This window comes from Nocardia sichangensis, assembly GCF_047200615.1.
Lineage (GTDB): Bacteria > Actinomycetota > Actinomycetes > Mycobacteriales > Mycobacteriaceae > Nocardia > Nocardia sichangensis.
Genome location: NZ_JBJZOK010000020.1, coordinates 1 through 57,671 on the forward strand (window position 1 = coordinate 1; position 57,671 = coordinate 57,671).

The window sequence follows — 57,671 nt, forward strand, 5'->3', positions numbered from 1 at the left end:
CCCGCGGCGGGGGCGGGGGGTGGCCGGCCCCACCGGGGGCGGGGGCCCCCCCCCCCGCGGGCCCCCCCCCCCCCCCCCGCCGGGGACGCGGCGGCCGCGCAAACGCGAGCCGGGCCGCGAACGGCGGATGCTCGGTCTCGCTTCGCTCGAAAGACGTGGTTGGGGTGCGCTGGGCGCGTCGGTGTAGGAACTCGCTACCAGGTGCACGCGGTTGTAGTGCTGGCTGCGGGTCCGGCGGCCGGGCCGCGAAGGGTGGATACTCGGTCTCGCTTCGCTTCGAAGGCGTGGGTGCGTCGGGGTCGAGGCTTGCTACCGGGTGCGCGCGGTTGGTGGTAGCTCTGGTGTCGGCTCGATCGGTTCGGCGAGTTGTCGGGTACGAGTCGGCTGTGTTGGCCGCCGGCGCGTGTGACTCGGCCGGGACTGCCCGGAGGGGCAGGCGTGTTGGCCGTTCGGGCTGTGGCGGGGCGCGTGCGACTCGTGGGTCGAATTCGAGACGTTGTGCATGAGGCCGCAGTAGTTGCCGGTCCGCCGGGGTGTTTTGCCCTGCCTGGGCGGCTGCTCGGTCTCGGTTCGGTCGCAATTGTGCTGGGTCTGATGAGGCGATCCGGTCGTTGTGGCGGCGGGGTTGGTGAGTGCGGGAGTGTGCTGTTGTGTGGCTCACTGGGCGGTGGGGACGGGTCGCCGCTCGGCTAGGGTTGGGATTGTTACCGACGAGTAGGACGGGGCGACACGGGTCGGGGCGCGGGCGGTCGATTCGCGGCGGTTCGCCTAGCCTGGATCTGAACGCTCGATCGGACACATCCGCTGGAGGAGTCGAGCATGGCGAAGAAACCGGAATCGCAGCTTCTCGGGCCGGAGCAGCGCAGTGCGGCCTGGGAGCGCTTCGGCAAAGATCATTTCGATGTGGTCGTCGTAGGTGGGGGCGTGGTCGGGGCCGGCATCGCGTTGGACGCGGCGACCAGGGGCTTACAGGTCGCTTTGGTCGAAGCCCGCGATTTCGCGTCCGGGACGTCCAGCCGGTCGTCGAAGATGTTCCACGGCGGACTGCGCTACCTCGAGCAGCTGGAGTTCGGATTGGTGCGCGAGGCGCTGCGCGAGCGCGAACTCGCGCTGTCCATGCTGGCTCCGCACCTGGTCAAGCCGCTGCGCTTCCTGTACCCGCTGACCAACCGCGTGTGGGAGCGTCCGTACGTGGCGGCGGGCCTGGTCCTGTACGACACCATGGGCGGGGCGAAATCCGTTCCCGGGCAACGGCATCTCACGCGCGCGGGCGCGTTGCGGCTGGCGCCCGGGTTGCGGCGCGATTCGCTGATCGGCGGTGTCAGCTACTACGACACTGTCGTCGACGACGCACGCCACACCATGATGGTGGCGCGCACGGCCGCGCACTACGGTGCGGTGATCCGCACGTCCACCCAGGTCGTCGGATTCCTGCGGGAAGCCGATCGGGTGGTCGGTGTGAAGGTGCGCGACACCGAGGACGGCCGCGCGGGCGAGGTCCGTGGACATGTGGTGATCAACGCGACCGGCGTGTGGACCGACGAAGTCCAAGCTCTGTCGCATCAGCGCGGCCGGTTCCATGTGCGGGCCTCCAAAGGCGTGCACATCGTGGTCCCACGCGACCGGATCGTGAGCGACACCGCGATCATCCTGCGCACCGCCACATCGGTGCTGTTCGTCATTCCCTGGGGCGCGCATTGGATCATCGGCACGACCGACACCGAGTGGAATCTCGACCTCGCGCATCCGGCCGCGACCAAGGCCGATATCGACTATCTGCTGGAACGGGTGAACCAAGTACTGGTTCAGCCACTCACGCCGGACGACATCGACGGCGTGTACGCGGGCCTTCGCCCGTTGCTGGCCGGGGAGAGCGACGAGACCTCCAAGCTCTCACGTGAACATGCCGTCGCCCGGGTCGCACCCGGTCTGGTCGGCATCGCGGGTGGCAAGTACACCACCTATCGTGTGATGGCTCTCGACGCGGTGGACGAAGCGGCGCAGGACATACCGGCCCGGGTCTCACCGTCGATCACGGCGAAGGTGCCGCTGCTCGGCGCCGACGGCTATTTCGCGCTGGTCAACCAGACGGTGCAGCTGGCCGAGACCTACGGGGTGCATCCGTACCGGATCAAGCACCTGCTGGATCGGTACGGCTCGCTGATCGCCGATGTGATGGCCTTCGCCGAGGACCAACCCGAACTGCTGCAACCGATCACGGACGCGCCGTCCTATCTCCAGGTGGAGGCGGTCTACGCGGCGGCGGCCGAAGGCGCCCTGCATCTCGACGACATCCTGGCCCGGCGGACCCGGATCTCGATCGAGTACCCGCACCGCGGAGCCAATTGCGCAGAGCAGGTGGCCCGGCTGGTCGCGCCCGTCCTGGGCTGGGACGACGAGGAGATCGACCGGGAGGTACGCACTTATCAGGCGCGGGTCGAGGCGGAGATCCAATCGCAGACCCAACCGGACGACGCCTCCGCCGACGCCCTGCGGATCGCCGCGCCCGAGCCGCGCCCGCAGATCCTGGAGCCGGTGCCGTCGGAGGGCTGAGTGTGGTCAGTCGGGCGCTTCCATCGCCATGGCCCAGCCGACCAGCGAGCGCAGGTAGCGCAGCACCAGTTCGTCCGGATACGCGCTCGGGTCGGTGAGGTGCAGCCGGGCCAGTTCCTCCATGGCGGCCAACAGGATTCGCTCTGTCGGACCATTCGGATCCACGGTGACCCCGAGGTATCTGGACAGATGACGCGCGCCGATCGCCCGCGCGTAAGCGCGACCGAGCGCGAGTCGCTCGCGCAGCTCCGGCGGCCCGCCGTCGAACGGGCTGAGCATGATCCGCCAACTGGTCGGCGCGGCGCGCAGGTAGGCGAGGATGCCGCGACCGACCCGGTCCACGTCACCGTGGTCCCAGTCCACGCTGCGCACACCGGCGAAGGCGATGGCCGACTCGCGGTCCAGCAGCGCCGACGTCAGCCCGGACAGGTCGGTGAACTGCTGGTACACCAGCGCACGGGCGACCCGCGCTTCGCGGGCCACCCGGTCGATGCTCACCGCGCCGAAACCTTCGGTGGCGACGATGTCGCGCGCCACGTTCAGCAGCTGGGTACGGCGGTCGGCGGCGGACATCCGGCGCTTCGGCCGCGCCTCGCTGGTACCGCGCTCGGCCGTGGAGCGGTCGGTGGTCACGCCGTCGAAGGTAGCTCGAGCAGCAGCTCGACCGCCCGCGCCGCACTCTGCGCCGCGCTTTCCATCGTCGCCGACCAGTCGGTGGCGGTCCAGTCACCCGCGAGGGTCAAAGTGGGCACCGAGGTGCGCTGGCTCGGGCGCAACGCGTGGTTGCCGACGACTTGGGAGAAGGTGGCTTTCGGCATGCGGACGACTTGGGCCTGTACCACGTTCGCCGCTCGCGCCGCCGGATAGTAGCGGCGCAGCAGCGCCATCTGCTCGGCGACGATCTCGTCGCCGTACTTGTGGATCTGTTCGTAGGCGCCACTGGTGGTCAGGCAGTACAGCCAGGCCTTCGCGGTACTGCGCCCGGTCATCCGCTGGCGATCGAAGACCTCGTCGATGACGCCGGTGCCGCCGATCAGCGCCTCGAACTCGGCCGTGGTCCCCAGTGGGCGATCGAGATAGAGGTTGGTGCTGACGATCGGCGTGTAGCCGAGTTTGTCGGCCGCCGCGTAGATCTCGGCGTGCTCGGGTAGATCGTCGAGCAGGCCGCCGATGTTCGAGTTGGGCACGGCGCACACCACCGCGTCGGCCGGGATCGTGCTGCCGTCCGCCAACGCGACGCCGCTGGCCTTCCCGTCCACGATGTGGATCCGGCGCGCCACGGCTCGATAGCGCACCTGCACGCCGTGCTTCTCGAAGACACGCAACGCCCCGGTGACATATAACGTGTCCAGATCGGTGGTCGGATAACCGATGTCGACGGCCTGCCGGTGCCGCAGGCCCAGCCGGATGCCCGTGGCCATCACATCGGCGAACACCTTCGCCGACTCCCGCTGGACCGGCTCCGCCGCGATGCCGAGCGCCAGCCAATCCCACAGTGCTTCCCGGGCTTTGGCGGGCATGCCGACCCGGTCGAACCATTGCTCGGTGGTGAGGCCGGGCAGGTCGGCGGGCTGACACAGGCATTGCCAGCCGAGCCGGAGCGTGGCGATCGTCGCGCGTACGCGCTCCAGCGGGTTCGCATCGGGATGCGCGCCGGAGAGCGTGCGCAGCGCGGCGATTCCTTTGGTGCGCATGGTGACGCTGCGGCCGTCGGGCCAGCGCAGTGTGCCGCCATGTGGGAAAGCGACGTACTGCCGTGTGCCGACGCTGGTCAGATAGCGGAACAGGTGGTCGTATCCGCTGGCGATCACGTGCTGGCCGTTGTCCGGTGGATCGTCCACCGCCGCGGCGCGCATGGCGTGGGTGCGTCCGCCGAGCCTGCCTCTGCGTTCGAGCAGGGTGACCTGCTTGCCCGCTTCCGCCAGCCAGACCGCCGAGGCGAGCCCGGCCAGGCCGCCCCCGATCACCACGTATCGCCGTGGGTCGCCCATGCTGCCTCCCGCCATAACTGACAAATTGTAAGTTAGGTGGGCGGGAAGTGCTCGTCAAGAGTTGTCGGCCGATATCGGCTGTAAGGCAGCGAATTAGCGCGCGGCGTGGCGGATCGCCGTGTCGGAAACCGGGACTCGCGGCATCGGATCAATCGGCCGGGATGGGCTGACATCGAGGGCAGAAGAAGATGCCCCGCTCTCGCTGCACCACGCGGTCGTGATCCGGTGCGGTGTCACCGAGTAGGTCGGCGACGAGTGGGGTGCCGCAGCGCTGGCACGGACGGTGTGTTCGGCCGTAGGCCAGAGCGCGCCGCGGCGGCTTGGCCACCGATTCGGCGAGGATGCGGTGTGCTTCGTTGACCATGGCCAACAGGTCCGGGACGTCGCCGACCCTGGTCGCGGGGTGGACGCGGCGCAGGAAACACACCTCGCTGCGGAAGATGTTCCCGATACCGGCGAGGTTGCGCTGATCCAGCAGTGCGACGCCGACGGGTTGATCCGGATACCGCGCCAATCGCCGGACGGCTTCCGCCGCATCCCAATCCGGGCCCAGCAGATCGGGTCCGAGATGGTCGACGATGCGGTGCTCGTCGCCCACCCGCACGACCTCGACGGTGCCCAAGGAGAACCCGACTGCTTCGACGTCCGCGGTGCTCAAGACGACTCGTGCGGCGACGCGCGGTTTCGTCCAGCGCTGTCCGCAGTGGAACACGCGCCAGCTGCCCTCCATCTTCAGGTGGGTGTGAACGCTCACGGTGGGCGTGCGGATGAACAGGTGTTTTCCGTAACTGCCGACGCTTTCGATCACCTGCCCGCGCAGATCCACCGTCGCGTATCGCGGTACGCGGAAGTCACTGCGCGTCAGTTCTTTGCCCTCCAGCGCGGTGCGAAGCCGTTTCGCGGCGAGAAAGACGGTGTCCCCCTCAGGCATACGGCAGCTCCGCCGAGTCGGCGCGGAATCGCGGGCTCACGGGCGGCTCCGGAGGCGCAGGCCGCGGGGGGTGGCGGAGAAGCCGGCTTCGGTGAGGAACCCGGCGAACGTGTTGCCATGCACGGTGTCTCCGTTGACCCGGTCGATGACCAGCGAGTCCACCCGGCGGCGGTGGACCAGGTCGGCGAGCGCCGCGGCGGCGGCGCGGCGGGCGTCGGGGTCCTCGGTGAAGGTGAGCAGGGTCTTGCCGCCCCGCTCCAGATACAGCACCAGTTCACCGTCGACGAGCACGACGAGCGCTCCGGCCTTACGTCCGGGGCGATGCCCGCCCTCCACGTCGCTCTTCGGCCAAGCCAGAGCGGCGCCGTATGGGTTCGCCGGATCGGACGCGGCCAGTGCCAGTACCGTGCCGGTCGGCTCCCTGGACTCGGGACGGGCGCGTTCCGGGTCGAAGGAGCGCAGCCGGTCCACCACGTCGGTGGTGGAGAACTGCGCGCCGCCCAGCGAATCGACGAAATAACCGCGGCGGCAGCGTCCTCGGTCCTCGAACTCCGTGAGCACCCGGTACATCAGCGCGAACCCGCCCGGCACGCCCTCGTTCTGCACCGAGCCCCTGGTCAGCACGCCGTACCGCTCCAGGAGCAGATCCGCGGTCGCGTGGGCGCGCAGCGTGTTGTCCGAGACCCGCGCCGGGAGCAGAGACCATCTCCCGGCGACCGAGGGCGGGCCGGAACGGGTGGGCATGCTCGGCCGGGGCAGGTAGGCCCGTCCTCGCGGGGCGCGGCGGGGCGTGCGGTGGGCCGTCGTGGTCCGGGCCGTGCCGGAAAGCAACGCCCGTACCGGCGCGAACGTGTCACCGGAAACCATTCCGGCCCAAACCAATTCCCACAGCGCGGCGGCCGCAGCGGTGTCGTCGAGCAGGCCGGTGGCGTCCGAGAGTTGCCGGAAGAAGTACGCGCCGCCGCCCTGCGGCACGGGTATCAGTCGTTCCGCGGGAGCGCCGGAGATCGAATGTCCCGCACCGGCCGCGTCTTCCGAGCCGACCGGTGATCGTCGGCCACGTCGGCCGTTGTCCGACTCGTTCGGTGTGGCGCCACCGGCCGTCTCGGCGGATCGCCTGCGCGCGCCGTGACCGTCGGACGCACTGCCGGTCGGCGGATCCGGCTCGTCCAACGGCACGGGCGGTCGATCCGGCACGGTTTCCGCGGGGCCGGGTGGCGTCCATGGCACGAAGGTCGCGCCGAGCGCGGCGAGCAGGCGTAATTGGACATCGGTGAGATCGACCTCGTCCGGCGGCGCGAGGGTGAACGGCGCCTGCTCGGCCGGATGCAGGGCGATCCAGCCGTCCTTGGCGGTGATGGCGCCGTGCCCGGACCAGATCACCTCACCCGTCGCCATGAGCTCGTCGAGCATGGCCGGGGTGTAATCACGCACCCGCGCGGGCAGGACGAGCGATTCCCAGGCGGACGCCGGGATCGGCACGCCCGCGAGCTGTTCCACGACGGCCGCCACGCCGTCGACGCCGCGCAGTTCGCCGCTGCCGACGTGCTGCCAGGACGGGAGAAAGCGCCCGAACGCTGCGGTCGAGACCGGCTCGACCTCGTGCCTGGCGGCGGCGAGCGATCTGCGGCGCAGCCGGCGCAGCACCTGCGCGTCGCACCACTCCGCCCCGGCGGCTCCGGGCGTGAACTCCCCCTCGACCACCCGTTTTTCGATGGCGAGCCGGTGTAGTGCGGTGGCGGCGACCGCGGTGCCGAGCCCGAACCGGGCCGCCACCGCCTCCGTGCCGAACGGACCGTGCGTGCGGGCGTAGCGGCCGACCAGATCGCCGAGCGGATCGGCTACCGGCTCGATGAACGCCGATGGTGTGCCGATCGGCAGCGGAACCCCGAGCGCGTCGCGCAGCCGGGCCGCGTCCTCCACCGCGACCCACCAGCTGCGCCCCGCGAAGGAGACCTCCAGCGCACGGCGTGCGGACACGAGGCTTTCGAACCAGGCGACGGGATCCTCGTCGGAGCGCTCGGCGGCTTCGGCGGCGGTGAGCGGCCCGAGCAGCCGCAGCAGATCCGCCAAGCCCTCGGCGTCGCGCGCGTGCCGCTCCGGAGTGAGCCGCTGCAGTTCTCGCTCGGTTTGCTCGATGACTGCGGCGTCGAGCAGTTCGCGCAGCTCGACCCGGCCGAGCAACTCGGCGAGCAGACCGGAATCGAGCGAGAGCGCGGCGGCGCGCCGCTCGGCCAGCGGGCTGTCGCCGTCGTACATGAACTGCCCGATGTAGTCGAACAGCAGGGCGTTGGCGAACGGTGACGGCGTCGCGGTCTCCACCTCGACCAGCCGTATCCGGCGCCGCCCCACCTGTCCGAGCAGGTCGCGCAGCGACGGCAGGTCGTAGACGTCGCGCAGGCATTCGCGCACCGTCTCCAACAGGATCGGGAATTCGGGGAACTTGCGCGCGACGTCCAGCAACTGGGCCGAGCGCTGCCGCTGCTGCCACAGCGGCGCTCGCTTGCCCGGGTCGCGGCGCGGCAGCAACAATGCGCGGGCGGCGCATTCGCGGAACCTCGAGGCGAACAGCGCCGAGCCGCCCACCTGCTCGGTGACGATGTCATCGATCTCGTCGGAATCGAAGACGAACAGTTCGGCGCCGGGCGGATCGTCGGTGGTATCGGGCAGCCGCACGACGATGCCGTCGTCGGAGGCGTTCGGCGCGGCGTCCACACCGAGCCGTTCGCGCAGCCGCGCCCCGATGGCCAGCGCCCAGGGAGCGTGGACCGGAAGACCGTAGGGGGAGTGCAGCACCAGCCGCCAGTCGCCTAGTTCGTCGCGGAACCGCTCCACCACCAGCGTGCGGTCGGTGGGCAGATGTCCGGTCGCGGTGCGCTGTTCGTCCAGGAGTGTGAGCAGGTTGGCGGTCGCGTTGTCGTCGAGACCGGCGGAAAGCATGATATCCGCGACGCGCTCCGGTACCGCGGGCGCGCGACCCGTGCCGTTGGGTATCGAATCCGCCTGCGCGCGAGTCTGTTTCGACGCCTTCGGAGGTGTGCCCGCATCGCGCCGTGCGGTCTTCCCGGCACCCGTGGACGCCTCGGCGGCGAGGTCCTGTGCGACCGTGCGCACGAATTCGCCGAGCGCAGCGCCGAGTTCGGCGGGCCGACCGAGCCCGTCGCCGTGCCAGAACGGCAACCGCCCCGGCTGTCCGAACGCGGGCGTGACCAGCACCCGATCGAAGGTGATCTCCTCGATCCGCCAGCTCGTCGCCCCGAGCGCGAACACGTCGCCGACCCGGGACTCGTAGACCATCTCCTCGTCGAGTTCCCCCACCCGGGAGGCCTTCTCGCCCACCATGTACACCGCGAACATGCCGCGATCGGGGATCGCTCCGCCCGAGGTCACGGCCAGCCGTTGCGCGCCGGGCCGCCCGGTGAGCGTGCCCGCGTCGCGATCCCAGACCAGCCGGGGACGCAGTTCGGCGAACTCGTCGGACGGATACCGCCCCGAGAGCAGGTCCAGCACCGATTCGTAGGCCGAGCGCGGCAGCGACGCGTAGCTGCCGGTGCCGCGCACGACGTCGAACCACGCGTCGACGTCGATCGGGTCCAGCGCGCACGCGGCGACGGTCTGCTGCGCGAGGATGTCCAACGGATGCGCCGGGATCTGGATCGCCTCGATCTGTCCGGCCGTCATCCGCCGCGACGCCACCGCGCAATGGATGACGTCGGTGCGGTGCTTGGGGAAGATCACCCCGCGGGAGATCTCGCCGACCTGGTGCCCGGCCCGCCCGATCCGCTGCAATCCGCTGGCCACCGAGGGCGGCGCCTCCACCTGGACCACCAGGTCGACCGCGCCCATGTCGATGCCGAGTTCCAGGCTGCTGGTCGCGACGACGCAGCGCAGCCGCCCGCTCTTGAGATCGTCTTCGATCAGCGCTCGCTGCTCCTTGCTGACCGAACCGTGGTGCGCGCGCGCCAGCAGGGGCCCCGCGCCGTGGATCACCTCGGTGGACGGGCCGAGCTGGGCGGGCGGCTTGTGCTCGGTCTCCACCGGCTCGCCCAGCCGCGCCGCGTAGGCCTCGTTCAGCCGGGCGGTGAGCCGCTCGGCCAGCCTGCGGGAGTTCGCGAACACGATCGAGGACCGGTGCTCCAGCACGAGTTCGACGATCGCCTCGTCCACGTGGGGCCAGATCGATCCAGGCTGGTCGGAGTCGCCGGGCTCGGTCATGTCCGCCACCGGCACGCGCACCGACAGGTCGAACGTCTTGGGCGCGGGCGGCGCGACCAGGGTGATCGGCGCGTTGCCGACCAGGAACCGGCCGACTTCCTCCGGCGGCCGGACGGTCGCCGACAGCCCGATGCGCTGGGCGGGCCGCTCGGTCAGCAGATCCAGCCGGGCCAGCGACAGCGCCAGGTGCGAACCGCGCTTGGAACCGGCGATCGCGTGCACCTCGTCCACGATCACCGTGCGCACGTCCCGCAGCGTCTCGCGGGCCGCCGAGGTGAGCATGAGGAACAGCGACTCCGGCGTGGTGATCAGGATGTCCGGCGGGGTGCGCAGCATGGACCGCCGATCGGACGCGCTGGTGTCGCCGGAACGGACCCCGACGGTGATCTCCGGCGGCTCCAGTCCCAGGCGTTTCGCCGTCTGCGTGACGCCGACCAGCGGCGCTCGCAGATTGCGTTCCACGTCCACCGCCAGCGCCTTCAGCGGGGACACGTACAGCACGGAAGTGCCCGCCCGCTCCGGCCGACGTTCCCGGCCGGCCAGCTGGTCTATCGCCCACAGGAACGCCGAGAGCGTCTTGCCGGATCCGGTGGGCGCGACGACCAGAGTGTGCTCGCCCGCCGCGATCGCCTTCCACGCCCCCAGCTGAGCGGAGGTCGGCGCGGGGAACGCGCCGTCGAACCATTCCTGGGTCGCGCGGGAGAACTGGGCCATGGATTCAAGTGTGCACCGGCCCACCGACAAGCACGCCCGTACCGTTTCGCGAGCGAAGCGGGAGCAATCGAACAACGGCCGCCGACGCCGGGCCGTACGCTTCGACAGGTGCAAAAAGTGCTCAGACTCGACCTGGTCAGCCATGGGATGACCGAGGCGATGCGGAAGGCACGGTTCCCGGTGGACGAATCGCTCACCGAGGCGGGCAGGCGGGCGGTGGCCGGATGCGGGCCGCTCACCGCCGCGCGCGTGCTCACCGGCCCGGAACGCCGGACGGTGGAGACCGCCGCGTTGCTGGGGCTGCTGCCGGATGAGGAGGACAACCGGCTGCGCGACCTGGACGCGGGCGCGTGGCGCGGCGGCGAACTTATGTCGGTGCCCCAGGATGAGCTGTACGCCTGGTTGACCGACCCGGCGTTCCGCGGGCACGGCGGCGAGTCCGTGCTGGACGTGATCGAACGGACCAGGCTCTGGATGGCCGAGGTCGCCGCGCGGTCGGTGTCCACGATCGCGGTCACCCACCCGGCGGTCGTCCGGGCCGCGCTGCTGGTGACGCTGGACGCTCCACCGAAATCGTTCTGGCGCATCGATATCCCGCCCGGCAGCGTCACCCGCCTGCACTATCGCGGCGAATGGACGCTGCACTTCACGGCCTGAGCCGGGATACCGACCGCTCGAGGGGGTGGCTTTCGGGCCGAGCCGGGCTAGTGTCTGAGACTATGGGTAACAACAAAGGGTCGCAGCGGCGCGGCCTGGCCATCGGATGCGGTGGCACCGTGGGGGCGGCCTGGATCGTCGCCGCCCTCGCCGCCGCCCGGGATGTGCTCGACTGGGATCCGCGTGAGGCGGACGTGCTGCTCGGCACGTCCGCGGGTGCGGAGACGGTGACGATGCTCGGCAGTGGCGTTTCGGTGGACGACCTGGTCGCGTTGCAGCGCGGCACCGCGACCGACCCGATCCTGCGCGAGCACCGCGCCGCCGAGCCAGGCCGGTTTCCGCCGCTGCCGCGCCCGCGGCTCGGCTCGCCCCGACTGCCGCTGCGTCGCCAGGAGCCGGGCCAGGCGCTGTTGGCCGCGGGCAGCGGACTGCTGCCGGTCGGCGGTGGCGACCCGGGCTGGCTGCAACGGCTGGCCGAACGACTGAACCCCGGCCGCGACTGGGTGCCGCATCCGGCGACCCGGCTGGTGGCGATGGACTACGCGACGGGCGAGCGCGTCGCGTTCGGCGCGCCCGGTGCGCCCGCCGCGACCATCGGCGCGGCACTGCGGGCATCGTGGGCCGTGCCCGGCTGGTTCCCTCCGGTCACCATCGGGGGCCGCCGCTTCGTCGACGGCGGCGCGGGCTCCACGGCCTCGGTGGACCTGCTCGTCGCCGAGAACTTGGACGAACTCCTCGTGCTGGCTCCGATGGCCTCCGCGGCCCGGATCCCGGCGACCGGCCCTGGGCACCTGCTGGAACGGCAGCTGCGCAACCGGATGAGCGACAAGCTCCGCACCGAGATCGTACGACTGCGCGCCGCGGGCACGAAGGTGCTGTTCGTTGGCGCGACCGCCGACGACCTCGCGGTGGCGGGACCGAACTTCATGGACGGCCGCCGCCGTCTCGCCACCTTCGAACACAGCCTGCGCAGTACCCGTCGCACGCTCGAACAAGGAGCATTCGTATGAGAATCCTCGGATCCGGTTACCCCGCGATCGACCTGCGCGAGGCGACAGTCCTGATCACCGGAGGCGGGCGGGGAATCGGCCGGGCCACCGCGGAATTATTCGCCGCGAAAGGATCTCGGGTCGTAATCGCCGACGTGGACAAACCCGCCGCCGAGGAGACGGCCGCCGCGATCGGGGCGAGTGCGTTCGAACTCGACGTGCGTTCGCGCGGGCAATGGGACGCGGTGGCCGCTGCGGTCGGCGGAATCGACGTGCTGGTCAACAACGCCGGTGTCATGCCTGCGGGCGCGTTCCTGGACGAACCGGACGTGGTCGGTCAGGCCACGCTGGATATCAACGTCTGGGGTCTCATCCACGGCATGCGCGCCGTCGCGCCGGGCATGATCGAGCGTGGTCGCGGCCATGTCGTCAACGTCGCCTCGCTGGCGGGCAAGGTCCCGATTCCGGGGCTGGCCGTGTACAACGCGAGCAAGTTCGCCGCGGTCGGTCTCTCGGCGGCGACCCGCCTGGAATTCGCCGGGCATGGCGTCAGTGTCAGCTGCGTCCTGCCGTCGGCCGTGCGAACCCGCCTTTCCTCGGGATTGACACTCGGCCACGGCATGCCGACCGTCGACCCGGAAGACGTCGCCGGCGCGATCGTGCGCACCTGCGTCACCCGCAAAGCCGAGGTGGCCGTGCCGAATTACCTCGGCCCGCTCGACATCGCATTGGCGGCCGCGCCGGAACGCGCGGTGCGCCTGATCCGGGGCCTGTTCGACGGGGATCGCGCGTTGCACCCGGCCGACGAGAAGGTCCGCGCGCAGTACGAGAAAGAGGTGCGTTCCATCAGCTGATGCAACGAAAAGCGGCCCGGGAGAAGCACTCCCGGGCCCGCTTGTCTTCTGGGTTCAGCAGCTGGTCGGTGCGGGTTCGCCGCGGAACCTGGCCTCGACGTAGTTCCACGCGTCCGCGAATCCGGCGGCGGCCGCGGTCAGGTGCTCGGAGATGTCGACGGTATGGAACGTCAACCGCGCACCCGCCTTGCAGTACCGGTCGGCGACCTCGGCGACCGGGTTGTAGAAGGTGAGGGTGTCGAAGCGGCCCTGCCACATGTAGGTCGGCACAGTCGGAACGCCGTCGAAGTACTTCAGGCTGTTCTCCCGCAGGACGGCGTGCGCCTCCGGGCTGTCCATCAGGCTCTTGGACGCCGCCATCTGCTCCGCGCTGCGGAAGGCGCCGTGGAAGAGCAGGAATCGGCGGCAGGCGTCGTGGGTGAATTCCCGGAACCACAAACCGTTCTCGTTGAGCTGATCGGAGATCGGCAGCCGGTCCGGGTACTCCCGCTCCAGCCCCATGGCGGCGGCGAATGCGAGGCCGAATCCGGGGTGCGGCTCGAAGCCGAGCGCCATCGCCATCTCCTCCAGGTCGGCGGGGATGCCACCGGCCACGGCGGTGGTGAGTTTCAGATCCGGCGCGTAGGTGGGTTGCATGGCGGCGGCCCACGCGGTGGCCATGCCGCCGCCGGAGTAGCCCGCGATGGCGACGGGGGAGTCGGACAGCCCCAGTTCGGCGACCTTGCGGACGGCCTTCACGCTGTCGAGGGTCATCATTCCGGCCAGGCGCGCGGCGCCGTAGGCGGAGGTGGGGCCCAGATAGTCCGGCAGCGAGATCGCCCATCCGCGTCCGATGGGCAACATCGCGCCGACCGCGTCCTGTAGTTCGCCGTTGAACAGCGAGCGCGACGGATTGCACTGGGTGCCGAGGGAATTGATCAGCGCCTGGTAGGAGACCAGCGGCGGATTCTTCACCCCGGCGGGCATCAGGACCGTTGTGATGCCCATGACGGGCTTGCCCTGCGAATTGGTGGAGCGGAACGCGACTTGCCAGCCCTCGGTCCCGACATACATACCGGTGTCGATCCTGCGGCTCCGTACGACGTCGCCCGGGGTGAGCGCCCCCAGGTCGGGCGGGGCGGTGTAGAAGGGATCGGGATCGGGAGTGGGATAGAGGGGTTGCGCAGTAGCGGGCAGGCCGAGCAGGCCGAGCGAGACGATGCTCACCAGCAAGATCGCGATCCTGAACGGAACTCTGGACACGGGTTTCCTTCGAAAGTCAGCCGTCACCGACCCACCGCCCCGCGGGCAGGCCGCGACGTCGGTGCTTCGGACGCACCGGCACTACACGAGAACCGCAGCGAACCTTCACTGCGGGGCGGAGCAGAAGGAACCGCCGCCGTGGGCACCCTGAGTCGATCATGGCGGACTGCCGCACCTCCTTCGACTCCGGGACCGCCGGTAGCCGCGAAGGCGGCACCATCCGCTGCGAAGATAGCGCCCGACATTCTCCGGACGCCGCTCCGGAACAGGCGAACCGGACAAGTCACAAAGCCCGCGGCCCGCCATTCGACAAGATCACTAACGGAGGTGGCCTACCCGGTCGCGCGCCGATCCGGCTCATGTGAAGCTGAGCACCGCCCGTCCGCCCAGCGGGCGTTGCAGGTCGACGACGACCACGCCGTACTCGCGCTTCTGCTCCGGGTTCGCGCCCTGACACGGCGGCATGCCGCGATGCAGGCCATGGATCAATCGCACGCTCACCAGGTCGGCCGATTCCTCCACCCGCGCGGTGAATCCTATGCTCGGGCAGCCGACCGGGCCGGGGATGTGGATCCCGAGCTTGTCCGTCCCGTCCTCGACGTCGTACTCCGAGAAGGGTAAGGCGGAACTGGATTCCAGGTCCGCGGCATGCGGGATGACGACCATCGTCCCGCCCGCGTATCGCCGGGGACCCGGATCGGCCCGCATCCCCGCCGCCGCTTCCGCGGTGCGCTCCGGAGTGGCGGGCACGGCCGGGTCCGCCTGCTGCCCGCACGCGGTCAGCGTTCCGAACGTGATGGCGGCGACGATCGCCGTACCCATCCTGCGCAGTGCCACCTCTCCACCTTCACACAGGTAGGCGCGGGCGCGGCGGAGGATGCGCGGTGTGGCACCGGTGCGGCTCGCGGAAATGACCGGACGCCTCGACGCGAGAGTGTGCGCGTCGTCACAGCGACCTCGCACAGTGCTTAGCCGGTGCCCATCCATGACACGTCGAATTGAGCAGATTGCTCAACTTAGTATTCAAAGGTTGTGCGTTCAGATCTTCGGAGACACGATATCGGCACCAAGTGCTCAACAATGCGAAGCGCCAGATCGGCGCCGAGCGGACGGGTGGATCCGGATGACCGAGCTCGCCGACCGCGATCTGATCGCAGCTCCCTACGACCTCGCCGACCGTTACCGCGTCGGCTCGGGGACCGTTGTCCTCACCGGCGTGCAGGCCATCGCGCGGCAGCTGGTGGAGCAGCATGTGCGTGATCTGCGCGCCGGGCGGCGAGTGGGCACGTTCGTGTCCGGGTACCAGGGCAGTCCGCTCGGCGGCGTCGACAAGATGCTGTCCGGCATGCCGGAGGTGCTCGCCGAGCACGACATCTCGTTCGTCCCGGGATTGAACGAGGAACTGGCCGCGACCTCCGTGTGGGGCAGCCAGGCGGAGCTGCCCGCGGGCGCGGCGACCCACGACGGCGTCGTCGGTGTCTGGTACGGCAAAGGCCCCGGCCTGGACCGCGCGACCGACGCGCTGCGCCACGCCAACATGTACGGCGTGCATCCGCGCGGCGGCGTCCTGCTGCTGGTCGGCGACGATCCGGCGGCCAAGTCCTCCACCGTGCCCGCGGTGAGCGAGCGCTCCTTGGCCGCGATGAACATTCCGGTGCTGTTCCCGCGCAACGCCCGCGAGATCATCACCATGGGCCTGCACGGCGTCGCCCTGTCGCGCGCCTCGGGTTGCCTCGTGGCGCTGAAGATCGTCGCCGACGTCGCCGACGGCGCGTGGACCGTGGACGGTTCGGTTGGTGACATCGACATCGTGGTGCCCGAAATCGACTGGGAAGGTCAGCGGTTCCACTACCGGCAGCGTCCGATGGCCGCGCCCGCCGACAGCTTGCTCGCCGAAGCGGACCTCTACGGTCCCCGCTGGGAGATGGTGCGCGCCTACAGCACGCGCAACGGCCTGGACGTGATCGAGGTGAACCCGGCCCGCGCCACGATCGGCATCGCCGCCACCGGGACCACCTTCGACGCGGTCCGCCAAGCGCTGATCGACCTCGGCGCCGACGACGAAGCGCTGTACAGCGCGGGGATCCGCCTGCTGCGCATCGGAATGCCGTTTCCCCTCGCGCCCGACCGGGTCGGCGAGTTCGCCGCCGGGCTCGACCAGCTGATCGTCGTCGAGGACAAGACCGCCTTCATCGAAACCCAGATCCGCGACATCCTGTACGGGGTCGCGGGCGCGCCGGAAATCCTCGGCAAGCGCGACGAGGCGGACCGCCCGCTGTTCGGCGCCGACGGCGAACTGACCTCCGGGCGCGTCGCCGCACCGCTGCGCCGCGTGCTCGACGGGCACCTCGAACTGAAACGTCCGCTGCCGCAGCCGCTGTCGCTGTCGGTGCTGCCCGCCAAGCGCGCGGCCTACTTCTGCAGCGGTTGCCCGCACAATCGTTCCACCGCCGTTCCGGAGGGCTCACTGGCGGGCGGCGGCATCGGCTGCCACACCCTGGTGACCATGTCCGGCCGCGCCGACAGCAAGGTCACCGGGCTGACCCAGATGGGCGGCGAAGGCGCGCAGTGGATCGGTCAAGCGCCGTTCACGGACGTGCCGCACCTGTTCCAGAACATCGGTGACGGAACGTATTTCCACTCCGGCCAGCTCGCCGTGCAGGCGTGCGTCGCCGCTGGCGTGAACATCACCTTCAAGCTGCTGCACAACGATGTGGTCGCGATGACCGGCGCGCAGCACGCCGAGGGCGCGCTCACGGTGCCGATGCTCACCCACAAACTCGCCGTCGAGGGCGTCCGGCGGATCATCGTCTGCGCGGACGAGCCCGAGCGCTACCGCAAGCGCGATCTCGCTCCCAGCGCCCTCCTATGGCACCGCGACCGCCTCGACGAAGCGCAACGCACACTGCGCGAGATCCCCGGCGTCACCGTGCTGATCTACGACCAGCACTGCGCGGCCGACGCGCGGCGGCAGCGCAAGCGGGGCGCCCTGCCGGTGCGCCGCACCCGGGTGGTCGTCAACGAGGCGGTGTGCGAAGGCTGCGGCGACTGCGGGGTGCAGAGCAACTGCCTGTCGGTGCAGCCGGTGGACACCGAGTTCGGGCGAAAGACGCGGATCGACCAGACCTCGTGCAACACCGACTACAGCTGCCTGAAGGGCGACTGCCCCGCGTTCGTCACGGTCGAACTGCCCGACCCGGCCGCGCGGAAGCCGCGCCGAGCCGTTCGCGCGCCGCAGCCGCCGCGGCTGCCGGACCTGATGCACGAACCGCCGACGACCACGCAGAACGTCTTTCTCGCCGGTATCGGCGGCACCGGCATCGTCACCGTGAACCAGGTCCTGGCGACCGCCGCGATGCGCGCCGGGTACGAGGTGGCGAGCCTGGACCAGATCGGCATGAGCCAGAAGGCCGGGCCGGTGGTCTCGCATCTGCGTTTCGCCGTCGGGGCGCTGGAGCCGGCCAACCGGCTGGCCCCGGCCTCGGCCGACTGCATCGTGGCGTTCGACCTGCTGGCCGCCACCGACAACAAGAACCTGGCCTACGGCTGCGCCGAGACGACCGTCTCGGTCGCCTCCACCAGCGAGACCCCGACCGGGGACATGGTCTACGACCGGTCCGTCACCTACCCCGGCGAGGCGACGTTGCTGCGGCGATTGGAACAGGTCTCGCGCTCGGTGCGGTCCTTCGATGTTCTCGCCGCCGCGGAGGCGCTTTTCGGCAACACTGCCGCCGCGAACTTCCTCCTGGTGGGCGCAGCCTACGAACTCGGTGGCCTGCGGCTGCCGGGCACGGCGATCGAGGAGGCCATCGAGATCAACGGCGTGGCCGTGGACGCCAACCTCGCGGCCTTCCGCTGGGGCCGGGTCGCGATAGCTCGGCCGGAGGAGTTCGCCGCCGCCACCACGCGTCGCACGGCCGAACGCACTCCGGTACCGGTGCCAGCGGACCTGTTCGACGAGCTGACCGCGACGGGCGAGACGCGGCGGCTGGTCGAGCTGCGGGCCGTCGAGCTGATCGGCTTCCAGAGCGTTGCGATGGCGCGCGACTACGTGGCCACGATGCAACGAGTCTGGGCTGCCGAGCGCGAGGTGACCGACCGTACCGAGTTCAGCGAGCAGGTCGCGCGCGGACTGTACAAGTTCACGGCATACAAGGACGAGTACGAGGTGGCACGACGGCTCACCGATCCGTCGTTCCTGGCCGAGGTCGCCGCGCAGGTACCCGAGGGGGCGAACCTCACCTATCGGCTGCACCCGCCGGTCCTGCGTGCGCTGGGACGGAAGGACAAGATCGGAATGGGGCCGGGAAGCCACTTCGCCCTGCGCTTGCTGGCCAAGGGAAAGCGGCTGCGCGGCACGAGATTCGACCCGTTCGGATACGCGCACGTGCGACGCGTGGAACGTGAGTTGCGCACTCACTACACCGCGATGGTGACAGACCTCGCCGAGGGGCTGGACCGGTCGGGCTACGACCGCGCCGTGCGGGCGGCCGCGCTCGCCGACGTGGTGCGCGGATACGAGGAGATCAAACTCGCCGGCGTGGCGGTCTACATCGAACGTCTGCGGGAGCTCGGCATCGAGCCGCCGCGCTGTTAGTGGGCTCCGACGCCGGTGGCCGGTCGGAGCGCCGCGCGGGCGTTGCCGGGACCAACGCCTCAGCAGGTCTTCGCCGCGAACCGAGTCCGGTGTGCCACCTGTGACCCGGCGAGCTCGTGGAAAGGCCACCCGTCGGCGAACGCCTCAGCCGGTGTAGCCGGTCACCTTGCCGATCCACGCGACGAAATCCGCGGCGTCCTCGTTGCTGCCGTGCCCCGCGTCCCAATACATCGCGGCGTCGACCTGGTCGCCCAGATTCGCCAGGCTCGCGGCGAGATTGCCCACGATGGTCAGCGACGCATCGGTGTCCTTGGTGCCGACGCGAATCCACCAGTGCTTCGCCCGGGCGGAATTGCGTTGGCGGAGAAAGAACATGGGGTTCATCATGCTGATCTTCTCGGGCAGGTCGCTGTCGAGTTGCGCGCCAGGGTCGCCCGTCGCTCGCCGCAGGCTGAACGGGGTGAAGTGCCTGGCCTTGACGGTGCCGGCGCCGAACAGGTTGTTCTCCGGAGAGGACAGGTCGAAGGCGTCGAACGCGGGCACGCCCTTCTTCCGCTCGCCCACGTGCGCGAGGAAGTTCGGCCAGGTGAACTCCGCCCGGTCGCCCGACCAGGTGATCCACGTGTTGGCCGCCAGGTAGCTCGAACGCTCGGAGTCCTGCAAAGCGGTCAAATACCTGGTCGCCGCCGGTTCGAGGTAGGTCCGCACGAGGTAGTTGCCGTAGTTGTCGGCCGTGATCGGCCCGAATCCGTCCGCCCCTTGCAGTTCCAACGATGCCTGATAGTCCACGAACGCGGTGCTCAGTTCGCGCGAGGCCGTCGCGTCCAGTTCGCCGGAGCGCAGCGGGTTGGCGCCCCAATTCCACTCGTAGGCCATGTCCGCGTGGTCGAGATCGGTCACGGGACAGTAAGAAGCGGCGGCGAAAACGGCGTCGCTCGCGTCCGCCGCGCCGAGTTCGGCGAGATACCGGTCGTACATCCGGTTGTCGGCGGAGGCAGCCAGCAGCGCGGACAGCGCGCCGCCCGCGCTGACCCCGGTGGCGACGATCCGGTCGGTGTTTCCCGGAACCCGGCCGGAGTTGTGCCGCAAGTATCGGACCGCGGCCTTGAGATCCACGATGGCGGCGGGCGCCACGCCGTAGTACGTGCCGTCCGGGGCGACCAGGTCGCGCCCGCGCGCACCGGGCTCGACGACGACATAACCCGCCGCGAGGGCGAGCTCGCGGTTCCTGTCCCGATCACCGCCGTCGTCCGGCTTGCCGCCCTCGGCCGCCGACGACAGATAGCCGCCGATGGAGTTGCTCAAGAGAATCGGAGCCTTGCTCGCGTCGACGGTGTTCCCGTCGATCTCGACGGGCACGCTGACGTTCAAGCTCTGATACGTCTTGTTCACCGGTTTCGCCACGTAGACAACGCTGTCGTAGAACCGGTAGGTCACGTTCTTGTCCCGCTCGAAGGTGGCGACGGTCTTCTTCCGCACCGTGAATTCGTCCGGGTCGAAAGCCAACTCGTCCGCCGGTTGCGCGTCGCTTTTCAGCAGGCCGCAGGCGGCGAACATCGGTGCGGCAACCGCCGCCACACACCCCTCGAGCATCGCCCTGCGCCGCACAGCGCTCTCCTTCGCCTTCGTGGCAAGCCTTCGGCGTCGCGGCCGTAGCGGCGTCGGTAGAACTCTTGCCCGGAACGAATCAGCTGGTCATCGGGTCGCTGAGATCGAAGGATAGCGGTAGGAGACGCCGCGCTGGCGTACCTGCGCGGCTGCGCCCGACGCGTCCGCCGAAAGGCGGGCGTCGGGCGCAACCTGCCGGTCGGCGGTCAACGACCGCCTGGTGGCGCGTCGGTCGGGTCATCTACTCCCAGCACTCGCTCGGCCCGTCGCAGGACGAGGCAGCGCGAGGAACAGATGACGTGGATTTCGAGAGCGCGCCGGGCTTGTCCCTCGGTGAGTTCGCCCGGATCGGTGAAGCAGTCGCCGATATTGGAAGTGACCGATCGCATGCGAGATCAGCCGACTTTCACCGGGACGACCGCGACGGCGGCGAATCGAGCACGACCGACGGTAAGGGCGACCAAACCGGCATTGCCCGCCGTGGAAATCATCGGACCGGCGATCGAAACGAATTCGAACCCGCTCACCAGGAGCACGCCGAGCAGGCCGAGGCCGTTCGCGAGTGCGTTCGCCGCGAACGTTTGCCACGTTTCCTCGTGCGGTTTGGACCACACATGCCGGAGCGTTGGAATGGTGGCGATGAGATTGGCGCATATCGCGAACAGCGCGCCGAATGCCTTTTCCTGTACGCCGACCGTCACCAGCACGCATGCGATCGAGGAGACCAGGCAGGCCCAATCGATATTGTCTTCCGGCCGCAGGCCGGACCCGCGGGTGATGCCGACGACGATGACCGCCGCGTTCATCGCCGCCGCGGCGGCGTTGATGGCTGCGGCCAGATAGCCGCCCTCGAGGTACGCCACCACCGCGAACACCGTGTTCGCGGTGCACCAGGCCGCCCACGACGCGATGCGCGGCCGGGTGTCCCCTTCCAGTATCCCCGCCAGGTACGCGATGACGCCGAACAATGAAATGCCGACGCTGAGACACGCCAAAGACGAGCTCACGTTCCAGAAATCACTCACGCGGAACTTTCCTCACAGATTGTTGTCGTTGCACGCAGAGATGGCCGACATTGGCGATCGAATCATTACGAACACGCCGAAGGAGACAAGGCGGGTGCGGTGATGGGAACCGGGGGTTGCCTGCGGGAAAACACTTCGGGATGATTTGTCCAGGTGACTCGAAAGTATCGTGACATGACAACTCGGACGTCACCAATCCAGGACGGTGCCGTAACCATCTTTTAACCGCCGATTCGCAACCGCGATCGACGGCTGGTCATTCTGCCGGAGATTCGGATGTGAGCTACGGAACAGGCAAGCGTGGAACCGTATCGTAGGATTGCGCACGTCGGAGTAAGCGACATCAGCAGTCAAAGAATCTGCACTTCGACTGTCGGGGTTCCCGACGTCAGCGGCAAGGGTCTACGCGATGCGCCCAGCGTCGGATCCTCGCCGACCACCTCGCTGGACCGCCGGCTCTCCGTGCATCGCTGAGACCTCGCCGGATCCGGAAGCCACGGCGTTCTACGAGGTGTAGTGCTCGGACGACCCGCTGTGCGTGGACCATGGTCGCGACTCGACCCGGCAAAAGAGAAACGGCCCGGAGCGTGTGCTCCGGACCGTTCCGCAGTAGCGGGGACAGGATTTGAACCTGCGACCTCTGGGTTATGAGCCCAGCGAGCTACCGAGCTGCTCCACCCCGCGTCGGCTTTTCCAACAGTACACATGGTGGGCGCGAATAGCCCAATCGTGCTGGTGAGAGGGCATGTTGCGGGTGACTCGGCGAGGCCTGGGCAATCTTTTGCGCACGGGTGGAACCGAATGCGCCGACGCCGCGTCCAACCATGTGACGAGAAGTATCCGACGCAGATTGCGAGACGAGGAGTGGAAGGTGACGTCCAGCGTGCGGTCGGTGGCACGAGCCCGGGTGGCCCGCTGCAAGAGCGTGATGCGTTAGCGGCGCGGCCGCAGGATCCGGCCGATGGGCCGCGGTGTGGTGGTGGTCCCGGCGACCGGCGTGGCTGCGCCGAAGCACCATCGCGCCTATTGTGACGGTACTCGAGGTACAGGGTCGAAGGCTTGCCGCTCGGTCGGGGGCTCGAGTACTGCCCGTCCTGCGCGTAGCGCCGGCGGATAGGTAAGAGGCGCGCGAAAGCGCGCTGATCGAAGTGAAGGGGGCTTTCTTGAACGCCGTTCGAACCAGTAGGGATTCCGAACAAGCAACCGGGCGTGTCGCATTCGTCCATCCGGGCTTGCGCGACTATCTGGATCCCGCGGATGGGTCGTGGGGGAGCGTGTTCGGGCCGCATTTCGAGTTTGAGTTCGCCGACTACGACCAACTGGCCATGCGCAGGGACGCCGGCGGCGCCCCGATCGTGCTACCCGTCAACAGTGAAACCCAAGCCGAAAGCCTGCGGTCGGTTCGCGCCCGGCACGCCATGGGGCTCATCGTCGCGGTCACCGATGACGTCGGTGGTTACTCGACCTATGCCGCGATACGCTCCGGCGCCAACTTCGTGATCAACGTCGCGATATCCGTCGAGCGTCAGGCCGACCTCGTTCGCGCGCAACTCCTCGACCGCACGCGCTCGGCACCGGGGAAGCCGCTCCCGGCGGTGCTCGGTGCGGTGACCGGCCGCGAACCGAACGAACCGGCACGGCAACGCCTGCGCGGCCGGTCCGCTACACCGGCCACCGGCGCGGATCAGTCCGGCCGAGATGGTCTGACCGAGTCGGACACCCGGCTGCTGCGCATGCTGCGCACGTCGATGACCGTCGCCGAGATCGCGCGCCTGAACTATCTTTCGGAGCGGTCGATGTATCGACGCATCCGCAGCCTGTACGACACCTTGGGCGTGGGCAGCCGGGCAGAATTGGTCGGTTCGGAACATCGAGCGGACGTGTCCTTTCCGCTCACCGTGCTGCGCGGCTGATCGGTAGCGACGGTGCTGTCGAATTCGCCCGCAAAAGTGAGCCGTCGTATCGCATTGCGCACGTTCGGAGTGGTTGCCGCCGTGGCTGTTCCGTCTGCTTGCCGTCCGGCCGCACCATTCGGCGTGCCCGGCCCGGATGGGCTCGACGAGACTGTCCGTCCGCAGGACGACCTCTACCGGCATGTCAACGGGAGGTGGTTGCGCGACTACCGGCTGCCTCCTGATCAATCGGTGAGCAGCCCGATAACCGAAGTGATGCGGCGCGTCGAACAACAACTCTCGACCGTCATCCAGGAAATCCGCGAACCCGGGCTCGGTACGTCCGAGCAGCAGGTGCGCGACCTGTACGCGGCCTGCCTGAACACCGCGGCTGTCGAACGCCTCGGCACGACGCCGCTCGCCGACCTCTTCGCGGCGATCGACGCGGCCGCGTCCAGATCCGAGTTGGCCGGCGTCATGGGCATGCTGCCGATTCCGGGAGTCATCTCTCTGTATGTCGACATCGATGCCAGGGATGCCCGCCGATATGTCGCCACCCTCGCGCAGTCCGGTCTCGGGATGGACAGCCGGTACTACCGGAACTCCGATCTCGGCGCGCACCGTGACGCGTACCGGGCATTCTTGGCGCGAGTCGCGGCCGTCGCGAATTTCGCTGATCCGGCGGGCATGTCCGACCGAGTGTTCGAACTCGAGCGGCAGCTCGCCGTCGCTCACTGGGACGCGGTGCGAGACCAGGACGTCACGGCTACCTACAACCTGATGCGCTGGTCCGAAGTATGCGGTCTGGCAGATGATTTCGACTTCGACGCGTGGCGCGCCGGACGAACGTCGCGGCCACCGGAACTGTTCGCCCATGTCGTGGTGCGGCAGCCCGACTTCATCACCGCGGTCGGCCGGCTGTGGGCCGATACGGATATCGCGCACTGGCGTGACTACCTACGATTGAGTCTGCTCCAGGAGTTCTCTCGTTTCCTGCCCTCCGGAATCTCCGACGTCAATTTCGAGTTTCGCCGCAAGTTCCTCGGCGGTGCGGGCCGGCCGGCCGAACCCTGGCAACGAGCGGTCGCCACGGTGAATGCCGAGTTAGGCGACCAGCTGGAAAAACTCTATGTGGCGAAGCATTTTTCGGCCGCGGCCGAGGCCGCGCTGCGCGAGCTGGTCGACGATCTGTTCGCGGCCTACCGTGTGGCATTGCTCGACTCGCTATGGATGTCGCAGTCCACGCGTTCGGCCGCCGTCGCCAAACTCGACAAGATCACGATGATGATCGGCTCCCCGCGGCACCGACCGGACTGTGCGGGCGCGTCGGTCGATCCGGACAAGTTGATAGATTCGCTGCGCAGCATCCGCGATCTCGCCAGGCGGCGGGAGTTCGACCGACTTGCCACTGCGGTCGACAAGGGCGAGTGGACAACCACCGCGCAAACCGTCAATGCCTTCTACAACCGATCGACGAACCAAGCCGTCTTTCCCGCCGCCTTCCTGCAGGCGCCATACTTTGACAAGGACGCGGATCCGGCGGTCAACTACGGCGCGATCGGTGCGATCATCGGGCACGAGATCGGCCATGCCTTCGATGACCAAGGCGCTCGATACGACGGCGACGGCAGGCTGCGCGAGTGGTGGACTGCCGAGGACCGCGCCGCGTTCGACGCTAGGACCAAGCAATTGGTCGATCAGTACGACAGCCTCGTTCCCGAGGGTTTCGATGCCACACACCGGGTGAACGGGCGGCTGACCGTCAGCGAGAACATGGCGGATCTACGCGGTCTCCAGGTGGCGGTCGCCGCCTACCGACGGGCCGCGCTCCGCCGGGGTACCGTGCCGGACTTTCGCACACTGTTCTTATCGTGGGCGCGGTGCTGGCGGGTAAAACAGACACAACAGTTCGCCGCCGCGGCGCTGGCCGCGAACAGCCACGCACCGAGTGAGTTCCGAGCCAATCAAGTTGTCCGCAACGTATCGGAGTTCTACTCGGCCTTCGACGTCACACCGCGAGATCGACTGTTCCTTCCACCAGAGCAGCGAGTCGTTCTGTGACGAAGCGCCACCTGAATTTTGCTTTTCCAGAAGTAACGACGACAAGGAATACGATATGCAACTCGACTATCTCGACTACCTGACCTGGGACGAACAGCACAACATCGCCTATCTTGCGCTTCGGCAGAACAACAAGGGGCCGCGCCACGCTGCCCGCACCCTGCGCGTACGCGACGAGGACAGCGGCGAGATCGTCGCCGCCCTCGACTTCGGCGACGACGGCGAACTCATCGGCATCGAGTTGCTGAACGCGGACGTCCAGCTCGGCGCGGCGTTGAAGCGGAGGGCCCGCGCGGGGGAAGGCGAGTGACCCGATCGCGCCGGACGTGAACCGCATCGCGTTCGACAGCTACAACCTCGATGGAACCGAACGACTCGAGGAGAGATATGGCCGCCACCGTGGCACGCTACGGGCCCGACCTTCGCCCACGGCGAGACCAGCCGAGTTTGTGGGACGTCACCGCGACAGAACTGGCGAGGATGCGTCGCGGCTTCATCGGCTGGTTCGCCATCCTGGTACCTGTCATCATCACCGTTCCGCTGTATCCCATGTCGTTGGCATCGCCAGAAGGCCGGTCGGGCCATACCTGGACGGTGTTTCGCGACGTGGTTCTCGAAGGCTGGGGCGTCCTGATCCCCATGACGGCCGCATTGCTGGCCGCCCTCTCGGTGCGAGCTGATCAGGACGCCTGGCGGTTGCTCTTCTCGTACGCGGTGCCGCGCAACAAGTACCTGCTCGCCAAGTATCTCGGGCTGGCCGTGCTGACCGCGGTGTCCACTACGCTGCTCGCGTTGCTGCTCAGCGTCGGGGCCGCATTGAGCGGCCGGTTCGGGACCAGCGTCGCGACTATCGTCGCCGCGTCCTACCTGCCTTGGCTGGCCGGGCTCGGTACCGCGGCAGTGGCCCTGGTCGTCTCGGTGGTTTGGGGCCTGGGCCCCACCATCACGACCGGTGTCGTCGGCATGATGTCGGGCATGCTCATCGCGGACAAGAGCTGGTGGATGGCGGTGCCGTTCGCCTGGCCCATGCGCGTGATCCTGCCCTTGGCCGGGATCGGCCCCAACGGCGTTCCACTACCGGCCGACAGTCCGGTCCGGGACCACGGTGTCATACTGCCGGCCATCGCGCTCTCGATCGGACTCGCGGTGCTGGTTCTGGCTCTTGGCTCGCTCCACATGACGCGCAAGGAGATCTGACCGTGTTTGCTTTGGAAGTGGCGCAGCTGCACAAGCACTACGGAAAACACCACGCTCTCGACGGCGTCGATCTGTCGGTCCGCACGGGAGAGGTCTACGGGCTGCTCGGCCCGAACGGCGCGGGCAAGTCCACCTTGATGAAAACCGTTCTGGGGCTTCAGCGGCCGACCAGCGGCGTCATCCAGTTGTTCGGCCGACCCTATGATCGGACGCTGCTGGTCGATGTCGGCGCATTGATCGAGACACCGGGATTGTGGCCGAAACTGGACGCGGTGACGCATCTGCGCATTCACGCCCGACTGCGCGGTGTGCCCGAGGAGTGGATCGAGGAGACCTTGGCCGTCGTGCAGTTGACCGAGGTCCGAACCCGCAAGGTGCAGGCATACTCCCTCGGAATGCGCTGGCGTCTGGGTATCGCGATCGCTTTGCTGACGCGACCGAAACTCCTACTGCTCGATGAGCCGACCAACGGCCTCGACCCGGTGGGCATCCGAGAGATGCGGGAACTCATTCGTACTCTGGCCGCCAACGGAACAACGGTCTTCATCTCGAGCCACCAGTTGTCGGAGATCGCTCAGGTGTGTGACCGGGTCGCCGTTCTGGTCGCCGGAAAGACGCGCTACGAGGGCACCGTTCAGGGGATCGCGGGCGACGGTGATCTCGAGGAGGGGTTCTTCCGCATCCTCGAATCGTGCGGTTCGCAGATCCGCTGAAGCACTTGCACGCAACGCCGGGTGAGGGCGATTCGGATCGCCGTGTCGGCGGGCTCCTCGGTCCCGGGCACGAATCCGAATCCGCCGTCGACCTGTTGCTGCGCTAGCAGGAAGCCCACTGCCCGCGCGGGAATCGGCTGCTGGGTCAGTCCGAACTCGGCGCAGCCCAGCAGCAAGGTGGCAAGCGCATCGAGGTCGTAGCGGCGGATCGCCAGCACCAGAAGTGAGTCCAGGACGGCGGCCCATTCGGCCGCGGATGCGCCCGAGGCAGCTGCGGCGTCGACCGCGGCCAGCGCACGCCAGCGCGTCGGATCGGAGCACAACATGGTCAGCGGTTCTCGAGGCGGCGAACCGGACCGTTGCGCGTTGCGCTCCGGTGTTCGGGCGGCCGGATGCTCCCTTGACGTCTCGGCCGCCAACCACTTCCGCGCAGCCGCCAAAGACCGGTCGGCGAGCGCCGGACCGGAATCAGTGGATCTCATCGTGCACGATGCCGTTCTCGCTCCGCTGCGGCCATCGCCGCAACCATTGTCGTGTGATGGCATGTTCCGAACGTGTATGCCTCGGCGACCGGGCCGCTCAGTCCCGACAGTCGGATCGGGTCGAACAGGGGACCCGGCACCGCACCGTCGGCCAGCCTGCGGCGAGTCAGCGTTTGCCATCCGTGCGCGGTGATCGCGCTGTCGTCCTGCGTGACCGCCAATAGGCACAGCATCAGCTCGCCCGCCAAATCCATGTCCCCGGCCGCGAGATAAGTCCCCAGCAGGGTCCGCATCGTGGCTACGAGCGCCGGTGCGGTACGCAGCGGCCGCGCTGCGAAATCCGTGGCATAGAAGACAACGTGGGTGAGCGCGTAGACCTCGTCGTCGCGCAGCCAGATCGGGTCGGGCTCCGCGGCGGCAATGGTCGCCCCGACCAACTCGTCCATCGGCGGCAGAGTATGCGGGAACCGGCCGAGCTCGAGCGCATACCGCAGCTCCAGACGGGACAGCGGCGGGTGCCAAGCGCCGTCCCGGCCACCGCATCCCGTTTCGAGTACCGTGCGCACCCGTTGCGCAGCACTTGGTATCGGGAAGCCGAGGTCAGCGAGCAAGGCCACCAAGTAGGCGCGATACGTGAACTTGTCGTCCGCACGCCCCAGTGCGTCGTGGAAGGCGGCCGCTTCCACCAGCGTGCGCGCCAGCCCGGTCGCGCCGTCGACGAGCGGGTGATCGCGCCATCGCCCACGACACAGCACACGGCACAGCACGAGCAGTTCGAGCGCAGCGCCCTCTGGGAACTGCCGGGCCGGCAGAAAACGATCCCACTGTGCTGGATCGAACCAGCGTAGGTTCGCGGCGAGCCAGTCCAGTGCCGCTTCCAGTATCGGAGTACTCGCTTCGTGATCGACCGCGGCCACTGCGGGCCATAGCGGAAAGCCGTGGACCCGGCCGCGCTGGTCCTCGGCGGGGTGCAGGCCGGTCGCCGACATCATCGCCCGATCCTGATGCGGATCGCGGCGGTGAAGAACAGCGCCAGGCACACCAGGACCAGCGCGTCCACGCCCATCGAAGCGAAGCCTGGCCCGCCGACCAATACCTGTCTGCCCATGTCGACCAGATAGGTCAGCGGATTGAGGCGAATCAACACCGAGAGCCAGGACGGCACCCCGGCGGGTTGGAACACCGAGCCCGAGAGAAACAGCATCGGCAGCATCGTGATCTGGACGCCGGCCTGCAACGTCTGGATCTGCCGCAGCGCGGTGGCCAGGAACAATCCGAGCAGGCTGAAGACCGCCGACCCGAACAGGTAGATCGCCGCGGCCGCCGCGATCTGCGCAGCTGTCGGTGACAATCCGAATACCGGCGCGCACAACAGCAACAGCGAACTCTGCGCCCCGACAACCACCCCGGTGCCGGCGACTTTGCCCATCGGCAGACACATCCGGGGCACCGGCGCGACGGTCATCTCGCGCAGGACGCCGAACTCTCGATCCCAGGCGTACGACAATCCGGTGGCGATTCCGATCGTCGCCACTTGGATGGCGATGATGCCGGGCAGGATATAGGCGCTGAAGGAGACCGTGCCCACGTTGCCGACCATGGCGTCGAAACCAACGGCATAGATGACGATGAAGAACAGCAACTGGGCGGCATTGCTGATCAGTAGTCCCGGACGACGGATCTGGCGTTGCAGGTCCCGGTACGCGATCACCGCAACGGCCCTGATGCTGCCGACCATGACGCGTTCCGGCCGATGGTCGGTCGTCGCCTGCGATGCGGTCACGGCATGTCCTTCCCGGTATGTGTAGTCGCGGCGGCGTAGACGTCGTCCATCGACGGGTTGTGCACGGTGACACTCAGAATCGGCAGCTGGAGCACGCGCACGATGTCGGCGACCCGCCGATCCGGCTCGGCGCACCGGATCTCCAGCGTCGTGAGCCCGGTGACCACCTCGAACCCGGCCGCGCGTAATTGCTCACCGGCCGCGGCGTCGTCGTGGGTCCGCAGCCGCACACAGGAGACGTGCAAATCGTCTTTGAGGTCTACCGGCGATCCCGATCGGCCGATCCTTCCACCGGCCATGATCACGATTTCGTCCGCGTACTCGGCTTCGTCGAGGTAATGCGTGGAATAGATCGTGGTGATACCGAGTTCGTCGCGCATGCGAAGCAGATCGCGCCAGAAGACCCGGCGAGAACGCGGATCGAGTCCCGTTGTCGGCTCGTCCAGGATGAGCAGACCGGGACGATGCAAGAGGGCGCGCGCCAGTTCGACCCGCCGAGCGGTTCCGCCGGACAAGCGTTCGACGGTGGCGCGCCGTTGCTCGGTCAGATCCAACAAAGCGAGCAGCCGATCGATCTGTGCAGCGGCGTCGACGCGGCGCATACCGAAGAGCCGGGCGTGAAACCACAGGTTCTGCTCGATGGTGAGTTCTTTGTCCAGCGTTCGTTCCTGGAACACCAGACCCAGCTGCGCGCGGGCACGCATCGGAGCGGTGCGCGCATCGTCGCCGAAGATACGCACGGACCCGGATACGGGCCGGGCCGCGGTGGACAGCACATTGAGCAGGCTGGATTTGCCCGCACCGTTCGGCCCCAGCAGCGCGGTCAGGCGGCCGGGGGCCGAACTCAGCGACACCGAGTCGACGGCCGACGTGGCGCCGTACCGCACGACGATCTCGGTGAGTTCGAAGGCGTTGACCGTCATCGGAAGTGCACCTTTCAGCTCAATGCCAGGACGCGATCCCACGGACGCGCGGGAGCCTCGGCCGCAGTGCCGAGCATCCCGTCCGGAATCACCGACAACAGCGCGCACGCCACCCCCGCGGAGCCCTCGAGGATCCCGGCGACATCCAGCAACTTGAACTCCGTAGGCCCCGGCGCCGACCGCGGATACCGCATCGGATGCCGGAAGCCGAATGGCGCGTCGGCATCCGCCATGGCCAAAATGGTGGAGGCGAGACGGGTTTTCGCGCCGAGCAGCACGTCGTCCCGCTCTGCCGTGCCGATTCGATGGACGATCTGCAGCAAGCCCGCGTAACCGTGGCATACCGTCGGCCCCGCGAGGGTCCAGCGCGATTCGTCCCTGGCGAGGGCATCGTGTAGAGCACGGACAGCGTGCAGGCGCCACTCGGCGATGTCGAGGGTTTCGCCCGCATGGTGTACCGCCGCCGCGACTCCCGGCGCGCCGTAGCACCAGGCGGTCCGCGTGAACAGGCTGCGCGGCGGTGCGGCGGCGACTTCGTCATCGAATCCGACTCGGCAGGGCCAGTACGTGCCCTGGTCGTCGGTGCGTATCCACCGGATCAACCACGTGACCATTCGCACCAGAGCCTCTCGCAGTCCCGGCACCTCGTGGCCACGGCGCAGGGCCAGCGACATGATCATGACCGGCCCTGGAATTCCATGCGCGAGACCTAGATTGAAGTCACCACGCGGGTAGTCGCGGCGGTCCTGCTCGACTGCTTGCCGTGCTGCGGGGACCCACCAACCAGGTACTTCATGGCCATCGACGGTGATCGGCCGGCTGATGGTCACCAGGTAACCGAGCGTCTCCCTCAGGGCGTGCTCGACCTGCGTGTCGTTCTCGACGGGATCCTCGACCGAATCGAGCAGCAGCCGTGCCGTGCCGGACAAGCCGTTGACGATGTCGTAGCACTCCCAGGAGATGCCGGGTCCCGGCGCGGCTCGGCACTGCCGCAGCCGGGTCAGTTGATCAGCGGCGAGCCACGCGGCGAGCCTGCGCCGCAGACCGGGATAGTGGTCGCGGCAGGTCTGGGTGGCCGCCAGCAAGGAAGCCGGTCCCGCGTACAGGCCCCGGCTCGGTTGATCGGGCAGCACGGCCCCCGCCGCTTGCACATGCCGATGAGTGACGCTGAACCAATCGGGAATTCTCGCGGCCAACTCCGCGTAGAACAGCGCCGTACCCGGCAGGCCGTTGGACAAGGTCGTCGGGCCCCACATGCCGGCGCCGTAGATGGGATCGCGGTTGTCCGGACGGCCGGCTATGCCGGCGACGGCGGCGGGGTCGCGGAGACGGGCGGCAACGAGCGACACTATTTCGGCGGCCCGCTCGGCCACCGAGCCGACCTGCCGCTGATCGACGTTGCTCATCGCGCGTAGTTCCTCCTGTTGAAGTTGTCCTGCACCGCTCCGCGGGCGATGGCGACGGCTGCCCGCTCCCGATCGCTGTCCCCACCGAAGAGCCGATTGCAGGTCATGTGCATCAGGCTGCCGATGAGCCGGTGGGGCCGTGTCCTGCTGCCCGCTGACGCGAGGCGCAGTTCGCCGACGGCCGCGTCTCGTGGCCGGAGTGCCTCGAGCGCCGCCGCCCCGTGCGGGTCGGCGCGCAGCGTGCTCCACCCGCCGTAAGGGTCGACGATCCCGCGCCAGCGCTGCGCATCCACCCGGTATGTGCCGGGCAGGGTCTTGCGTGAGCCCGTCAGCGACAGCCAGGCCATCGCAGCGTCGTCGCTCCGGGCGCCGTGACCTGCCGGGTCCGCCTCTGGCAACCCGAAAGCGTCAGCGATCGCAGCGACGGAAACCGCCGCGAATGCGTCGAGCGAATGGGTGCACGTAGGCTCCTCGACCAGATCCAGGAAGCGGATCGCGGCCTCGCTGTCGGCTTCGAACACCCGCTCGGCTGCGGCCATCGCCGCCGCACCGCCGTATCGTTCGGTTTCGGCGTCGTACTGGTCGAGGCGATGAGCTCGGATCAGACCGCCGCGGTGCAAGTCGTCGAGTCGCCGGCCGAGCGGGCGTACGACGGCGCCCCAGATCTCGTCCGGCACGCCGTGGAAGCGAACCCGTAGATGCGGCCCGTCGGGGTCGGTGTACCGGATGAAGAACCAGCGGTCGCAACCATGCCCGCGTGCCTGCTCGACCAGTTCCGGCAAGTGAACGCGGAGGAAGTCGCTCTGGCGCGACGCCGGCAGGTACAACGCGAGAGACAGCCAGTCGCTTCCGAGTCCGGCCGGTCGGCGGTCCGGTTCCAGGTACCCGCCGTGCGGCGATCGGGCCGGTCGTGCATCGCGGCGCGACAGTGGGACGACCACCTCCATCGCGTGTCCGTGGATTCCGTCGGTGAAGTCGTCGTCGCCGGGCACCTCGTGGGCGACGATGGCCGGGTCCTTGCGCAGCTCGTCCCACAGCAGTTCCAGATGCGCCGGATCGGTCAGGTCGAACAGCAGCCGTTGATCCATCTGTACGGCCAGGATTCGATCCGGCACCCGCCATTCGCGGCGCCACTGATCGACCGCGGCGGCGAATTCCGATTCGGGCACATCGATCAGCGCGTCCATACGCCATACCGCGGGCGCGAGGACGAGGCGGCGGTGCCGGACGCGCGGCACGAACGGCAGCTCCGACAAGCCGGCCCAGGTCCACGGCTCCCACAACCGTTGGCCTTCGAGCCCGATCTCCCAGAGCAGCCGGGAGACGTTGGGCGCTTGCGTCATCGGGCTGATCATGGTGTTGAGCACTGGAACGATCTCGCGGCCGGTAGGCAAATGTATCGCGCATATTCGCTCCGTCGTCGCGCCGATGGCCACGTCGGCGAGCGGGATTTCGTCGATACCGGGAGCATCGGGCAGACCGACGCTGATCCGGACACCGCTGTGCGCCGTGGAATGCGCGAGGTTCGCGGCCTTGCCGGACCGGGGCATGAAGGACAGATCGACCCTGGCCGCATTCGTGACATGGACCGGAATCGCGCCGGACTCCGCCGCGACGTCCGCGCGGAGGTCCGGCGGCAGCAGGTCCGCGAACCGGGCCAGGGTCGCTCCGGCGTGGTGCGAGCCTGGACTCGGGGCTACCACGACACGGAAGTCACCGGCGGACAACGCGTCCAGCGATCGTGCGATGACGTGGAAGGTGATCTCGCACGAGTTCGGTACGTCGGCGGCTGGCTCGTCGCCGGGAATCAGCTCGTCGAGCAGCTCGTCGGACAGCTCGATCTCACGGGCGCCATCGCGCAGGGCGGTGCCGATCAGGCGGTGCAACAACCGAATCCGGGACGCGTCACGGTCGATCGCCCGCTCCGCCGCCTCTTCACTGTTCGGCCAGCTGTATCCGGCGGGCGCACCCAGGCCCCGGGCGGGATCGAGGAGTTCACGGATGCCGATGATCCGATCGGTACCGTAGCGCTCCAGGAACTTCTCGTGATAGTCCCGCAGCGCTGCGAGCCCGAGCTTGGGTGCCGACATCCGCCACATCAGCGCCGCCGCCCGCTCGACTTCGGTGCGTACCTCGTCGGGGAGCTGAACCTCGACATCCAAGGCGGTGTCGATGTGCAGTGGCGTCTCGTGGGCGTGGAATTCGCGCGCCAAGTCGGCTGTCTCGATCAGCCGTGCGGTACCGGGACCCAGTGGTAGCCGGTCGCTCGACCGCCGGTGCTCGTCGATGTCGCGCAGTGCGCGCAACGCGTTCGCGATCGGCGCCGCAGGCTGGTCGATCTCGGCGAGAACCTCGATCACATGGCACAGTGGATCGCCGCCGTCCAGCGGCGGCCGCAGATCGGTAAGCAGGAATTCCTGCTCCACCAGCATTCGGATCAATTCGGCGACACGTGTCGGCGGGGCGCCGAACCGCGTCGCGGTCGTCGCGGTGAGCTCACCTACCGCGACGGTGCGCGCGGCCGCGTTGAGCACCACCTCCACCACGGGCGAGTCGCGTATCGAGACGACCGATCGGGTCGCTCCGTCCAGTGGCGCACCCAGCGGGGACGGACAATCGAGCACGACCCGCTCGCCGCGGCGGGTCAGCGCGGGGTGGGCACGAACACTCAAGCGGGGCAACAACTCCGGAAGGTCCTGCAAGTCGTGCACGACACCGAGGAGCCACTGCATGTCGAGGTGCGTCCTGGTGCGGTGGGCGGTGCCGCGATCGAACTTTGCCGACGAGCCGAAGCGCCCGCCCGCCACACCGGAGAAAACCCCGAACGGAGTCGGTCGCGTGCGTGTTCTGATGTCGTAGCGCAGCACCGCCAGGGCGGCGCGACGCAACTGGCTCGCCTTGATCTCCGCGTGCTCTCCACGGTGGACGCGATCGAGCAGGCGGCCGAGACTCGGCGTCGCCAGCATGATCGCGGCGCGCAGCTCGTGGTCCGCCACCGCGGCTCGCACGATGTCGAGGTGGCTGCCCGTCGTCGGCAAACCGCTGCCCCCGACGCGCAGCGGAGCCCGGAGCAGGAAGACGTCCCATGCGCGGAAGATCGAATCCGACACCAGCCCAATTCCTTCGAAGTGTTCGACGATGTGGGGTGTCCGGGCCGAGCGGCGGTGCTCGACCCGGACCTCCGGATCAACAGCAGTGGCTGCAGCCGCTGCCGCCACCCGAGCTGGTGCAGCCGGGGGTGCAGTACGACCAGCTGGTGACCGCCGCGTTGCCCTGGATGTTGCCGACACCCACACGGATGTCGAGATCGAACAGGTCGACGGTTTCCACTGTCTCCACCGGTTCCACGGACGCCTTACTCACGGTGTTCTCCCTTCTGAGGCGAGTGCCCGGCCGATCGAACGACTCGGCCGAGGGAGGCCCAGCGATCCCACCGGGCCCTGCGGCCGGTGCTGTCCCCCCGGGTATCGAGAAAAGCAGCGCCCCTGCGGCGGTACAACGTCGCGATCGGTATCTGGCAGCCGCGCCGTGGGCTGCCAACATGCGCCGGGCACCGCCGCGCGGATGTCGCCCCCGCCGCGGTTGAACCATTCGGAACCCGACCGCTACACAAGTGGGTGTGGACTCGGACGAAGCGCTGCTGGCCGCGGTGGCAAGGGGGGACCAGGCATGTTTGCGCGTGCTCTACGAGCGGCACGCGCCGACGATGCTGCGGTTGGTTCGCAGGATGACGACGCAGAGCGGGGTCGCCGAGGAGATCCTGCAGGAGACTTGGCTCGCCGTCTGGCGCTCGGCGGACAGCTTCCGCGGCGAGTCGTCGGCGCGCGGCTGGCTGTTCGGCGTCGCGAAGCGTCAGGCCCACAACTACTTGCGCAAGTCCGTGCTGGTGACGGTCGACCTGGACGAGACCGCGGAACTGTCCGACCGGACCGGCACCGTCGAAGACATCGTCCTGGCCAATGCCGCCAGGGGCGATCTCGTCGCGGGAATCCGCGAACTGCCCGAGCATCTGCGTGAGGTGTTGCTGCTCGTCCTGGTCGACGACCTGTCCTATCCGGACGTCGCCGCGATCCTCGGTATCCCGGTCGGCACGGTGAAGAGCCGGATGTCCCATGCCCGTAAGCGGTTGGCGCTGGCGTTGGCCGGCACCACCGCCGACCTGTCCACCCGATATGGAGGTGAGAAGTGACTTCCCCGATCTCATGGGGGCCGCATCTTTCGGATGACCAGTTGGTCGGTGGACGCGACGATGCCGCCGCCGCGCACCTGAGCGCCTGTCCTGATTGTCAGGCCCGCGCCGAGGGCTGGCAGAACGTGGCAGTCGCCGCGCGGCAGGTCTCCGCCGCATCGGCCGGTGTGTTCCGCACCCCTTCCTTCGATGCGCTGCTCGGCGATGCCCTCGGCATGCCGTGGTCCACGCCGAGGCGAGCGCGGGCCCTCGGATGGCCCGGGGCGCTGTCGGTGGCCGCGGCGCTGGTGCGCGCACAGCTGCGCCTATTGCCGCGCGCGCTGCTCGTGCTGAGCGTGCTCGGCTTCGTGGGGTGCGTCGTCGGGGCCGTGCTGACGAAGCGAAGCGAGTCCGCGCCGACCGTGTTCGGCCTTGCGGTAACCCTGGTGTTCCAGGCCGGAACCCTGACCGCGTGCCGATCGCGATCGGATCCGCGGCTGGAGTTGTTCAGCACTCTGCCCATCCCGCCCGCCGTGGTGTTCGCGTGCAGGCTGGTGCTGGTTCTGCTCGCCGACACCGCGCTCGCGCTGTTCACCTCCGTGCTGGCGAACCGCCTGGGCGCGGCGTCGGACGTCTCGGCCATGATCGCGGGCTGGCTCGGTCCGGCGATGTTCGCCTCGGCGGTCGGTGTCGTCTGCGCGGTCTGGAGTTCCGCGCAGATCGGGGCCGTGGCCGGGGCAGTCGTATGGCTGCTCGGCGCCGCCGCGTCCTCGGATGCCGGCCCGGCGCGACGAATCGGCGCGCTGATCGAGCCACTGTGGTCCACCTCGACGGCATCGCTCGTGCTCGCGGCGCTGCTGCTGGTTGTCGCCGCGGTCGGGATGAGCAGGCCGCGATACGACGCGGTGGTCGGATGAACCCATTCGCGCCGACCCGCTACCACCACGATGTGAATCCGATCTGGCTGTACGAAGCTCGCCGCTGCGGGGGAGGTGTGCTGGCCCTTCCGCTGCTGGTGGCCGCGTTGATCGCCCTCGCGTCGGCCGTGTTCGGCGCCGACGAAGTGTTGTGGAGCGCCGCGTTCGAAGCCATCCCGCTGGTGGCGGGACTGGCTTGTGCGACAGCCGTAGGGCGAGAGCGGTCGATCGAGGTGCAGCTGAGTGTGCCGACGCCGTACCCGGTGACCGTCGGGCGGCGGGTCGCACTCGTCCTCGGTACGACGGCCTGCGCCGTGGTGCTGAGCGGCCTGTCCGCGATGATCACCGATGGGCCCGCCGTCCTGGCGGGCAATCTGGTCTTCGCGCTCGCGCTGATCAGCATCGCGACTTGGGTCGGCGCCGGTTTCGGTTCCACCAGTGGAGCCTCCGCCGTCGTCACGACGGTGTGGTTGGTCAAACTATTGCTGCTGAGCGAGGTCGCGCGGCACACTCAGGCGGTGCTACTGCTCGCCCTCGCGGCGTCGTGCGTCCGGCCGACCCTCCTGCGCGTCACCGACAGCGAGGCACAGTTGCGCGGAGCACACCGATGAGCGCCTTCCTGGGGCTGGGCGCGACCATCCGCTATGAGGCGACGCTCGCACTCCGGCAGCGGGTGTTGTGGTTGTCGCTGCTCCCGCTCACCGCGTTGATCATGGTACTCGGCGGCTTTCCGCACGGCCGGAACCGAAGCGGGGAGATGGCCGCGATCGGTGACACCGCTCTGCTGATCAATTTCCTCGGTTCCCTCGGCATCGCCATCGCGCTGGCCGACCGCTTGGCCGGGCAGCGCAGACCCGGTCTGCGTGAATTGTTCGGGGCCACCCCAGCAGGCGGTGGGATCAGGTCTCTCGGTGTCCTTCTCGGGCCATGGCTGGTCGCGTCGATTCCCAGCGCGCTCGTCTTGTCGGCCATGGGCGCGTGGCTGACTATCACCACCGGCGAGCCGGAGCTGTCGGTTGCGGCGGCAGTCGGACTGCTGACGATCGTGGCGCCGGGATCGCTGCTGCTCACCGTCCTGGCCAACGTCGCGAGCCTGCTGCTGCCCAGCACCGTCGTCCGCGTGCTGCTCTTACCGTTCTGGTACTGGGCTACGGTGCTGACGCCACTGATCCCTCTCCCGACGGTGGCCAGGACAGTGCTGTCCCCGCTCGGCGACTACCAAGCGGCGCAATGGCTGGACGTCACGCTGGCCCGTCAGGACGGCGGCTGGCTGCATCCGGCGCCCGGTTTCCTCCATGGAGTCGCCGCGCTCGGAATCACCCTCGCGACCACGGCACTCGCCTTTCTCGTCGGCCATCTGCTGCTGGCCGAGAACCGTTGAGCTGGAATGGAGTTCGGATGACCATCACCCTGCGCAACGTCACCAAGGTCTATCGAGGCGGCACGGTCGCCTTGCACGAGATAGACCTGACCGTCCTCGAGGGCATGACCGGACTGCTCGGCACCAACGGAGCAGGCAAGACCACCCTGATCCGGATCCTGACCGGAACCATTCGGCCGACCTCGGGGACGGTATCGGTCTGCGGCCACGACCTGTCCACCACCGCGGGACGCACCGCCGCGAAGCGGCTGCTCGGTTATCTGCCGCAAGAGCTCACGCTCTACGCGGACTTGACCGGACGAGAGTTCCTCGACTACGTCGCTCTGCTCAAAGGCATCGACGACAAACGGAACCGGTGGTCCCAGATCGACAGCTTGCTGGAGCGGGTCGGATTGGATTCGGCCGGTGCGCAACGGATCGGCCGGTATTCCGGTGGCATGAAACGCCGACTCGGTATCGCGCAGACACTGCTCGGGGACCCGAAGCTGATCATCGTGGACGAACCGACGGCCGGACTCGACCCCGAGGAGCGGATTCGCTTTCGCGCTCTGCTCGGCCGGCTCGGCGGCGATCGGATCGTCGTCCTCTCCACCCACATCCTCGACGACGTGGCGCACAGTTGCCCGATGGCGGCCGTGCTGACCGAAGGCCGGATGGCCTATCACGGCACGACGCCCGGATTGGTTGCCCTGGCCGAGGGCCGGACGCATTTGGTGCGCGCCTCCCACGAGCCGCGCGGCGACTTCACCGTGGTGAACGTCACCAGCACCGCCGAGGGACCGGAGTACCGGATCGTCGGACCGACGCCGCCGCCCGGCTCGCGTCCGGTTGCTCCGACCTTGGACGACGGCTATATCGCTCTGCTGCGAACCGCCAGGGCGGGGACGCCGTGATCACGCCGTCGCGCCGCCGGTGAGTGTCCTCAGGTAAGCGTGCTGACGTGGGAACCGGGCACGCAGCACACCACCGATCGCTTGTGCGTGCTGGTCGGTGGCGCACCACAGCGGAAGCAGGATGGCGTATCGGCCGCCCACGGCCGTGCTAGCCAGCTCCTCCAGCAGACAGTGTTTCCCCTGTTGAACGAAGAACTCGCGTAGCTTGTCGTCGACCTCGTCGCGGATTATGCCCTCTGCCGTGCGGTAGCGGCTGGAATCAGCAAGAGCCGCATACCAATCGCGGAGTTCGGTGAGATGAATCGCGCGGGCGGCACTGCGGTGTTCGTCCGTTCCGATGGCCTGCAGAACCGCTTCGGCCTCGGCCTGGCTGTCCACCCACTGCAGTACGACCGCCTGCGGCGGGCGAAGTCCGTTGCGCCTCGTGTGCGGGCCGACCGTGAGGAGCGCGGTGCGCTCGGCGGCGACCGCGAAGTCGAAGCCGTGCCGGGCCGAGCGAAACCACAGATCCCAGTCCTCGTATCCGGCGTGTTCGGTCGTCCAGTAACCGACCTCCGCCAGCAGCTTTCGCACGTGACCGACGCGCGTCGGCTCGAACATGGCATTGGTGGTTTGCAATTCGGGATGCCAGATCAGATCGGTGAAGCCACTGCGATCCAGCTCCGCGTCGGACTCGTCGACCCGCATGCAGCCGGTGGCGGCGAGTGCGGCGCCGCCGTCGAGCAGCCCGAGCAGTGTCGCGAGGTGGGTCGGTGACCACCGATCATCGTGGTCCAGGTACGCGACATACGGCGCCGTCGCTGCCGCGACCCCCGCATTGCGCGGCCCTCCGGGGTGCCCGTAGGGGCCGACGCGCAGCAGTTGTATCCGCGGGTCGCGATAGGCGCGGACGACGTCGTCGGTGTCGTCGGTGGAGCCGTCCGAGACGACGAGCAGCGTCCAGTCGGCGACGGTCTGCGCCAGTACGCTGTCTATCGTTGCCCGGATCGCCGTGGAACGGTTGAACGTCGCGCACACGATATCGATCCGGGACGGCCGGTGAACGGACAATAACTCTCCTGGGTCGGGTGGGGCCTGTTCTCGACCTTATTCGCCGCGGCTGCCATCGCCGCTCATGAACCGAAAGATGGCAGTGCGCAACGTTATGGATAGAAGAATTCCACTGTGCTCGGAGGAGGGGACGATGATTCGGCGTCTAGTGATCGGTGTGGTTTCCTGCGGTGTATTGGCCGTCGCGGCGTGTGGTGGCGGTTCGGGGGCCAAGGACCCGGATCATCCGAATCCGGTTCCGGTGCCCGAGCCGACATCCAACAGCCAAGCGGTGGCCAGTGAGAACCTCGGCTACCTGTGGCCGTTCACGATCGCGCACGGCACCATCGAATGCCGCGCGGGCGAGGTTGCGGTGTTCGTCGCTCCGGACGGAAAGGCGTACGCGCTCAACGAAAGAGCAGAACAAGCCGGGCTGGCCAGTATCGAACCCCTTCGCGCGAACGGTGCCGGGGGCGACAAGATCAGTCTCGGCGCCCTGCGCAGCCGCGCGCTGGCGCTTTGCAAGTTCGCGGGCTAGGAAGTCGGGTGGCTCAGCGGCTGTTCGGGTTGTACGGGTAATCCTGCACCCAGTGGAACCGGCGGCTCAGCAATGGAAATGTGCCTGTGTCGAGATGCCGAAGCCCGATCTCCACGCGGTGACCCTCGAGCGTGCCGGACAATCGCGCGCTGTCCGCTGTCGGGATTTCGAGCGTCAGCGTCGAGATGACGTTCGGCGAGTCGTACCGGCTCAGATCCAACCGATGGTTGGCCACGTCGACGGTTGCTCGGTAGACGGTGATGGAGTCGTCCATACGCTGCACCTTGAACTCGCCGGGGTATTCGAAGAACACGCGCCGCCAGCGTCGGTCATCGGTGACGAGCGGCGGCACCTCACGGCCGTCCGATACCAGCCGATCCACCTGCCATATTCCGTACATCGGAGGCCTCGGTCGCCCTTCGCCATGTTCGCTCCACGCGGCCATACAGTCCTGCGCAATGGGGATCGCGATCCACAGCCCCAGCAGTATCTGTCCGAGCAATGCCATGCGGTTCAACCGGCGGGTCTCGAACAGTGCAGGCAGGGTCGACAGCCCGACCGGTCGATGGGACAAGAGCACGTTCAGCAGCCTGCCGAGGTCTGGCGCCAGCAGGAAGACACTCATCGACAACAGATGTAACGACATCGACTTGACCGGTACGTCGTAGGTCAGATTCAGCACGAAGACCTGGGTCAAGCCGATGGTGCCGAGCAGCGCGCCGAGGGTCGTCGTACGCGGCAGCACGAGCAGCATGCCGCCGATGGCTTCGAAACTGCCGATCATGATCTCGTAGGCAGGTGCGGCGCCGACCGACGACCAGAGCAACCCCATCGGCGTCAGCTCGCCGAACGGCGTCACCAGCGTGGTCAACGGTGGTGACGGCATCTGCGTCAACAACACTTTCGCTGTGCCGTACAGCATCAGCTGCCCCGCAAGCGTGAACCGCAGAAACAGCCGGAACCAGACGAGCAGCGCCGGGTAGGCAGCTCGGTGGCGATCCAGAACGGACCAGACGAGGGTGGCCACGGCAGCGATGACCAACAGACAGCACAGCAGCACCCAGTCGTAGGTCCGGTCGCTACTCGCGGTCGCTTCGTGCAGCAGCGGTTCGTGCACGCCGAAGACATGCGCGGCGGCCCAGTCCACGAGGGGAGCGGGCAGCAGTCCTGCGCTCAGTCCCGCGGACGGTCTGCTCACGAACCCGAGCAAGGGGCTGATCACCTGGGTGCACAAGCAGTAGAGAGCGAAATAGCCGAAACAGAAGCGGAATGCGATGCGCGTCAGTGGGTGCCACGCGCGCACCGCCGGGGCATCGTCTTGTTCCTGACGCGGCTGCGCAGCGATGATCACCGTCATTCGATCTCGATCCTGCGCTCGCCGGTGCCGACGAGCGCGGTCAGCGCCCGCGGGGCGGGCGAGTCAGTCCGGTGCGATGGACGCCGTGCGCCAGTCGTCGAGTTCCGCCAGGAAGTCGATGAGAACGAGCTGATTGCTCGCGGTGAGTGCGGCGCCGTCGAGGACTTTCTGGAAGATGTGGCGGTACAGCTCGACCGTCGCCCGGTCGTAGTCATAGCGGAACGTCGCCCGGTCGTCGATGCCGTGCATCGGCTCGTCGATGCCGTTGTCGGCCGCGAACCGGGCCAACCGGGCCACCTGCCCTTCGGTCAGGCCGTCCGGGAAGAGGATCTGCCACCGTTGCGCTGCGGGCTCGGCCATGATGGTGCTCCAATCGTGTCAGTCGAAGTCGAAGAAACTGTCGTCCGCGTCATAGATTTCCTCGCGCGGATACGCCAGGTCTCGCAACCAGTCGTCGAACCGTTGGATGAGCCCGCGGATCGGTGCCAAGTCCTGGTCGGCCGTCGGCTCGTTGTTCACCACCTTGCGCAAGACCTGGCGGCAAGCATCCACTTCGGTGCTGTCGAGGACGCACGAAAACCAGAACCGCGGGTCTCGCCCCGTCCGGAGGAAAGCCGCCGAGTCCGCGGGGGCCATGCCCTCTGCGACCGCGTAATCCGCGATACGCTCGACGTTCTCCTTCGTGATCCCCGGTTCGAAGCGTATTTGCCACGTTCCGGCGGCGGCCGGAGCAGCTGGGATCCGGTCGTTCGGACGATCCAAGTCAGTCACCAATCCGGTTGAGGTTTTCGTCGTACGTCCCCATCCGGGTGTCCTTCGAGGCGAGCCTTTCCGGGGAACTCGCCATCTTCCACCGCCCCCCGTTGTGGCCGTCGACGTCCTGCGAAATGTACAAATTCTTCTTCGCGTGCTTGAAGATCAAACACCCGTGACTTCTGCCCACCTTGGCCTCAGCGTAACCGAGATCCCGGGCGGCGGCGCGGTCCTCGCTGTCGGTGAACCGCTTGGCCGCGAATTCGAATCCGGACGGCGCTGCCGGGGCATCGCCTTGGAAGATGACCGCCGTGGCGGGTGACGTCGTGTCCTCGAGCGGTGCGGCGACCGCTTGGGCGCTCGCGACGGCGATGAGTGACCACGTCGCGAACAAGGCTGCGGTCGCGGAGGTACGAAAGGTCGTCATTGCTTCTCCGATCGTCTATGCGATGTAGAGGTTTTCCGCCCACAGTGGTGCCGCGAGCGCCACACACATGCGGGCTGTCATCGGCAGTTGCCGGCTCGGAAGACCGCTACATCACCGTGACGATGTAGGCGTCCTCGTTGATCGCCACGGAGACTCCGCCCCAGGTCACCAGCCAGGTGCGGTGCTCGGGCTGCCATTGCCCCTCGTAGTGGCTGTAGATGGCGGACTCGACCTGATCCTCGTTGATCCGGCGCTCGGCCATTCGCTGGCGTGCGTGATCGGTGTATCCCGCGATGTAGTGGGGGCGGCGCCCCGCCACCGCGTCGAAGTCGATCTCGGTCACCGTCGCGGGCCGCTCGCTCAGGACGACGGCGGAACTCGCGCCCGGAACGACGGCGGAAGCCGCCGCCGCGAACGGTATGCCGGACAGCAGAATGGCGAAGCCGGCCAACGGTGCCGCGGCCGCGCGGATGATGGATCGCATAGTTCCCCTCCTGAATGACTTCGGGCGCGCTACCGCCCGGTGGCCGGGTGGCGTCCGAACCGGGCTGCCCACCCACAGCGGATCCCATAGTGCCCCCGCTGGGCTCGGGAAACGTCGGCCCATGCGGTTTATGGCACCCGCATGGCAGCCGAGCCGGTCAGGATGTGGCAGCCGCCGCAGATGTGGCAGCCGGGGAGGGGTGTGGCGTTCAGCCGAACTCGATGCCTTGGGCGAGGGGGAGTTCGGTGGAGTAGTTCACGGTATTGGTGGCTCGGCGCATGTACGACTTCCAGGAGTCCGAGCCGGATTCGCGGCCGCCGCCGGTCTGCTTCTCGCCGCCGAAGGCGCCGCCGATCTCGGCGCCCGAGGTACCGATGTTGACATTGGCGATCCCGCAGTCAGATCCGTCGGCGGCGAGGAAGCGTTCGGCCTCGCGCTGGTCGGTGGTGAAGACGGCGGACGAAAGGCCCTGCGGCACTTCGTTGTGCAGGGCGATCGCGCGATCGAAGTCGTCATAGGTGAGCACGTAGAGGATCGGCGCGAAGGTCTCCTCCCGCACCACCGCGGTCTGGGCGGGCATGCGCACGATGGCGGGCCGCACGTAGTAGGCGTCGTCACCGAACCCATCGACTCGCTCGCCGCCGCAGACCAGTTCGCCACCGTCGGTCACGGCCTTGTCGAGCGCCGCGCGCATTCCGGTGTATGCCTTGCCGTCGATCAGCGGCCCGACCAGCACCCCGTCGTCGAACGGATCGCCGACGGACAGTTGCCGGTACGCCCGTTCGAGTCGGTCCAGCAGCGGGCCGGCCACGCTTCGGTGCACGATCAGCCTGCGCAGTGTCGTGCAGCGCTGCCCGGCCGTGCCCGCCGCCGCGAACACGATGGCTCGCGCCGCGAGGTCGAGGTCGGCGGACGCGGTGACGATCGCGCCGTTGTTGCCGCCCAGTTCCAGCAGGCAGCGCCCGAGCCGCTCGGCCACCCGTGGCGCCACCAGCCGACCCATCCGCACCGAGCCGGTCGCGCTCACCAGCGCTACCCGCTCGTCGTCGACCAGGCGGGAGCCGACGGCGCTCGCACCCTGGATCAATTGATGGATCTCGGGGTCCGCGTCCACTTCGCGGGCCGCCCGCCGCAGCAGCGCGTGACAGGCCAGCGCGGTCAGCGGCGTCGTCTCCGACGGCTTCCACACCACGGTGTCGCCGCAGACCAGCGCGATCGCCGTATTCCATGCCCAGACCGCGACCGGGAAGTTGAACGCCGAGATCACCCCGACCACGCCGAGCGGATGCCAGGTTTCCATCAACCGGTGGCCAGGACGTTCCGAGGGCATGGTGTGGCCGTACAGCTGCCGGGACAGGCCGATGGCGAATTCGCAGACGTCGATCATCTCCTGTACCTCACCCGCGGCCTCGGCCGGGATCTTGCCCGCCTCGAGCGTGACGAGCTCGGCCAGGTCGCTCTTGTGCGCGGTGAGCAGCCGACCGAGGCTGCGCACGAGCCCGGCCCGGACGGGCGCCGGAACCCCGCGCCAGGCGCGGAAGGCGGTAGCGGCCCGGCCGATCGCGGCGTCGACCTCGTCGAGCGAGCTGGATCGCACGGTGGTCAGCTGCCCTCCGGTGATCGGAGTGCGTGCGGGCAGATCGCCGGGTTCCGATGGTGGCGCGCCCAATTGGCGCAGCACCGCTTCCGCGCGGGCGGCGAGTCGCTGGGTGGCCTGGTCGTCGAGTACATCGGTCATCTGTTGTTCCGCCATACCTTTCGGCCGCGTCGCGGCGTGTCTGTCCCACATAGCGGGAGGGTGGAGGTCAGGTTCCGGACACGAGGCGGGCTGCCTGAGTTAGCCTTCGCTGATGGCGGATACACCGGCAAGACCCGTACTCGATGACATCGATCGCCTGCTGATTCGTGAACTGATGGCCGATGGACGGGCCACTCTGTCGAACCTGGCCGAAAAGGCGAGTCTGTCGGTGTCCGCGGTGCAGTCACGGGTCCGCCGATTAGAGGCGCGCGGTGTGATCCGCGGGTACACCGCGCACGTCGATCCGGAAGCCCTCGGCCAGCTGCTGTCTGCATTCGTCGCGATCACTCCTCTCGACCCGTCGCAACCCGATGACGCGCCGGCGGTGTTGCAGCACATCCCCGGCATCGAGGCCTGCCACTCGGTGGCCGGTGAGGAGAGCTACATCCTGCTGGTGCGCGTGGCGTCCCCGCGGCACCTCGAGCAGTTGCTCCAAGAGATCAGAGCCACCGCCAATGTGCGCACCAGGAGCACCATCATCCTGCAGACATTCTACGACAGGTGACGATTCGGTGTAATTAATCCGCCATGTTGTAGAGGTTCCGTAAATTTTTACGTACCCTCAGGGCGTGACCATCGAACTGGAACGCACCCGCCCGGCGGTCACCCCCGCCGCCCGGGTCCACGAGATCTTGTCGGCGAGCATCCTGGCCGACGGCTTCGACTTGGTACTCGACCTCACCCGTTCCCGTGGCTGCCGCCTCGTCGACGAACGCGGCGGCAGCCCCTACCTGGATATGTTCGGCTTCTTCGCGTCCAACGCGCTGGGCATGAACCACCCCGCTCTGAGTGAGGACGCCCAGTTCCGGGCCGAGCTGCTCACCGCGGCGGTGAACAAGCCGAGCAACTCCGACATATACACCGTCGAGATGGCCCGCTTCGTCGAGACGTTCGTGCGGGTGCTCGGCGACCCGCGGCTACCGCACCTGTTCTTCATCGATGGCGGCGGACTCGCGGTGGAGAATGCCCTCAAGATCGCGTTCGACTGGAAGAGCAGGCACAACGAAGCACACGGCCGCCCAGCGGAACTCGGCGCCAAAGTGCTGCACCTGACCGGCGCGTTCCACGGCCGCACCGGTTACACCATGTCGCTCACCAATACCGATCCGGTGAAGACCGCGCGTTTCCCGAAATTCGACTGGCCGCGCGTCAAGTCGCCTTATCTCACCGACGCGTTCGACGTCGAGGAGGCGGAGGCCTGCGCGCTGACCCAGGTGCGGCGGGCATTCGAGGAAAGCCCGCACGACATCGCGTGTTTCATCGCCGAGCCGATCCAGGGTGAGGGCGGCGACCGGCATCTGCGTCCACAGTTCCTGCAGGCCGTGCAACGGTTGTGTCACGAGAACGACGCGCTGTTCGTGCTGGACGAGGTGCAGACCGGCGTAGGCATGACCGGAACGGCCTGGGCCTATCAGCAACTCGGCTTGGCGCCGGACGTCGTCGCGTTCGGTAAGCGGACCCAGGTGTGCGGCGTCATGGCGGGCGGGCGGGTGGACGAGGTACCCGACAACGTCTTCGCGGTCAGCTCCCGGCTCAACTCGACCTGGGGCGGCAACCTGGCCGACATGGTGCGCAGCAGGCGCACCCTGGAGGTGCTGGAGCAGGACGCGCTGATCGAACGCTCCCGGCCGTTGGGGGCGCACCTGCTCGAACGGCTCGGCGCGCTCGGCGCCCGGCACGCCGATGTCAGCGAGCCGCGCGGGCGCGGCCTGATGTGCGCGATCACCCTGTCGTCCTCCCGGCTGCGCGACGAGGTACTCACCGCGCTGCGTGAGCGCGAGCACGTGCTGATCCTCGGCACCGGCGAGCGGGGCATCCGGTTCCGTCCTCCGCTGACGGTCACCGGCGCCGAACTGGACGAGGCCGTCGACGCGCTGGATCGGGTGCTGACCAGCCTCGCATAACGCACGGAGGTTCGATCCGGACATTCCGGTGCACTCCGGCGCGGGTGCGCCGGAATTCCGGATTCGGCTCCTAGGCTTCGCACCCATGTCATCTCGTCTTCACCACGCTCCGACAAGGTGCAGCAGGTGAACCGACAGCGGATGTTTCGGCGTTGCGCGCCCCACCTCGTCGTCTCCATGCTGCTGCTGTCGGCGCCGGTCGGCTGCGCGGCCGGTGATGCCGGCACGGTGGGCGCCGAGCAGAGCCGGACCGCCCAGATCACTGTCGCGACCCCGGCCGCCGCGGCGGCCCCCACTGCAGGCGTGCTCCCACCGCACATGACCGATCCGCTGCCGGGGATGCCGCCGCCGCTCTCAGCGACCGACGTATACGTGGCCGACCGAGAGCTCAGCCCCACCGTGGCCGATCACCGCCCGCTCGTCTACGTGCCCAACAGCAAGTCGAGCACGGTCTCGGTGATCGATCCCGAGACCTTTCGAGTGATCGACACCTATGCGGCGGGCGGCTCGGAACCACAACACGTCGTGCCGTCGTACGACCTGCAGACGCTCTACGTCACCAACGATCTGCCGATCGGCGCGGGCAGCCTGTTGCCGATCGACCCGAGGACGGGCAAGCCGGGCGAACCGTTTCCCGTGCGCGATCCCTACAACATGTACTACACGCCGGACGGCCGGTACGCGCTCGTGGTCGCGGAGGCGGACAAGTCGCTGGATTTCTACGATCCGCGAACCTGGCAGAAGACGCATGCCATGGCGGTGCCCGACTGCGCCGGAGTCGACCACATGGACTTCACGGCCGACGGCCGTTTCGCCCTGGTCTCGTGCGAATTCAACGGCCGCATGCTGGTTTTCGACGTGGCCGAGCGCAAAGTCGTCAAGCTGGTCGATCTGCCCGGCGGTCGCTCGGGCATGCCGCAGGACGTGAAGCTGTCCCCGGACGGCCACACTTTCTTCGTCGCCGACATGACCGCCGACGGCATCTACCTGTTCGACGCGCACACTTTCGAGAACACCGGATTCGTGCCGACCGGCAAGGGTGCCCACGGCCTCTACATCACCCGCGATTCCGCGCAGATGCTCATCACCAACCGGCACGAAGGCAGCGTCTCGGTGTGGGACTTCGCGGCGAACGGGCTCGTGCGCAAGTGGTTCGTGCCCGGCGGCGGCAGTCCCGACATGGGCAACATCTCCGCCGACGGTCGCGTCTTCTGGGCGTCCGGCCGACACCACGACGAGGTGTACGCCATCGACATCGTCAACTGGAATCTGCTGGCTCGCATCCCGGTAGGGAAAGGGCCACACGGACTCACGATCTGGCCGCAGCCGGGCCGCTACTCCACGGGCCACACCGGCGTCATGCGCTGACCCTCGGCCCGGCCGGCGCAGCGGTCAGGACCTGACCGGACGCAACCCCAGACCGCCTTCGACGAAGCGCTGAACGGACGTCAGCCCGGCGTCCAAAGCGGCCTCGTAGCCGGGGCGCGCCCATCCGCTCACCTTCGCGGTGCCGTCGGCCTCGGGCGTCACCCCGATTTCGGCGACCAGCTCGGCTGTGGTCGGTTCGCAGACCGCCCAGGAGAAGTGCGTCTCCTCCGCCCAGCCCGCACCGCGCCGGGCCACGTAGTCCGGTTCGGTGATGCCGCCCGCGGCCAGGGCGGGGCGGTCGTCGATGCGGTCGTCGGCGCGCAGGGCGCGCAGATACCAGGCGCCCGCGTTGATTTCGATCGGCTCCATCAGCGTTCGGCCGTTCCGCCGCGCGAGTCGTCGGCGGGCACTCCGCCGAATTCCGCGACGCCGAACGGCCTCGCTGCGACATGATCGGATGGCCGCCACGTGGCTTTTGCGCGTTTCGCGGTAACGAACCGGATTTGGGGTAGCTCGATCATGAGGAAGAGGCTAGCGGGAGGTTCTATCGATATGGGCGAGCTATGGTTCGGCCATTACCGCCTCGATCGGTTGCTGGGCAGCGGCGGCATGGGTGAGGTCTGGCTCGCGCACGACACCACGACCGACCGTGCGGTCGCGTTGAAGCTGTTGACCACCGCGTACGCGGCGGACCCGAAATTCCGGCAGCGGTTCACCAGGGAGGCTCGGCTCGCCGCCCAGGTGCGCGGGCCGCACCTGGTGCCGATCCATTCGTTCGGCGAGCTCGACGGCCGCCTGTACATCGATATGGAGTTCATCGAGGGCTCCGACGTGGCCGCGCTGCTGCGGCGTTCGGGGCGGCTGGACCCAGAGCGGGCGATCGAGATCATCGCGCAGACGGCCGCCGCGCTCGACATCGCCCACCGTGCGGGCCTGGTGCACCGCGACGTGAAGCCGTCCAACATCATGGTGACGCCCGGCGGCACGGTCTATCTGATCGACTTCGGCACCGCGCACCGCAGCGACCAGCCCGCGATCACCGCCACCGGCAACGTGGTGGGCACGCTGGCCTACATGGCGCCGGAGCGGTTCGACCGGGCTGCGGGCCCACGTTCGGATCAGTACTCGCTGGCCTGTGTGCTGTTCGAGTGCCTGACCGGGTACCGGCCGTTCGACGACGGCGAGCCGCCACGCCTGTTGCGCGCCCACCTCATGCAAGCCCCGCCGTCGGCATCGGCGCTGAATCCGGCCCTCCCGCCCGCACTGGACGCGGTGATCGCGCGCGGCATGGCGAAGGACCCGGACCAGCGCTGGTCCAGTGCGGGGGAACTGGCTTCGGCCGCGCACGTGGCGCTGACCGGCCGGGACGTGAACACGGTCGAACTCGCCTCCGCGGTGCCGACCGTCGTACTGCCGCCGCTCCGTGCGGTGGCCACCTCCGGCGTCTCGCCCCGGACCGGTGTCTCGCCCACGACCGGTGTCTCGTCCGGTGCGCGTACGTCCCTCGGACCGCGCCTGGCGCTGGCGTCGTTCGGGGCGCTCGCCGCGGCGGTCGCCGGGGCGTTGTGGCTGGGACGGCCGGACGTGGCCGACGCGGGACCGGCGACAACGCCGCTGCCGTCGTCGAACCAGGACCACGGGACACCGTCGAACCCGCCGTCGCAAGCCCCGGCCGCCCCTGCGCCGATCTCGGCGCCCATCGTCGTCCTGCCCGGCGCGGGCCAGCCGTGCGATCCGGCGGTCGACGTGCACAGCGTCGTTGTGGACGGCCTGGTGCTCACCTGTACTCCGTCGGCGGGCCGCCCCAGCTGGCTTCCCGCGTCGCCCGCGTCCGGCGGTGTCGCCGTGCGGAACGCCGACGACTCGAACGGACCCGGGCAGCAGTATTCCGGCGACAAGCACGACCGGGGCAAGCCGGATCACGCGAACCAGGGACATGGCAGGGACAAGCCCAAACCGGGCAAGTAGGCGGGCCGTTGCCGGACTGTCGTCGAGCCCACAGTGGTGTGTGACGCGGGGCGGGGTTACGCTCCGAAGTAGGCCATTCTTACGGCATTCGCGCGGTGACCTGCTGATTTTCGTTCCGCGCCGCGGGGAGGCCGGATCGGCCAGATGTCAACGCTGACTGGAGGTTCGCGATGGGGGAGGTGCGATTCGGGGGCTACCGGCTGGAGCGACTGCTCGGCAAGGGCGGTATGGGGCAAGTGTGGCTCGCCTACGACACGGTGGCCGCGCGGCGGGTGGCGTTGAAGCTCCTGCCTGCCGAACTCGCCGCCGCCGCGGGATATCGCAAGCGATTCGAGCGTGAAGCCGAAGCGGTGGCGCAACTGCGCGATCCGCACGTACCCCGGATCCACCGGTTCGGCGAGATCGACGGCCGGCTCTACATCGACATGCAGTTCGTCGAGGGCACGGATCTGGCGGGCAAACTGCTGGCCGAGGGAGCGCTGCCACCGGCCGTCGCGGTCGGCGTCATCGGCCACGTCGCCGCGGCGCTCGATGTGGCGCACCGGCGCGGACTGGTGCACCGCGACGTCAAACCGTCGAACATCGTCGTGCACCCGAGCGGCTTCACCTACTTGATCGACTTCGGCATCGCGCACGGGCTCGGCCAGACCGCCGTGACCACCACGGGCATGGCGATCGGCACCCTGGCGTACATGGCTCCGGAGCGGTTCACCGGGAAGGTGGACGGACGCGCCGACGTCTACTCGCTGGCCTGCGTGCTCTACGAGTGCCTGACCGGCTGCCGGCCCTACGGCGACACCGACCCCGCACAGCAGATGCACGCCCATCTGATGGCGACGCCCCCGCGAGCCGGTTCGGTGTGCGCCGCTGTCCCCGCCGCTCTGGATGCCGTCATCGCCCGCGGTCTGGCCAAGGAGCCGGACGAAAGATTCGCGACCGCCGGGGAATTCGCCGCAGCCGCGCGGTCGGCGATCGGCGTTCCCGACTCGCGAGCCGTGCCGCCGCCAGCGCCCCGTGCTGGTGGCGACGGCGGTCTCCCTGGGCAAGAGAACCTTTCGCCGCGTCCGTCAGCTGGAGCCTCTGCGGCAGAGCGTTTTTCGGAAGCGCCGAGTGCACCGCCACGGCGCACGCCTACCCCGACCAAAGTCATGCCCCAGCCAGGCCCGACGCCGACGCTCGTGGCGACCAGGCTCGACTGGTCCACGGTCACCCCTGGGCCGATTCCCACCCCGGGCAAGGACGTTCCGCAATCGGGTCCGCCGGTGCGGGGATATGCCGGTCGGTCGGCCGTCCCTGGTCAACCCGCTGCGGGGCAGCCATATTCAGCAGGCGGGTATCGAAACGCGCCGTACGCCGCCGGAGGCGGACAGCCAGGTTGGCAGGGCAGACTGCTCGCCCTGCAAGCACGCGTGCTGTCCCCGAAGCCCGGCCCGGTCGCGCCGCCGTACCGGGCGCAGGCGCGCAAGGTCTTCCCGGCGGTCCCGCGTCCGGGTCGGCGGTCGGTTCCCCAGCGGCCGAGCGCCGCGATCCCCCGACGTCGGCGGAGCTTGCTGTCGAAGCTGATCGGCGCGCTGATCGTGGTGTTCCTCACACCGTTCGCGTTCGCGGCCGGTTGCGTCGCGTTGATCGCGGCGGGAACCAGAACCGGCGACTCCGGCACGCCCGCACCGACCCTGCCGCCCGCGGCGGTGGCGGTGGAACAACCCGGACCGTCCCGGGACGACCCCATGACCGATCCGGCTGCCGTGGCGCCGATGGGCACTCCCGTTCGCGACGGCAAATTCGAATTCGTCGTCACGAAGGTCGACGCGGGCGTGTCACGCATCGGATTGCAGACGGCCGCCGGTTCGTTTCTGATCGTCACGCTGGCCGTCCGCAATATCTCCGACGAATCGAAGTGGTTCCTGCCGCTGGGCCAGCGCCTGCTGGACGCGCAGAACACTCCGTTCGACCACAACGCCACCGCCACCATGTGGCAGAACACCCAACGGCGCCTCGGCTACTCCTTCGAGCTGCGCCCCGGGCAATCCGCCACGACCCAACTCGTCTTCGACCTCCCGCCGACGGTCACTCCCGACCATTTGGAACTCCACGACTTCGTTCTGTCCAACGGCGTCCGAGTCGCCCTCGGCTGAACGTCTTCGCGCGGCGAGCGCGGTGTCGAGCTCGGCCACCTGTATGCGGGTCCGCGATGCTTCGGCTTGCCCGCTGTGGATGGGAAGCGGCGAGCCCGCTCAGGCGGCTGGGAGGACGGCGGACAGCGCGGTGAGGACGGCTTGGCGGCCGATTCGCAGGCCCGCGGCCAGCAGCGTGGTGTCGCGAGCGGCGCTGTCGATGTCGGGAGAGCCGAGGGGCGGGTGGATTTGCAGTACCGAGTCGCCGAGTTCGGCGAGCGCGCGATCCTCGATGTCCTGTTGGCGGGGGCGTTCGAGCCACGCCCGGTACGCGCCGGGGGCCACCGCGCGCATATAACCGCCGCCGACGAGCTGGTGCAGGCGCGACGCGGCCGGGCGCCGTTCGTCCACGCGCCGGGTACGCAGGACCAAGGCGAGGGTGGCGCCCGCTCGGACCGCAGTGCGGATCGGCACGGTCTCGGAGAGACCTCCGTCGAAGAAGGCCGAACCGCCCAGGGCGACCGGAGGTCCGGCCAGAATGGGCAGGCCCGCCGACGCGCGCAGCGCGCGCATGAGCGTCCGCTTGTCGGTGATGTGCGGATGCAGGTCGACCGCCTGCCCGGTCCGGATATCGGTGGCGATCGGATGGAACGTCGTGGAGTTGGCGAGGATCGCCTCGAAGTCCATCGGTTCGATGCCGTCGTACACCTGATGCACGAGATACCGCAGATCGAACGCGGGGCGCCCGCGCAGCAGCCGAGCCGGGTCGATGGCACGGCGCATGATCGCAGGATCGGTCCACGAGCGCATGCCGGGGATCGCGCGCCCGCACAACAGCCAGGCGCCGTTGATCGCGCCCGCCGACGTGCCGTATACGGCATCGAATATCCCGGCGAGTCCGAGTTCCTCCAGCGCGGACACCATGCCGCTGGAGTACACGCCCCGGCTGCCGCCGCCCTCCACCACCAGCGCCAGGCGGTGACCGTCGGCACGGCCGCCCGTGGCACGACGCGCGCGGATCACTTCCGCGACAGGAGAGAGACTTGTCGAGCTGGTCACCGGATCACGATACGACACCACGGTATGCGTATCGGTCCAGCGGCGTGACGACGGAGGGACCGCCGCGTGAACAAAGGAGCGGGCGCGAACCTCCAGGTCCGCGCCCGCCCGTTTCCCGGTCTGCGCCGGGTACTACTTGATCTCCGCCAGAACGGTGCCCTGCGTGATCGCCGCGCCCGCCTCGACGGACAGGCCGGTGACCACACCCGCCTTGTGCGCGTTGACCGGGTTCTCCATCTTCATGGCCTCGAGCACCACGATCAGATCGCCCGCCTCGACCGACTGGCCCTCTTCCACGGCGACCTTGACGACGGTGCCCTGCATCGGAGCGGTGACCGCGTCACCGGAGGCCGCGCCGCCGCCCGCGCCGCCACGCTTGCGCGGCTTGGGCTTCTTGCGGATCACGCCCGCGCCGTTGCCCGCTGCCCCGCCCGCTCCGGCGCCAACGGTGAAGTTACCCGGCAGCGAGACCTCGACCCGGCGTCCGCCGACCTCGACGACGACCTTCTGCCGCGGCGCTTCCTCGTCCTCGTCGGCCGGGGCGCCCGCGCCGGTGAAGGGCTCGATGGTGTTGACCCACTCGGTTTCGATCCACTTGGTGTAGACCTCGAACTTCTCGCCGTCGCCGATGAACGCCGGGTCCTCGACGATGGCCCGGTGGAACGGGATGACCGTGGCCAGTCCATCGACCTCGAACTCGGCCAGCGCGCGCCGCGCCCGCTCCAGGGCCTGCGTACGGTTCTCGCCGGTGACGATCAGCTTGGCCAGCATCGAGTCGAACTGCCCGCCGATCACGCTGCCCTGGACCACGCCGGAGTCGACGCGGACACCGGGGCCGGTGGGCTCCTTGTAGACGGTGACCGGGCCGGGGGCGGGCAGGAAGTTGCGGCCCGCGTCCTCGCCGTTGATGCGGAACTCGAAGGAGTGGCCGCGCGGCGTCGGGTCCTCGGTGATCTCCAGCTTCTCGCCGTTGGCGATGCGGAACTGCTGGCGCACCAGGTCGAGGCCCGCGGTTTCCTCGGTGACCGGGTGCTCGACCTGCAGACGGGTGTTCACCTCGAGGAAGGAGACCGTCTCGCCCTGCACCAGGTACTCGACGGTGCCCGCGCCGTAGTAGCCGGCTTCCTTGCAGATGGCCTTGGCCGAGGCGTGGATCTTCGCGCGCACTTCGTCGGACAGGAACGGCGCGGGGGCCTCCTCGACGAGCTTCTGGAAGCGCCGCTGCAGCGAGCAGTCGCGGGTGCCCGCGACGATGACGTTGCCGTGCTTGTCGGCGATGACCTGAGCCTCGACGTGGCGGGCCTTGTCCAGGTACTGCTCGACGAAGCACTCGCCGCGACCGAAGGCGGCGGTCGCCTCACGGACGGCCGAGTCGTACAGCTCCGGGATCTCCTCGATGGTGTGCGCGACCTTCATGCCGCGGCCACCGCCGCCGAACGCCGCCTTGATGGCGACCGGCACGCCGTACTTCTTCGCGAATTCGACGACCTCGCTCGCGTCTTTGACCGGGTCCTTGGTGCCCGCGGCCATCGGCGCCTTCGCGCGCTCGGCAATGTGCCGCGCGGTGACCTTGTCGCCCAGGTCGCGGATGGACTGGGGGGAGGGGCCGATCCAGATCAGCCCGGCGTCGATGACGGCCTGGGCGAAGTCGGCGTTCTCGGAAAGGAAGCCGTAGCCAGGGTGGATGGCGTCGGCGCCGGACTTGGCGGCGGCGTCGAGGATCTTGTCGAAGACGAGATACGACTCGGCCGAGGTCTGCCCGCCCAGGGCGAACGCCTCGTCGGCGAGCTTGACGAACGGGGCATCGGCATCCGGCTCCGCGTAGACGGCGACGCTGCCGATACCGGCATCCTTGGCCGCCCGGATCACGCGCACGGCGATCTCGCCTCGGTTAGCTACGAGTACCTTTGTGATCCGCGCGCTGGCATGGCTGGGCACTGAGCCTCCTGTGTGCATTCTTCTGGTCGCTTCGCCGGGGGTGGGGTCGCTGTGCGGGCTCCGCTCCCATAATCGACAAACTTACGTCTCGGGCGAGTGTAGGCAGTCTGCCAACAGTCGCCGAACTCGGCTAGGCCTACTGAACAGTAGGTCGCGGATCACAACGTACGCGTCCCGTGTTTGGGACCGCGCCCCGCCTACCTGCTCCGCGTGCGTCGCGACCCGCCGCGCGCGGGCGCCTCGCCGGGTTCTTCCCCCGTGGCGATCGGCATGCGCACCGAGTTGCCCCACTCGGTCCACGACCCGTCGTAGTTGCGTACGCCGTGGCGCCCGAGCAGGTAGGTCAGGACGAACCAGCTGTGAGCGGATCGCGCGCCGACTCGACTGTAGACGATCACCTCGTCCGCGCCTGCCAACGCGCGGTAGACGTCGTCGAGTTCGGTGCGGGAGCGGAAACGCCCGTCGGCGGTGAGCGCCTCGGACCACGGGATGTTCGACGCGCTGGGAATATGGCCGCCGCGCAATGCCGCGTCCTCGGGGTTGGCCGGTTGGAGCACATCCGCGCCGGAGTACTCCTCGGCCGAGCGCACGTCGAGCACCGGTTTGCCGAGGTGGGCGAGCACGTCCTCGCGGAAGGCTCGGAGGGTGCTGTCGTCTCTGCGCACAGCCGGATAGCCGCTGCGCACCGGGTAGTCGGGTTCGAAGGTCGTGTCGCGCCCTTCGGAGATCCACGCCGCGCGGCCGCCGTCGAGCAGGCGCACGTCCTCGTGCCCGAACAGGGTGAACACCCATGCCGCGTGCGCCGCCTGCGCGTTCCCGCGATCCCCGTAGATCACAACCGTGTCGTCACGATCTATACCTTTCGCGCGCATCAGTTCGGTGAATCGCGTTCCGTCGATATAGTCGCGCGTGACCGGATCGTTCAGATCGCTTCGCCAATCCAGTTTGGTGGCGCCCGGAACGTGCCCGATGTCGTAGAGCAGCGTGTCCTCGTTGGCCTCGATGATCTTGAGTCCCCGCGCGCCTATGTTTGCCGACAGCCACTCCGTGGTTACTAGTCGGTGTGGGTGTGCGTAGGAACCGAGCGAGGGATGAGGGTCCGGAGCGACGGGCACGGTGTTTGGGTCCTTCACGCATGGGTGGACGGTGGTGGCAGCGGTTCGAGGCCTCACAGCGATGGTAGGTGTGAGGCGACAGTGGCTCTCGTTTCAGATCACAAATCGGATGAGGGCCGAATAAAGGGCACCTACATCCGATAAAGTCTCCCGGGAGGAGGGGTGAGCTATGTCCGATTCTTGGCCGCGGCGGCGACTGCTCGCGATCCTACGTGGCGCCAGCGAGCCTCTCGACGCCCAGGAACTGGCCAGAATCACCGGACAGCACGTCACCACGGTCCGGTTCCATCTGGACGTGCTCACCAGGGAATCCCTCGTCCGGCAGTTCCAGCAGCCGCCGCGTGGCCGCGGGCGACCGCGCATCGGATACAGCGCGGTGCAGCGATCGGTGGGCTACCAGGATCTCGCCCAGGTGCTCGCCGACCAGCTCGGCCCGGATCCCCGGCGCAGGGCGGAGGCGGCGAATGCGGCGGGCCGCGCCTGGGGCAGCAGACTCGACGTCGGTGACCATCGGGTCGAGTCGCTGGAGGACGCCAAGGATCTCACGATGACGTTGATGTCGGAACTGGGTTTCGCGCCCGAGCGCGACTCTTCCCCGGAGAACGAGGGGAAGGTGCTGATCCGGAT

48 protein-coding genes and 1 tRNA gene (1 of these 49 running past the window's edge) are annotated in these 57,671 nt (G+C 68.4%); 22 read left to right on the forward strand and 27 right to left on the reverse strand.

The window, feature by feature from the left end; translation table 11 throughout:
- Positions 1 to 819: 819 nt before the first annotated feature.
- Positions 820 to 2,553 (forward strand): glycerol-3-phosphate dehydrogenase/oxidase, encoded by a 1,734-nt coding sequence (locus ACL03I_RS25345; RefSeq protein ID WP_364433314.1) that lies wholly within the window; start codon positions 820 to 822, stop codon positions 2,551 to 2,553.
- Positions 2,554 to 2,559: 6 nt separating this feature from the next.
- Here ACL03I_RS25345 and ACL03I_RS25350 read toward each other — a convergent pair whose 3' ends face one another.
- The 4 genes from ACL03I_RS25350 to ACL03I_RS25365 all read right to left on the reverse strand — a co-directional run bounded on the left by ACL03I_RS25350 (position 2,560) and on the right by ACL03I_RS25365 (position 10,404).
- Positions 2,560 to 3,126, reverse strand: coding sequence for a TetR/AcrR family transcriptional regulator (locus ACL03I_RS25350; RefSeq protein ID WP_355073766.1), 567 nt, complete (start codon positions 3,124 to 3,126; stop codon positions 2,560 to 2,562).
- A 56-nt stretch (positions 3,127 to 3,182) separates the two neighbouring features.
- Positions 3,183 to 4,544, reverse strand: coding sequence for a hydroxysqualene dehydroxylase HpnE (hpnE, locus tag ACL03I_RS25355; protein ID WP_412807109.1), 1,362 nt, complete (start codon positions 4,542 to 4,544; stop codon positions 3,183 to 3,185).
- 148 nt (positions 4,545 to 4,692) lie between these two features.
- Positions 4,693 to 5,475 carry a DNA-formamidopyrimidine glycosylase family protein gene (locus ACL03I_RS25360; protein WP_412807110.1) on the reverse strand — a complete coding sequence of 261 codons (783 nt, stop codon included), beginning with the start codon at positions 5,473 to 5,475 and terminating at the stop codon, positions 4,693 to 4,695.
- Between the two features lie 36 nt (positions 5,476 to 5,511).
- Positions 5,512 to 10,404: an ATP-dependent helicase gene (locus ACL03I_RS25365; RefSeq protein ID WP_412807111.1), complete on the reverse strand. Its 4,893-nt coding sequence runs from the start codon at positions 10,402 to 10,404 to the stop codon at positions 5,512 to 5,514.
- 108 nt (positions 10,405 to 10,512) lie between these two features.
- On the opposite strand from ACL03I_RS25365, the gene ACL03I_RS25370 reads away from it, so the two are divergent.
- The 3 genes from ACL03I_RS25370 to ACL03I_RS25380 all read left to right on the forward strand — a co-directional run bounded on the left by ACL03I_RS25370 (position 10,513) and on the right by ACL03I_RS25380 (position 12,904).
- A complete protein-coding gene (locus ACL03I_RS25370) occupies positions 10,513 to 11,061 on the forward strand; it encodes a histidine phosphatase family protein (RefSeq protein WP_039796212.1) in 549 nt (182 codons plus the stop codon).
- 62 nt (positions 11,062 to 11,123) lie between these two features.
- Positions 11,124 to 12,071, forward strand: coding sequence for a patatin-like phospholipase family protein (locus ACL03I_RS25375; RefSeq protein ID WP_355073464.1), 948 nt, complete (start codon positions 11,124 to 11,126; stop codon positions 12,069 to 12,071).
- A complete protein-coding gene (locus ACL03I_RS25380) occupies positions 12,068 to 12,904 on the forward strand; it encodes an SDR family oxidoreductase (RefSeq protein WP_355073466.1) in 837 nt (278 codons plus the stop codon). Before ACL03I_RS25375 ends, ACL03I_RS25380 begins: the two co-directional genes overlap by 4 nt.
- A gap of 54 nt (positions 12,905 to 12,958) precedes the next feature.
- Here the strand turns inward: ACL03I_RS25380 and ACL03I_RS25385 are convergent, their stop codons facing one another.
- The gene (locus ACL03I_RS25385) at positions 12,959 to 14,125 is read right to left on the reverse strand and encodes a lipase family protein (protein WP_412807166.1); all 1,167 of its coding nucleotides are present in this window, start codon (positions 14,123 to 14,125) and stop codon (positions 12,959 to 12,961) included.
- Positions 14,126 to 14,503: 378 nt separating this feature from the next.
- Positions 14,504 to 14,983, reverse strand: coding sequence for a hypothetical protein (locus ACL03I_RS25390; RefSeq protein ID WP_355073468.1), 480 nt, complete (start codon positions 14,981 to 14,983; stop codon positions 14,504 to 14,506).
- A gap of 286 nt (positions 14,984 to 15,269) precedes the next feature.
- On the opposite strand from ACL03I_RS25390, the gene ACL03I_RS25395 reads away from it, so the two are divergent.
- Positions 15,270 to 18,743, forward strand: coding sequence for an indolepyruvate ferredoxin oxidoreductase family protein (locus ACL03I_RS25395; RefSeq protein ID WP_412807112.1), 3,474 nt, complete (start codon positions 15,270 to 15,272; stop codon positions 18,741 to 18,743).
- Between the two features lie 144 nt (positions 18,744 to 18,887).
- Here ACL03I_RS25395 and ACL03I_RS25400 read toward each other — a convergent pair whose 3' ends face one another.
- From ACL03I_RS25400 to ACL03I_RS25410, 3 genes are all read right to left on the reverse strand, one after another.
- Positions 18,888 to 20,351 carry a subtype B tannase gene (locus tag ACL03I_RS25400; protein ID WP_412807113.1) on the reverse strand — a complete coding sequence of 488 codons (1,464 nt, stop codon included), beginning with the start codon at positions 20,349 to 20,351 and terminating at the stop codon, positions 18,888 to 18,890.
- 395 nt (positions 20,352 to 20,746) lie between these two features.
- Positions 20,747 to 21,376, reverse strand: coding sequence for a hypothetical protein (locus ACL03I_RS25405; RefSeq protein ID WP_355073472.1), 630 nt, complete (start codon positions 21,374 to 21,376; stop codon positions 20,747 to 20,749).
- Positions 21,377 to 21,986: 610 nt separating this feature from the next.
- Positions 21,987 to 22,060, reverse strand: a tRNA-Met gene (locus tag ACL03I_RS25410).
- A 479-nt stretch (positions 22,061 to 22,539) separates the two neighbouring features.
- On the opposite strand from ACL03I_RS25410, the gene ACL03I_RS25415 reads away from it, so the two are divergent.
- The 5 genes from ACL03I_RS25415 to ACL03I_RS25435 all read left to right on the forward strand — a co-directional run bounded on the left by ACL03I_RS25415 (position 22,540) and on the right by ACL03I_RS25435 (position 27,239).
- A complete protein-coding gene (locus tag ACL03I_RS25415; RefSeq protein WP_412807114.1) occupies positions 22,540 to 23,289 on the forward strand; it encodes a helix-turn-helix transcriptional regulator in 750 nt (249 codons plus the stop codon).
- Between the two features lie 81 nt (positions 23,290 to 23,370).
- A complete protein-coding gene (locus tag ACL03I_RS25420) occupies positions 23,371 to 25,329 on the forward strand; it encodes a M13 family metallopeptidase (protein ID WP_412807115.1) in 1,959 nt (652 codons plus the stop codon).
- A 55-nt stretch (positions 25,330 to 25,384) separates the two neighbouring features.
- A complete protein-coding gene (locus ACL03I_RS25425) occupies positions 25,385 to 25,639 on the forward strand; it encodes a DUF2283 domain-containing protein (RefSeq protein WP_364433284.1) in 255 nt (84 codons plus the stop codon).
- 77 nt (positions 25,640 to 25,716) lie between these two features.
- Positions 25,717 to 26,526, forward strand: a complete 810-nt coding sequence (locus ACL03I_RS25430) for a lantibiotic immunity ABC transporter MutE/EpiE family permease subunit (protein ID WP_412807116.1) — start codon at positions 25,717 to 25,719, stop codon at positions 26,524 to 26,526.
- 2 nt (positions 26,527 to 26,528) lie between these two features.
- Entirely contained in the window at positions 26,529 to 27,239 is a 711-nt protein-coding gene (locus ACL03I_RS25435) for an ATP-binding cassette domain-containing protein (protein WP_412807117.1), read from the forward strand.
- Here the strand turns inward: ACL03I_RS25435 and ACL03I_RS25440 are convergent.
- The 7 genes from ACL03I_RS25440 to ACL03I_RS25470 form a co-directional block, all read right to left on the reverse strand.
- Positions 27,161 to 27,721, reverse strand: coding sequence for a hypothetical protein (locus tag ACL03I_RS25440; RefSeq protein WP_412807118.1), 561 nt, complete (start codon positions 27,719 to 27,721; stop codon positions 27,161 to 27,163). The two genes, ACL03I_RS25435 and ACL03I_RS25440, sit on opposite strands and share 79 nt — an antisense overlap.
- Positions 27,718 to 28,713, reverse strand: a complete 996-nt coding sequence (locus ACL03I_RS25445; protein ID WP_364433272.1) for a DUF6895 family protein — start codon at positions 28,711 to 28,713, stop codon at positions 27,718 to 27,720. Before ACL03I_RS25445 ends, ACL03I_RS25440 begins: the two co-directional genes overlap by 4 nt.
- Positions 28,710 to 29,504, reverse strand: a complete 795-nt coding sequence (locus ACL03I_RS25450) for an ABC transporter permease (RefSeq protein ID WP_355073488.1) — start codon at positions 29,502 to 29,504, stop codon at positions 28,710 to 28,712. The genes ACL03I_RS25445 and ACL03I_RS25450 overlap by 4 nt, the downstream gene beginning before the upstream one ends.
- A complete protein-coding gene (locus ACL03I_RS25455; RefSeq protein ID WP_412807119.1) occupies positions 29,501 to 30,427 on the reverse strand; it encodes an ABC transporter ATP-binding protein in 927 nt (308 codons plus the stop codon). Before ACL03I_RS25455 ends, ACL03I_RS25450 begins: the two co-directional genes overlap by 4 nt.
- A 14-nt stretch (positions 30,428 to 30,441) precedes the next feature.
- Entirely contained in the window at positions 30,442 to 31,833 is a 1,392-nt protein-coding gene (locus ACL03I_RS25460; RefSeq protein WP_364433266.1) for a lanthionine synthetase C family protein, read from the reverse strand.
- Positions 31,830 to 34,943, reverse strand: coding sequence for a lantibiotic dehydratase (locus ACL03I_RS25465; RefSeq protein WP_412807120.1), 3,114 nt, complete (start codon positions 34,941 to 34,943; stop codon positions 31,830 to 31,832). Before ACL03I_RS25465 ends, ACL03I_RS25460 begins: the two co-directional genes overlap by 4 nt.
- Positions 34,944 to 35,019: 76 nt before the next feature.
- On the reverse strand, positions 35,020 to 35,196 hold the full coding sequence (locus tag ACL03I_RS25470) for a gallidermin/nisin family lantibiotic (protein ID WP_412807121.1): 177 nt from the start codon (positions 35,194 to 35,196) through the stop codon (positions 35,020 to 35,022).
- A gap of 256 nt (positions 35,197 to 35,452) precedes the next feature.
- On the opposite strand from ACL03I_RS25470, the gene ACL03I_RS25475 reads away from it, so the two are divergent.
- Genes ACL03I_RS25475 through ACL03I_RS25495 form a run of 5 tightly spaced genes read left to right on the forward strand, consistent with a single transcriptional unit; the run spans position 35,453 to position 39,192 of the window.
- Positions 35,453 to 36,022 carry an RNA polymerase sigma factor gene (locus ACL03I_RS25475; protein ID WP_355073496.1) on the forward strand — a complete coding sequence of 190 codons (570 nt, stop codon included), beginning with the start codon at positions 35,453 to 35,455 and terminating at the stop codon, positions 36,020 to 36,022.
- On the forward strand, positions 36,019 to 36,918 hold the full coding sequence (locus ACL03I_RS25480) for a hypothetical protein (protein WP_355073498.1): 900 nt from the start codon (positions 36,019 to 36,021) through the stop codon (positions 36,916 to 36,918). Before ACL03I_RS25475 ends, ACL03I_RS25480 begins: the two co-directional genes overlap by 4 nt.
- Positions 36,915 to 37,529, forward strand: a complete 615-nt coding sequence (locus tag ACL03I_RS25485; RefSeq protein WP_355073500.1) for a hypothetical protein — start codon at positions 36,915 to 36,917, stop codon at positions 37,527 to 37,529. The genes ACL03I_RS25480 and ACL03I_RS25485 overlap by 4 nt, the downstream gene beginning before the upstream one ends.
- Complete coding sequence (locus ACL03I_RS25490) at positions 37,526 to 38,299, forward strand: hypothetical protein (RefSeq protein WP_364433254.1); 774 nt, start codon at positions 37,526 to 37,528, stop codon at positions 38,297 to 38,299. The genes ACL03I_RS25485 and ACL03I_RS25490 overlap by 4 nt, the downstream gene beginning before the upstream one ends.
- A gap of 17 nt (positions 38,300 to 38,316) precedes the next feature.
- Positions 38,317 to 39,192 carry an ATP-binding cassette domain-containing protein gene (locus tag ACL03I_RS25495; RefSeq protein WP_355073504.1) on the forward strand — a complete coding sequence of 292 codons (876 nt, stop codon included), beginning with the start codon at positions 38,317 to 38,319 and terminating at the stop codon, positions 39,190 to 39,192.
- Here ACL03I_RS25495 and ACL03I_RS25500 read toward each other — a convergent pair whose 3' ends face one another.
- Entirely contained in the window at positions 39,193 to 40,242 is a 1,050-nt protein-coding gene (locus ACL03I_RS25500; RefSeq protein ID WP_412807122.1) for a glycosyltransferase family 2 protein, read from the reverse strand. It abuts the gene before it with no gap.
- A 133-nt stretch (positions 40,243 to 40,375) separates the two neighbouring features.
- Here ACL03I_RS25500 and ACL03I_RS25505 point away from each other — a divergent pair, with 133 nt between their 5' ends.
- Entirely contained in the window at positions 40,376 to 40,759 is a 384-nt protein-coding gene (locus tag ACL03I_RS25505; RefSeq protein WP_355073508.1) for a DUF2511 domain-containing protein, read from the forward strand.
- Between the two features lie 13 nt (positions 40,760 to 40,772).
- Here ACL03I_RS25505 and ACL03I_RS25510 read toward each other — a convergent pair whose 3' ends face one another.
- From ACL03I_RS25510 to amaB, 6 genes are all read right to left on the reverse strand, one after another.
- The gene (locus ACL03I_RS25510; protein WP_412807123.1) at positions 40,773 to 42,116 is read right to left on the reverse strand and encodes a DoxX family protein; all 1,344 of its coding nucleotides are present in this window, start codon (positions 42,114 to 42,116) and stop codon (positions 40,773 to 40,775) included.
- Positions 42,117 to 42,179: 63 nt separating this feature from the next.
- A complete protein-coding gene (locus ACL03I_RS25515; RefSeq protein ID WP_355073512.1) occupies positions 42,180 to 42,476 on the reverse strand; it encodes a hypothetical protein in 297 nt (98 codons plus the stop codon).
- An 18-nt stretch (positions 42,477 to 42,494) separates the two neighbouring features.
- Complete coding sequence (locus tag ACL03I_RS25520) at positions 42,495 to 42,878, reverse strand: hypothetical protein (protein ID WP_355073514.1); 384 nt, start codon at positions 42,876 to 42,878, stop codon at positions 42,495 to 42,497.
- A gap of 1 nt (position 42,879) precedes the next feature.
- The gene (locus tag ACL03I_RS25525) at positions 42,880 to 43,296 is read right to left on the reverse strand and encodes a toxin C-terminal domain-containing protein (protein WP_355073516.1); all 417 of its coding nucleotides are present in this window, start codon (positions 43,294 to 43,296) and stop codon (positions 42,880 to 42,882) included.
- Between the two features lie 106 nt (positions 43,297 to 43,402).
- Positions 43,403 to 43,780: a DUF4258 domain-containing protein gene (locus ACL03I_RS25530; protein WP_355073518.1), complete on the reverse strand. Its 378-nt coding sequence runs from the start codon at positions 43,778 to 43,780 to the stop codon at positions 43,403 to 43,405.
- A 208-nt stretch (positions 43,781 to 43,988) separates the two neighbouring features.
- Complete coding sequence (gene amaB / locus ACL03I_RS25535; RefSeq protein ID WP_412807124.1) at positions 43,989 to 45,518, reverse strand: L-piperidine-6-carboxylate dehydrogenase; 1,530 nt, start codon at positions 45,516 to 45,518, stop codon at positions 43,989 to 43,991.
- A 112-nt stretch (positions 45,519 to 45,630) separates the two neighbouring features.
- On the opposite strand from amaB, the gene ACL03I_RS25540 reads away from it, so the two are divergent.
- The 3 genes from ACL03I_RS25540 to ACL03I_RS25550 all read left to right on the forward strand — a co-directional run bounded on the left by ACL03I_RS25540 (position 45,631) and on the right by ACL03I_RS25550 (position 48,850).
- Positions 45,631 to 46,083, forward strand: a complete 453-nt coding sequence (locus ACL03I_RS25540) for an Lrp/AsnC family transcriptional regulator (RefSeq protein ID WP_039796222.1) — start codon at positions 45,631 to 45,633, stop codon at positions 46,081 to 46,083.
- Positions 46,084 to 46,147: 64 nt separating this feature from the next.
- Positions 46,148 to 47,482 (forward strand): L-lysine 6-transaminase, encoded by a 1,335-nt coding sequence (gene lat, locus ACL03I_RS25545; protein WP_412807125.1) that lies wholly within the window; start codon positions 46,148 to 46,150, stop codon positions 47,480 to 47,482.
- Positions 47,483 to 47,608: 126 nt separating this feature from the next.
- A complete protein-coding gene (locus ACL03I_RS25550) occupies positions 47,609 to 48,850 on the forward strand; it encodes a YVTN family beta-propeller repeat protein (RefSeq protein WP_412807126.1) in 1,242 nt (413 codons plus the stop codon).
- 24 nt (positions 48,851 to 48,874) lie between these two features.
- On the opposite strand, the gene ACL03I_RS25555 is transcribed toward ACL03I_RS25550, so the two are convergent.
- On the reverse strand, positions 48,875 to 49,219 hold the full coding sequence (locus ACL03I_RS25555; protein ID WP_355073528.1) for a hypothetical protein: 345 nt from the start codon (positions 49,217 to 49,219) through the stop codon (positions 48,875 to 48,877).
- Positions 49,220 to 49,402: 183 nt separating this feature from the next.
- Between ACL03I_RS25555 and ACL03I_RS25560 the strand changes: the two genes are divergently transcribed.
- Both ACL03I_RS25560 and ACL03I_RS25565 read left to right on the forward strand, forming a co-directional pair.
- Positions 49,403 to 50,818 carry a serine/threonine-protein kinase gene (locus ACL03I_RS25560; protein WP_412807127.1) on the forward strand — a complete coding sequence of 472 codons (1,416 nt, stop codon included), beginning with the start codon at positions 49,403 to 49,405 and terminating at the stop codon, positions 50,816 to 50,818.
- Between the two features lie 170 nt (positions 50,819 to 50,988).
- Positions 50,989 to 52,953, forward strand: a complete 1,965-nt coding sequence (locus ACL03I_RS25565; protein WP_412807128.1) for a protein kinase domain-containing protein — start codon at positions 50,989 to 50,991, stop codon at positions 52,951 to 52,953.
- Positions 52,954 to 53,052: 99 nt separating this feature from the next.
- Here ACL03I_RS25565 and ACL03I_RS25570 read toward each other — a convergent pair whose 3' ends face one another.
- The 3 genes from ACL03I_RS25570 to ACL03I_RS25580 form a co-directional block, all read right to left on the reverse strand.
- Positions 53,053 to 53,991, reverse strand: a complete 939-nt coding sequence (locus ACL03I_RS25570; RefSeq protein ID WP_355073534.1) for a patatin-like phospholipase family protein — start codon at positions 53,989 to 53,991, stop codon at positions 53,053 to 53,055.
- Positions 53,992 to 54,123: 132 nt separating this feature from the next.
- A complete protein-coding gene (locus tag ACL03I_RS25575) occupies positions 54,124 to 55,929 on the reverse strand; it encodes an acetyl/propionyl/methylcrotonyl-CoA carboxylase subunit alpha (protein WP_355073536.1) in 1,806 nt (601 codons plus the stop codon).
- 197 nt (positions 55,930 to 56,126) lie between these two features.
- Positions 56,127 to 57,044 carry a sulfurtransferase gene (locus ACL03I_RS25580; RefSeq protein ID WP_355073538.1) on the reverse strand — a complete coding sequence of 306 codons (918 nt, stop codon included), beginning with the start codon at positions 57,042 to 57,044 and terminating at the stop codon, positions 56,127 to 56,129.
- 169 nt (positions 57,045 to 57,213) lie between these two features.
- Here ACL03I_RS25580 and ACL03I_RS25585 point away from each other — a divergent pair, with 169 nt between their 5' ends.
- Positions 57,214 to 57,671, forward strand: the 5' portion of a protein-coding gene (locus ACL03I_RS25585) for a helix-turn-helix transcriptional regulator (RefSeq protein ID WP_355073540.1). It continues 316 nt past the right edge of the window; the window shows 458 of its 774 coding nt (coding positions 1-458); the start codon lies at positions 57,214 to 57,216; its stop codon lies beyond the right edge, outside the window.

Bases quoted from the DNA above. Each gene is read 5' to 3' on its own strand.
- ACL03I_RS25345 (WP_364433314.1), top strand. From the start codon at position 820: ATGGCGAAGAAACCGGAATCGCAGCTTCTCGGGCCGGAGCAGCGCAGT.
- ACL03I_RS25350 (WP_355073766.1), bottom strand. From the start codon at position 3,126: ATGTCCGCCGCCGACCGCCGTACCCAGCTGCTGAACGTGGCGCGCGAC.
- hpnE (WP_412807109.1), bottom strand. From the start codon at position 4,544: ATGGGCGACCCACGGCGATACGTGGTGATCGGGGGCGGCCTGGCCGGG.
- ACL03I_RS25360 (WP_412807110.1), bottom strand. From the start codon at position 5,475: ATGCCTGAGGGGGACACCGTCTTTCTCGCCGCGAAACGGCTTCGCACC.
- ACL03I_RS25365 (WP_412807111.1), bottom strand. From the start codon at position 10,404: ATGGCCCAGTTCTCCCGCGCGACCCAGGAATGGTTCGACGGCGCGTTC.
- ACL03I_RS25375 (WP_355073464.1), top strand. From the start codon at position 11,124: ATGGGTAACAACAAAGGGTCGCAGCGGCGCGGCCTGGCCATCGGATGC.
- ACL03I_RS25380 (WP_355073466.1), top strand. From the start codon at position 12,068: ATGAGAATCCTCGGATCCGGTTACCCCGCGATCGACCTGCGCGAGGCG.
- ACL03I_RS25395 (WP_412807112.1), top strand. From the start codon at position 15,270: ATGACCGAGCTCGCCGACCGCGATCTGATCGCAGCTCCCTACGACCTC.
- ACL03I_RS25425 (WP_364433284.1), top strand. From the start codon at position 25,385: ATGCAACTCGACTATCTCGACTACCTGACCTGGGACGAACAGCACAAC.
- ACL03I_RS25430 (WP_412807116.1), top strand. From the start codon at position 25,717: ATGGCCGCCACCGTGGCACGCTACGGGCCCGACCTTCGCCCACGGCGA.
- ACL03I_RS25440 (WP_412807118.1), bottom strand. From the start codon at position 27,721: ATGAGATCCACTGATTCCGGTCCGGCGCTCGCCGACCGGTCTTTGGCG.
- ACL03I_RS25445 (WP_364433272.1), bottom strand. From the start codon at position 28,713: ATGATGTCGGCGACCGGCCTGCACCCCGCCGAGGACCAGCGCGGCCGG.
- ACL03I_RS25455 (WP_412807119.1), bottom strand. From the start codon at position 30,427: ATGACGGTCAACGCCTTCGAACTCACCGAGATCGTCGTGCGGTACGGC.
- ACL03I_RS25460 (WP_364433266.1), bottom strand. From the start codon at position 31,833: ATGAGCAACGTCGATCAGCGGCAGGTCGGCTCGGTGGCCGAGCGGGCC.
- ACL03I_RS25485 (WP_355073500.1), top strand. From the start codon at position 36,915: ATGAACCCATTCGCGCCGACCCGCTACCACCACGATGTGAATCCGATC.
- ACL03I_RS25490 (WP_364433254.1), top strand. From the start codon at position 37,526: ATGAGCGCCTTCCTGGGGCTGGGCGCGACCATCCGCTATGAGGCGACG.
- ACL03I_RS25495 (WP_355073504.1), top strand. From the start codon at position 38,317: ATGACCATCACCCTGCGCAACGTCACCAAGGTCTATCGAGGCGGCACG.
- ACL03I_RS25505 (WP_355073508.1), top strand. From the start codon at position 40,376: ATGATTCGGCGTCTAGTGATCGGTGTGGTTTCCTGCGGTGTATTGGCC.
- ACL03I_RS25510 (WP_412807123.1), bottom strand. From the start codon at position 42,116: ATGACGGTGATCATCGCTGCGCAGCCGCGTCAGGAACAAGACGATGCC.
- ACL03I_RS25515 (WP_355073512.1), bottom strand. From the start codon at position 42,476: ATGGCCGAGCCCGCAGCGCAACGGTGGCAGATCCTCTTCCCGGACGGC.
- ACL03I_RS25525 (WP_355073516.1), bottom strand. From the start codon at position 43,296: ATGACGACCTTTCGTACCTCCGCGACCGCAGCCTTGTTCGCGACGTGG.
- ACL03I_RS25530 (WP_355073518.1), bottom strand. From the start codon at position 43,780: ATGCGATCCATCATCCGCGCGGCCGCGGCACCGTTGGCCGGCTTCGCC.
- amaB (WP_412807124.1), bottom strand. From the start codon at position 45,518: ATGACCGATGTACTCGACGACCAGGCCACCCAGCGACTCGCCGCCCGC.
- ACL03I_RS25540 (WP_039796222.1), top strand. From the start codon at position 45,631: ATGGCGGATACACCGGCAAGACCCGTACTCGATGACATCGATCGCCTG.
- ACL03I_RS25555 (WP_355073528.1), bottom strand. From the start codon at position 49,219: ATGGAGCCGATCGAAATCAACGCGGGCGCCTGGTATCTGCGCGCCCTG.
- ACL03I_RS25560 (WP_412807127.1), top strand. From the start codon at position 49,403: ATGGGCGAGCTATGGTTCGGCCATTACCGCCTCGATCGGTTGCTGGGC.
- ACL03I_RS25565 (WP_412807128.1), top strand. From the start codon at position 50,989: ATGGGGGAGGTGCGATTCGGGGGCTACCGGCTGGAGCGACTGCTCGGC.